The following is a 40,585-nucleotide window of genomic DNA, read 5'->3' as shown; positions in this document are numbered from 1 at the left end:
ACTGCTTGGGGTCCTGCTGTGGTCCTGCCACCTGCTCCAACCTCTTCCAACGGGTGATCAAACTACCCGCGGCTGATAGGTGTTTCGGACCGGGACTGGTTCATTAGCTCTGACGCGGATGGCGCCCAGCCAGGAGAAGCCGGTCCAACACCCCATGAACAGCAGGCCGAGCAAGACCGTCAGGACACCGAGGACGCGCGTGGCCACGTCCTGATAGGCCGGCAACACTGCGCTCAGCCCGCCGAACGCCGCTCCGTAGGCGGCGAACAGCGCCGAGAACCCCAGCATGAACAGCGCTCTCCCGAGCACCGTCCGCACTCGGCCACCCATGGCGTCGGCTCCCGCCATGCCGGTCACGTACGACAGGTGGCCCGGCACCAACGGCAGGCAGCACGGAGAGGGAATTCTAGGAAACGGTCTTGGCAGCGCTCCGCACCGGGAGGACGATCGCGGTCGAGCGGTTCACGAAGCGAGAAGGCCGGCGTGAAGTTGCTGGTTGACTGCCAGCGCGATGACGGCCAGAGCCAGCACGACGATCACAGGCTTGCTCCAACGCCACTCGATGGTCAGCCAGCGGCCCGACAACACACCCACCAGATGGCGCACCAGCGCGAGGACCGCGCCGACGGCCAGCAGCGGGCTCAGCGGATTGTAGGTCCAGGCCAGGCGCCACTCGGTGAGCATGGTGTAGCGCAGTGCCCGCGTGCCACCGCACAGCGGGTCCATGATCCCAACATGATGCAACGGAGTATGCACGTCGGCAGGTGGCAACCCGAAGATCGCGAGCATGGCGCCAACGAGCAGACCGGCTGCGGCGACGTACGTCCACACCCGATGCCGATCCGATGAATCCCAGCGCAGGCCCACGGAGGCCATACGGCCGACCCTATACGACGACGTGCGGTGCAGGGATTTGCCCTGCACCGCACGTGCTCTTTTGATCATCGCAACTTGCTAGGAGTCTTCCGACCTGCCTGCGGTCAGGCCTTGTACCCGGGGTAGCCGTAGCCCACGACCTGGGACTGGGCCGGATGCGCCCCCGTCGAGCCGCCCAGACGTCCAGAGTCATGTCAGGCCGAGGGCCCGGGTCGGGCCCTCGGCCGGGGGCATGAGGTCAATGAGGCGGGCGGACAGGTCGTAGGCGCCGAACTTGTAGGCGACGGCGTCGGCTGAGCGGCAGGCGGACGCGGTCAGGGCCGCGATGATGGGCCGCTGCTCGGGCGGCGCGGACTGGAGTGCCCGGAACAGCTCGCCGAGCAACCCGGGCAGGCGGCGTGTGATCTGCACGTACTGGGCCGAGAGCCTCCATGTGGCTGCCTGGCCTACGGACTCGCGCAGGTCAGGCAGCGGCCGGACGGGCCCGTCGTCGGGCAGGTCGTAGGCGGCGATGGCGGCCGACAGGGCGGGGATCGCCACCCGGATGCGGGAGCTTGCCTGCGCCCGGTCGGCAAGCAGGATGGACGGGTCGATGCCGAGCGTTGCCGCGATCGATTCCAGGATCCCGTCGCTGGCACCTCTGGCTCCGCGTTCGATCTTCCGCAGCGTGCCCACGTGGATGATCGCGGCGTCCGCCAGCTGCTGCTGCGTCAGGTGGGCGATACGCTGCGGTGGTAGGCGATGCGCTTACCGATTCCGCCGTGGGGGGCTGAAGGCATCGGGAGCTCCAGTGCGAGGCTTCATCTCGGACTGTAGCGACCTGGTGACGGGTCTGCCCAGGGTTAGGTGACGATGGTGGCGAGCTCGGTCAGTGCGTTGATCCGCCAGTCCGCCGCAGCCGCTTCCGGTGTGTCAGCCCACAGGTGCCCCCACGGGCCGCGTCGGATGTGGGCGGTCCGGAGCCCAGCGGCTTGAGCCGGGGCGATGTCGTTGGCGGGGTGGTCTCCTACGTAGACGATCTGGTCGGGTGTGGTTTCGGCGAAGTGGATCAGCCGGGTGAAGAACTCGGGCGAGGGCTTGGCCACGCCCCACTCCCCTGAGGTGGCGATCGCATCGAGGGGGAGGTCGAGCGCGCGGAGCAGTTCGGCGGCGCGAGCGGTCTGGTTCCCGGCGATCACCACGCGGTGGCCGTCCGCGCGCAGACCTGCGAGCGCGGGTCGGACGTCCGGGTAGAGGTCGGATTCTTCGATGCGTTCGCCGCGGCCAGCGGCCTCGCGCGCTTCGTATTCGGCGTCGAGGTCGATACCGGGCCGGAGTAGCCGGAGCGCGTCGGCGTTGTCCCTGCCTTGAGCGACAACTGCGCCCACGAGCGCGGACAGCGTGTGCCGGGGGATACCGAGCCAGTCTGCCCACGCGGCCCAATATCGGCCGTCGCGGACGATGGTTTCTCCGACGTCAAAGGCGAAGGTGAGCACCAATTGAGCCTATAAGCGCCCAGATTGGGCGGTCCCGGGGGGCCGGTCAGGCTGGATACCCGCCCGCCCCGCAAACGGGCGTTTGAGCGGGGCCGGCGCTGGCATCGCAGAAGGAGGCTGCGCGGCGCGGTCCCAAGTCTAGTTACGACTCAAGCACTCCTATTCGGAAAGCGCCGCATGGCGGGGTGAAATGGGTCATGAGCCTTCTACGGCGCTCACCCAAGCCACCTGCTCGCCCGCCGGAGCTGCGTCCGCCACGCTCGATGTGGTGGTGGGCCCTCCCCGCTGCGCTGCTGATCGGCGCGGCCTTCTGGCGCGCCACTGAGTGGCTGCTGCAGGACGTGGGCAAGGTACCGGCCGAGCAGATCTCTATTCGCACCGAGGCCGCCTGTACCGCGCTGGCGGCCGCCGCCGGCGTCGGCGCCGCGGTGACGCTGATGCTCGCAGTGCGCCGGCAACGGCATCAGGAACTGACCGCCGCGCATACCACGCACGACGCCGCCGAGCGCCGGGTCACCGAGCTGTACAGCAAGGCCGCCGAACAACTCGGCAACGACGAGGCGCCGGTCCGCCTGGCCGGCCTGTACGCTCTGGAGCGCCTCGCCCAGGACACCCCGGCGCTGCGCCAGATCATCGTGGACGTGATCTGCGCCTACCTGCGCATGCCCTACACCCCGCCCCCCGGGAGACCGCCCCGGCCGAGCCCACCGTACCGCGCTGCCATTGCTGGCGTCTCCACACCTGGCACGGAACGCAATCCACACGAAGAACGCCAGGTCCGCCTGACCGCCCAACGCATCCTGGCCCTGCGTCTACAGCCTCGGCCTGGGCCTACCATTTCTCGTCATCGCCTGGACACTGGGCCGGGCCATGCACCAGCTGGCGCTTGCCCGCATGCCGGACGCAGCAGTGGCGAGAGCGGCACTAGGTGCTGCAAAAAAGCGCATCCCGGCGTAACCAGCCCGGCAGCGCCGCCGCTGGCCATCGCCACTCATCTCTCCAGCGTGCGCCGTTCCCACCATGACCACCAGCAGGTCAGGGCCAGCCGGCGACGGCCTTGGCCACCAGCAGCCCCATCGCTCCGGCGCCGAGTCCGGCCACGATGCCGGCGACGATGTTGGCCAGCGCATAGAAGCGCGAGCCGTCCTGGGTCAGCCGCAGTGTCTCGTAGCTGAAGGTGGAGTAGGTGGTCAGCGCACCGCAGAACCCGGTGCCGAGCAGCGCCGACCAGGCCGCATCGGCGGGCAGGCCTGCCAGCAGGCCCAGCACGAAAGAACCGGTCAGGTTGACGGCCAGGGTGCCCCAGGGGAACACCGAGTCATGCCGGGACTGCACCAGCCGATCGGCCAGGTAACGCAAAGGGGCGCCGATCGCGGCCCCGAGGGCCACCAGCAGCACCGTCACCGGCCACCCACCCGTCCATCCGCCGGCCCGGCCGTGCGGCCCACGTAGCGGATCACCTCGACCTCGTCCAGGATCACCAGCCCTTCGCTGATCAGCTCGTCCAGTTGGGGGAGGAACCCGCGGATCTTGTCCTCGGTATCGACGATGATGACGACCATCGGCAGGTCCTCCGACAGCGACAGGATCCGCGTGGTGTGGACGTGGTTGGAGGCGCCGTAACCTTCGATGCCGCGCAGTACCGAGACGCCGGCCAGGCCTGCCGCGTGCGCCCGGTGCACGATCTCGTAGTAGAGCGGCCGGTGATGCCACTGGTCGCTCTCGCCGATGAACACGCTCAGCCGCAGCGCGGATCCCTGCAGTTTCACCACAACCTCCTTCGTTCCCGCCGGGCCAGCGCCAGCGCCTGGCTGGTCGCCACGGCGCCCACCCAGACCGCCATCAGGGCGCCGACCAGTGTGGCGGCCAGGTAAACCAGGGCCACGCCGGGCTCCCCGGCCCGCATCGCCTGGTGGATGTCGAGGATGTAGGTCGAGAAGGTGGTGTAGCCGCCCAGCACGCCTACGCCCCAGAACGGGCGCAGCAGCCGCCGTCCCGTCCACACCTGGTCGATCAGCGTCATGAGCACGCCGATCAGCAGGCTGCCGGACACGTTGATCACAAACGTGGACCACGGGAAGCCGGTCGAGGCGTGCGGTAGCGCCGCGGAGATGCCGTAGCGGGCCAGTGCGCCCAGCACGCCGCCGGCCGAGATGGCCGCCAGCACCGGCCAGGCCCGCGGGTGCAACTCCGCACGTATGGCAGGGACATGGACGTCGACGTCGGAATCGACGGGCGCAACGGGCTCCTGCATACGATCCTCCCTACCAGAACGACACACATCTCCTCTGGTAGGGACCGTTGGCGGCGGGCATGGCCGCGGTTCTCCCGTCGATCGGGGCGGCGGGCCCCACCGCCGCAGGATCTCGCCCTTTCGAGCGAGGTTCTGTCATTCACAGTACCGGCAGCACCAGGCCGCTACCCAATCCTCATCACGTACGTCTCAGCCTCACAGCAGGTCTTTGATCAGGTGATTTCCTGCGCGGGCCAGGAAGGCGGTCGGCGGACCTTCGGTGAGCTTGCCCTCCCGGGGCGCACGGGCGAGTTCCTGGATCTTCTCGTGCGCCTTGGCCGCCAGATCGCCGGAGATGCCGCCTCGGCGCTGCTGGGCGGTCACGGCCTGGTCGAGGGCGGCTAGCCAGGCCCGCGAGCCCGGTACCGCAGGACCGGCGCCACCTGATGACGGCTAGCCGGTCAGCAGCTGCAGCAGCCGGCGGCGTTGCTGCCGGCTGATCTCGCCGACACGGCGCTCGGGGCTGATGCCTGCCCGCCCCAGCAGCTTGCGGCTCGTGTCGGGGCCGTAGCCGGGCAGCGCTTGGAGCACCTGGCCTACCGCAAGATGCTCGACGGCGGCATCGGTGCGGGCCAGTACCTGGGAGATGCTCATCCGCCCGGCGGCCAGGTCGGCCGGCACCTGTCCGGATGGCGTCGCATGCGCCGGTGAGGCCTCCATCGGGGTGCGGGCCGCTGCCGGGCTCGGCTGGATCGTCCCTGCGGCCGTCTCGTGCCCGCCTTCGGCCTCGTGCCCGCCTTCGTCGTGCCGGTGGCCGGCGGCCACCAGCGTGCCGGCCGCGATCGCGATCACGGCGGCGGTGGCCAGCTGCTTCTTCGACAGGCGGCCGTCGGCCTGCCGGGCGGCCGCTAGCTTCAGCCCGACGAACGCGGTGCGCAGCAGCACTCCGGTCACCAGGGCCAAAAGGATCGGCACCAGGCGTTCCGGGAGCGGGCTGATCACTGCGACAAGCACCCCGAGGGCCGGACTGACGCAGGCCACCACCAGCCACGGCGCCAGCCGCTGCCCGGCCATGTCGATCAGGATGGCCAGCGCCAGCCCTTCGCTGGCGTAGTGCACCACCAGCGCGGCGACGACCACCACCGAGGCGCTCAACGCCAGCGTCGACCCCTCGATGGCCCGGTGGGTGGTGAGCGCCGCGGCGGTGCCCATCCCGCCGAACAGCGCGGCGCCGACGGCCTCCTTCAGGCGGCGATGCCGCCCAGGGGCGTGCGCACCCCCGCGCGGACCCTCCTGCGTCGGGCAGGCGCAGCCTTTGCGGGTGAGATAGGTCAGCACCAGAAACCCGACCGCCAGGGCCAGCGCGGCGAGCCACAACGGCACCCCCGTCTCGGCCGCCTCGCCCCAGGCGTCGGGCAGCATGTCGGTCACCGCGATGACCAGCATGACCGCAGACGAGACCGCCAGCCACCCCACCACCCGGGCGGAGTTACGCCGGGCCAGCCAGGCTCCGGCCAGGGTCGACAGCGCGACCAGCAGCACGCTGATCCATACCGCGGCTCCACCGGCGTCGCCCGCTACCCCGTCAGCCAGGGCCATCCTGTCACCGCTCCAGGCAAGACAGTCGCCGCTGCTGATCGTCGGGCGCGTCATCGGGTCTGCTCTGTCTGCGTGCTGCCCGGCCGCACCGGGATGATCTGTCGCTGCGCGGCTCGCGCCGCGGGACGGCTCTGCAGTTCGGCCAGCAGGCCCTGCTGTTGACGGATCTGCTCGGACAGACCGGCGGCCGCCCGTCCGAGCAGGTCGCTGATCTCGCGCTCCTGCTCCGCCCTGGCCTCCTCCAGCGCGGCCATGGCGGCACGGTGCCGTTCCTGGGCCTCCTGCTCAAGGGTGGCGGCGCTCTCGCGGGCGGCCTGCAGGATACGCTCGGCTTCCTCGTGCGCTTCGGCGATCATCTCATCGGCCATCTCCTGCGCCCTGGCCAGCATGCGGCCGACTCCCTCGCCGCCGCAATCTCGGCTGGCCGGCCGCTGGCGAAGCTCCTGCCGTTCGTGCAGCAGCCGGGTCAAGGTGGCCTCCACCCGGCCTAGGAAGGTGTCGACTTCTGCGAGTTCGTAGCCTTCCCGGAGCCGGACCGTGGTGAAAATCTGAGCACGCACCTCGTCGGGAGTGAGCAATCCCTGCCCGGGATGGATATCCCCGTACACCTGCGTGACGCAACCGTCACCGCCGTTATGGTGTTTGTCGCACACGACTATCTTCCACCGGCCTCTCTTTCTTGCCGGCCTGCATTTTAAGAATGCAGGCAAGCCGGATTTTCTAGCCGCATGAATCCTCGTCACAGCACGCCCCTGACGCCTGTTTCGGCTGCTCCGGCCGCTGCTCCGGCTGGTCGTACGTGCAGACTGCGCCGCCGCCGGAGCAGCACGAGTCGGGCTGGGGATTTTCCGCGCTCACACGCATGGGGGGCTCCTTTAGCAATGGCCGTCCGAATATGGAGGCCGCCTATTGTCCATGTCCCCGGCAGGGTTTCAGTAAAACAGGGGTGATCGTAAAGTTTGCCGGTCGGCCCGCCGTTGCGGTCGACGGGGGTCAGTCGACGAAACGGCACGTAATGCTTGTACTTCTGCCCGTGCATGGTTCTGCACTTCCACCTGCACGTACGCCCACATTCGTATTAAAGTCAGTCGGATTAGGTCATTTTCCAGATGCCGAGGGCGAAGCGCCCCGCGCGAGTGGCGTAGGCGGTGCACGCCCGGCTGCCGACTGCGGCCGATACGGCTCTGCCGTCAGGGCGGACCTCGATCTGCTTGGCGGCAGTCCAGGCGGCCACCGCCGAGGCCGACACCGCCCAGGGTCAACGATACAGTAGATCCTGAATCAACTGTTGGCTTGATTCAGGATCGACTGTATCGTTGGAGGCATGGAGAGCCCTGACCCTCATGCCCTCGCCGTGGCCGTCAACGCCGAGGCCCTGGCCCGCGTCGGCACCGCGCTGGCCGATGAGAACCGGCGCCGGTTGCTGCTGGAGCTGCTGAACGAGCCCGCCTACCCCGCCGACCTGGCCGAACGGCTGGGCATGACCCGCGGGAACGTGTCGAACCACCTGGCCTGCCTACGCGGCTGCGGGCTGGTGCGCACCGTGCCGGTGGGGCGCCGGGTCCGCTACGAGCTGGCCGACGCCAAGCTCGCGCACGCCTTGGCCGAGCTGGCCTCCCTGGTGCTGCTCGTCGACCAGGGCGAGGCCGCCCCCGCCGACGAGGCTTGCACGCCCGGCGACTACGCCCGGACCACCCAGGACGTCCGCGAGGAGACGGATCATGTCTGACGCGTGCTGCGCCCCCGACGCCGCCGGCGGCACGCACCAGGACGACGAGGCCGCGACGGCGCCTTCGGCGATCTGGCAGGTGCGCGAACTGCAGGCGGCCACGGCCTCTGGGGCGCTGCTGCTGGCCTCCCTCCTGGCGCCGGGCAGCTGGGGGACGGTGCTGGAGCTGGCGGCGCTGGTGACCGGCGCGGCCACCTTCGTCCCCGGCGCGCTACGCGCCCTGCTGCGCGGCCGGCTCGGCGTCGGCCTGCTGATGACCATCGCCGCCGCGGGCGCGGTGGCCCTGGGCGAGTACGGCGAGGCCGCCACGCTGGCGTTCCTGTTCGCCATCGCCGAAGGACTCGAAGGCTACGCAGTGGCCCGCACCCAGCATGGGTTGCGCGCCCTGCTGGACCTGGTGCCCCCGACCGCGCGCGTGCTACGGCCCGGCGGCACCGAGTCCGAGGTCGCGGCCGCCGACCTGCGCGTCGGCGACGTCCTGCTCGTACGGCCGGGCGAGAAGATCGCCACCGACGGCGTCGTCACCGCCGGCCGCAGCGCGCTCGACACCTCGGTCGTCACCGGCGAATCGGTGCCCGTCGAGGCCGGCCCCGGCGCGGAGGTCTTCGCCGGGACGGTCAACGGCGCCGGAGCGCTGGAGATCACCGTCACCGCCACCGCACGCGACAACTCACTCGCCCGGCTGGTCCACATCGTCCAGGAGGCCCAGGAGCGCAAGGGCGCCAGCCAGCGCCTGGCCGAGCGCTTTGCCCGCCCGCTGGTGCCCGGCGTGCTGGTGCTGGCCGCGCTGGTCGCCGTCGCCGGCAGCCTGCTGGGGGAGCCCGGCGTGTGGATCGAGCGCGCCCTGGTGGTGCTGGTGGCCGCTGCGCCGTGTGCGTTCGCCCTGTCCGTGCCGGTCGCCGTGGTCGCCGCGATCGGCGCCGCGTCCAAGGCAGGCGTGCTGATCAAGGGCGGAGCCGCGGTCGAGGCGCTGGGCAAGGTCACGATCGTGGCGCTGGACAAGACCGGCACCCTGACCCGCAACGAGCCCGCCGTCATCGACGTCGTGCCCGCGCTGGGCACCGACCGCGACCATGTCCTGGCCGTGGCCGCCGCGCTGGAGGCGCGCAGCGAGCACCCGCTCGCCGCCGCGATCCTGGCCGCCCGGCCCGACCCCGAACCGGCCGGCGAAGTGGAGGCTGTACCCGGCAACGGGCTGCGCGGCACCATCGGTGGGCGTCCCGCCCTGCTGGGCAAGCCCGGTTTCATCGCCCCCGGCTCGCTCGCCACAGAAGTGATCGGGCTGCAGGACGCGGGCGCCACTGTGGTCCTCGTCGAGCACGACGGCACCCTGCTCGGCGCGATCGCCGTCCGCGACGAGGTCCGCCCCGAGGCCGCCGAGGCCGTCGCCCAGCTCAAGCGGCAGGGCATCGAGGTGGTCATGCTCACCGGCGACAACGCCCGCACCGCCGCCGCGATCGCCGCCGACGCCGGCATCACCGACGTCCGCGCCGAGCTGCTGCCCGCCGACAAGGCGCGTATCGTCACCGAGCTGAAAGCCCGCGGACCGGTCGCCATGGTGGGCGACGGCATCAACGACGCCCCCGCCCTGGCCACGGCCGAGGCCGGCATCGCCATGGGCGCCATGGGCAGCGACGTGGCCATCGAGGCAGCCGACATCGCCCTCATGGGCGAGGACCTGCGCCGGCTGCCCGACGCCATCGCCCACACCCGCGCCGCCCGCGCCATCTTCACCCAGAACCTGCTGTTGTCCGGCGGCATCCTCATCACCCTCGTCCCGCTGGCCGCCACCGGCGTGCTCGGCCTGGCCACCGTGGTCGCGACCCACGAACTGGCCGAGGTCCTGGTCATCGCCAACGGCATCCGCGCCGGACGCCGCACCCGGCTGCCGCACCACGCGGCGCTGCGCGCCGCCGCCCGGGCCCACACCGCCCGCACGGTCTGGCAACCGGCTGGCAGGACACTCCTGCCCATCGCGATCGGCGCCAACGGGCCTGGCAGCGACCAGACCGGCGCTTGCACTGACGGCTGCTGCCCGCCCACCACAGAGGAGTCTCGATGATCGGCCGCCCGATGCCCGCCTCCGTACGGGCCGCCTACCGCGCCGAGATGCGCGCCGCCCGCACCACCATCGACGACGCGGCGCGCTGGCGGCACCTGGAACGCGCGCACATCCTGTCCCAGCCCTGGCCCTGGCCGCACACGGCCAACCACATCGCCATGTTCGCCCTGGCCGTACGGCAGCGTGACCGACGAGAAGCAATCGGCCAGATCATCCGGATCATCGTGGCCGCGCCCGGTAGCGCTCTGGGCCGCTACCCCGAAGGCAACACCGGCCGCGCCGCCGTTGGCCTCACCGAGCCCATGCCCCTGCCCGCCGACCTGGCCGAGCTGCTCCAGGCCGCCTGACAGAGAAACCGGCTGCAGACATCGCTCTGGGCGACACTGGTGGGCGACGGCGTCGCCCGCATCCTCACCGGTCTGCAGCACTACCTGCACTTCTGCCGCTGACCTCCAGCAGGCGCCCAGTGGCAAGGTGTCCCTACCGGCGCTCCAGCAACAGCGGCAAACCCCGCGAGAGATCGTGCGGTGGAAGATGCGCTTTGTCGTGTCCACTGCCGCGCGGCGATAGCCACCGCGCCGGCCCGGACCTTCTGCCACGCGCTGTTCGATCATCGGAGAGCACGATCAGTTCACCGCCGGGGAGTTCCTGCTGGCGCTAGCAGCACGTCAGACAGACTCAGGGATGCTGCCTACAAGATCCCCATGGGCTGAGAGCTGACTTCTGCGCCGCTCGTTTTTGGGGACGCATTGGGGACGACGCCGGCTGGGTAGGCGACGTCCCCCAGGGACAAGGTCCAGGCTACCGCTCAAGCTTGATTGATTCTCGCCCCGCATGATACGAATTGCGCAAATATCGGTCTAGTCCGTAAATGGAAGGCAGCCCCATGCCGTTCAACGCAGTCGTCGCGGGCGTCATGGCCGCCGTCCTGACGACCGGCGCACCAGCGCCGGTCGTCGAGGACCTGGGCCCCGCGTCGTCGGTCACCTCGATCAATGGGTCGGAGTTCGTCGGCGACAAGCTCTACGTCGCCACCGGCGGCATCAAACCGACCAGGATCGGCGCCTACGACCCCGCTCAGCGCAAGGTCACCTCCATCACCGAGCTGCCCTCGGGCGATGGTGCCTGGGCCACCGCCGTCGTCGGCACCGACCTCTACGTCGGCACGTATACGCCCGGCGACATCCACAAGGTGGACACCACCACCGGGACGGCCACGAAGGTCGCCGACGTCAAGCCGGACAACTTCGTCTGGTCCATGGCCGCTTCCGGCGACGGCAAGCTCTACGCGGGCACCTACCCGGGCGGCAGGGTCGTCGAATACGACACCGCCACCGGCCGGACCCGCGACTTCGGCCAGGCGGCCGCTGGCGAGCAGTACGTTCGCAGCATCGCGGTCGACGACACCACGATCTACGCCGGCGTCGGTGCACACGCGCATCTGATCGCCATCGACCGGGCCACCGGAGCCAAGCGCGAGATCCTCCCGCCCGAGCTGGCCGACCGCACTTTCGTCGCCACGCTCACCTTGAAGCAGGGGCTGCTCGCGGCCGGCCTGTCGGCGACCGGTGACATGCTGCTCATGGACACGGCAGACCCCTCGAAGTACACGCTGGTCGACGCGCCAGGCGACTCCTACGTGACCGCCATCGAGATCGACGCGGCCAACAACGACGTCTACTTCGGTACGCGTCCCTCGGGCACGCTCTACCGCTACGACCGCGACACCGCCGAGCTGGAGAAGCTGGTCGTGCCGTACGACGGGGCGTATTTCAACCGGATCTTCCTGCGCGGCGGCAAGGTCGTCGCGGTGCTCACCAGCCAGGTCGTCGAATACGACCCGGCCACCAAGGAACTGACCGGCGTCGACCTCACCCAGGCCGGCATGCCGCCTGCGCCGGAACTCGCCATGGCCATCACGGCGACCGAGGACCAGGTACTCGTCAGCGGCAAGGCCGGGGTCCAGGTGCACGATCTGGCCTCCGGCAGAAGCACGCGCACCTTCCTGCCAGGCGAGGCCAAGGTGATGACCCCGATCCGCGACCAGGTCTACCTGTCCGTCTATACCCTGGCGTACCTGTTCAGCATGCGGCCTGACGGCTCCGACCTGCAGCGCCTCACCCGCGTCGGCGCCGACCAGAACCGGCCGCTGGCCGCGCACTACGACAGGCTTACCCGCCGCCTGCTGGTCGGCACCCAGCCGGAGTACGGCCTGCACGGTGGCGCCCTGGCCCTCTACGATCCGTGCAAGAACGCCGTCGAGGCCTTCCGCGACGTCGTCGAGAACCAGTCGATCAGTGCGATCACCAGCTTGCTCGGGACCGCCTACGTGGGCAGTGAGATCTACGGCGGCCTCGGCACTACTCCGATCGAGCCCGAGGCCAAGCTCGCCGCCTTCGACCTGCGCACCAAGCAGGTCCGGTGGAGCCTGGTCCCCGTGCCAGGAGCCAAGCGGATCAGCGCGCTGACCGAGCAGCGCGGCAAGCTGTACGGCATCGCCTCGACCGGAGTCATCTTCGAGTTCGACCCCTGGCGCAAGAAGGTCACCAGGGTCGTCCCGGTGCCGGTGACGGGTGGGGGCAGCGGCTCGCTGGTCGAGGCCGGCGGCAAGATCTACGGCACCGACGGCAACCAGGTCTACCGCCTGGACACCAGGACCATGACCGTTTCCACGGTCGTGTCCGGGCTAGCCGCCCAGGCGTACGGCACGCAACCGCTGCTGGCGGCCTCGCCTGACGGCAGCAGCCTCTACGCGCTCAAGGCACGCAATCTCGTTCGGATCAAGCTTTAGCGGGAGAGTCTCCACCGAAGCCGGGGCGATTCAGACACCTGCCACCAGAGGAGTTTGAAGCTCTCTACTACGCTCAATACCAGCCCAACGAACCCGTCGGAATCAACCGCTGAGGTCTCCATCAAAGTCGGGGCGGTTCAGGACGCCCCGCGAGCTACGACACAGCTTCGTGTCCTTGCTCTCAGACCAGGGCATTCCCTTGAGGAGATGTCTCGTCTGGTCGGCCACAGCAGTACGGCGGTAACCGAACTGGTCTACCGCAAGCAGATCAGACCCGTCATCCAAGAAGGCGCAACCGCCATGGACCGAATCTTCAAGACATGAGCCGATGACCTTGAACCGCCCCGGCTTTGATACGGCAGCTGTAGAGCGTGATCTTGATGTTGAGGCAAGTGCCCCGTCTCACTCGATTGGCGAAATCTCATCAGAGGTGAGGCGTTTCTCGATCTATTCAGTCGAGGAGGCGGCTGCGACGATTGGGCCGGCTGGTGGACTGCTTTCCACGCCGGGAGACGCGGCTGACCTGCCAGAACATGGTCCAGGCGATGCTGACGATCGACGAGAGTGCCAACTGCTGGAGCCTGGGCGAGGCGATCGGCCACCGCGGCCCCCACGTGTTGCAGCACTTCCTGTCCCGGGCTTGCTGGAACGATGACCTCGTGCGGGAGTGTCTGGCCGCCTGGGCGATCGGCCATCTCGGCGAGGAGTCGGTGGTGCTCGTGGTGGACGAGACTGGCGATGCCAAGTCCTCTACCGACGCCGTCGGGGCGGCGCGGCAGTACTCCGGGCGCTCGGCGGGTCGGCTTATGCCAGGTGGCCGTGCGTCTGTTGTATGGCACCGCGGCCGGCCGACCGGCTCGGGCTCGCGGAAGTCCATGATTCGGATCGTAGGCCTCCGTGGTCGCGGAGCTGAACGCTTATTTCGCCGGAGAGCTGAAGGAGTTCGAGACGCCCGTGGACTGGCGGCTCATGTCCGGCGCGCGGCTCCAGGTGCTCCAGGCCCTGCACAAGGTCCCGTACGGCACCGCCGTCACCTACGGCGAGCTGGCCCGGCTCAGCGGCTCGACGGTCCCGGCCCGCGGGATCGGCTCGATCATGGGCTCCAACCCGATCCCGATCGTCGTCCCCTGCCACCGGGTGATCGCGGGCAACGGTCTGGGCGGGTTCAGCGGCGGCGAAGGTGTGGAGACCAAGCGCTGGCTGCTGACCTATGAGGGTTATCTGCAGCCGACGCTGCTCGACCTCTAGCAAACTTGTGCACGTGCGCCTGGACGCGCGAGTACGTGCGCGCCGGTGACCCCTACGGATTGGAGCTGGCCATGGTGGACGGCGTGCCGTGGATCGCGGGCGGCGTACAGCGGCCCTTCGTGATGAGGAGAAGCCGGTGAGGGCGCGGCCGCTGGTCGTCCTGACCTGCCTGATGACGCTGGGCTGCACCGCGGAGCCAACGCCGGCCCCCACGCCGGTGACCGCCACGTCGGCGAGCACGCCCGTGGTCACGATCAGCCCCGGGCCACCGCTGGAGGAGATCCCCCTGTCCACGAAGTGGCAGCGCGTCCCCGGGCTGCCCCACGACGACCGGTGGGAAAGAGGACTGCATGACGTCGCCGCCGCGGGCCCCGGCGCGGCCTGGGCCGTGGGCTACCACGGCTGGGAGGACAACGTGAAGGGGACGCTGCGCGGGTGGGACGGTTCCCGCTGGCGCAACGTCGTCCCCGAACGGCTGGGCAGCCTGCATGGAGTGGACGCCGACGGCCCCCGCAACGTCTGGGCGGTGGGAAGCTCCGCGTACGATCCCCTCGCCCTGCAGTGGGATGGGCGTGCCTGGCGCCGTCACAAGCCGCCCCAGGCAGGGCGGGACGTCGCGGTGGACGAGAGCCGGGCGGTCATCATCTCCTACTCGGGCGCCATCCTGTGGGACGGCGCCCGCTTCACCAAGGTGCTCGACCTGGACGAGAAGACTACCGAGTTGACGGCGGTCGACGGGGGCTCCGGCCACACGTGGATCGCCGGGCGGCGGGACGAGCGGCTGATGATCTGGCACGGCAGGAACGGCCTGTTCCAGGAGGCGAAGGTGCCCGCCGTACCCGAAAGCACGCTCAACGCGATCTGGCAGAACAGCCCTTCCGATGTGTGGGCGGTGGGCAAGGCCGGCGCGGACCCCCTCGTGCTGCGCTGGGATGGCGGCTCCTGGCAGCGCGTCACCCTCCCGGCGGGTTGGGGAGGGGAGCTGCACAGCGTGACCGCGTTCGGCCCCGACGACGTGTGGATCGCCGGCTGGGACGAGGTCCGCCGGCCCAGCTACGTCGCGATCCTGCACTGGAACGGCCGTACCTGGAGGAGCGAGCTGCCTCCCTCGCCCGGCGTGGTGACCCATGCCGAGATCGAGCGCATCCCGGGTACGTCACAGATCTGGCTGATGACGTCGGTCGAGAACGGCGACTCCGAGTCGATCGTGACCTTCCGCCGCCGCCAGCACTGAACGGCACTTCGCATACGGCCCAGGGGGAGTGGAACACGTGACAATGCTCTATTCCACAGTTTCGGATTTCTGCACCGTGTTCACCACCCACGACGACATCGGGACTGCCGCGTCACTGATCGGTGCAGTCCCTCTGACGGTGGACTACCGGATGCCGGAGGCTTACAACGAGAGCACCGTCACCATCCTCCGCTGGGGCGATGGGATCCTGGTCACACATCCCTACTACAGCGACCTATGTGCCCGCCAAGAGGTCATGAGGGCCCTGTCCCGCGATGGCCACCTGGCCGTCTGCTTGACGTGGGGACTCTCGATCGCCCCGTGGTCGAAAACCCGCTCCAGGATGGATCCGTGGCGCTCGGCGGGGGCATTATTCGCGTACTTCGCCTACGCCGCCAACGGGAGACTGGAGGTCGGGTTCGACCCTGACGACTTCGACAAGGCCGACCCGGACGCCCGGTGCGGCTGGAATACCGGGGCGGTCGACGACTACCTACATGACCTGGACTTCAGCCCACTCATGGTCGAGACACAGCAGCCGTCCGAGAGGGGTTCGGGACAGAGTCGGGGCGCCGTTTCCCGGCACGAGGATGCCTGCATCACCATACTGGAACGCATCGCAGGCGCTGCCTTTCCGGTCGATCACAAGCGGCCAGCCGGGCCTCATATCGGCTTCACCATCGCCAGGCCGCTCCCAGCCATGAGTGTTGCCGAGTTCGCCCACTTCATGGGTCCACCGCTCAGTTGAGGCTCGCGTCGCCGGCTCCATGCAACCGGTGAAGCCGGCGACGCCTCTCTTAGTAAATGCGGTGTCAGTTTACGGCTAAGGTCGCTGCAGGAGCTTGAGGCGAACGTCCGCCTTGTCGAGACTGATCCTCGCCGAGGGCGGCGTTCGAGGTGCGGACGGGGACGTCGATGGCAAGGCCAGCGAGCAGCTTCGCCAGGACGCCAAGTTCACCGCGCTGGGAGAGGGGCTGCCCAGCATCCTTACCGATCTCATCGCCATCACCAACGACTCGTCGGCCGATCGCGATCGAGCCGAAGCGTTGATGCTGCGGGCCTGCCACATGGCGCGGGTGTCGTCCAACCTCCTGGGGCATCACGACCTGGGTTGGGCCGCCGTGCAACGTGAGCTTGTCGCCGCTCAACGCGTCGGCGCCCCTGACCTGGTCGCTGCGGCGAGCTGGGATCTGTGCGGGGTGTGGCTGCACGAAGCGCAGCTCGACCCTGACAAGGCCGTCCTGGGGGACTAGGCCAAGGGGGTCGGATTTTGGGGCTAACTCGCTGACGTCGGCTTGATGCTTGGCCTGGCGCCCGCCCGCCCGATGTTGATCCCCAGCGATCATGCAGAGTGCTGCTGACCTGTATAACCTCATCCCTGCAATGCGCGAAGCCACCCTCTGTACGAACCCCGCAGAGTCCGCGAGCATGATGGCACACGCGAAGGGCGAGGGAGGCTTCGGTGCCAAACGGTCTGAGCTACGCCGACGCCGTGAAGCTCCTGGGCGGTTCCAACACCGGGTTGGTGGCCGCATTGGACAGGCTGACCGGCGGTGTGCTGCTGGCGGCCACCGGCGGCGGCTCCGAGTTCGTGCTCAGCCTCTTCGACGCCAAGGGAGAACTGGCACGGCTCAGCGGCGAGCTCGTGAGCGGCCTAGGCGACCGATTACGTGGTTTCGGCCGCTTCGACAGGACCGAGCGGCTCACCGCCGCCCACAAAGTGATCGTGCTCACCGGCTTCTTCGAGGCGTTGAGCGCTGTCACTCCCGCTGAGCTACGGCTGGACAAAGCGGCGCAGGTGACCGTCGTAGGCAGTACGCAGCCCTCCTCGAACCGGCTGCGTGACCTCGTCGGAGTGCTGCTCGACAGCGATATCCCAGGTGAACCGCTGAAAGCCGGCGAACACACCATGCATGCGGTTCTGCGCGAGTTCTACGCCTCCTTGAGTGAGCGTCTCATCGCGTACCTTCGAGAGACGGACGCCTGGACCCGGCTCGGCTCCGTGGAGGAGATGGAGCGTCATCTCACGATCGATGTACCCGATGCGGCGATACGGCGTTACGAGGAGCACCTGCGACGCCTGGCCGGAGAGTTCCCCGAGGTGGCGTTCTGGGCGAACCGGCTCCACCACAGCGCCACCCACGAGCAATTGCTGCGGCTGCATGCGGGGCTGGAGGGGCTGGGACGAGTCCTCGGCGACATCGCCGCAGGCACGGCGGTCGCCGACCACAGGCGTCTCGCGCTGACCAGGCGCTACCAGCGCGTCCTGGACCGGCCGATCCTGGCCACCGACGACGTGCCGGAGGGGCTGGCCATTCCGTCGCTGGCGGCGGCGTACGTGAACCCCAGCTTCCGGGCCGCAGAGGTCACCCATGCTTCCCCGCTCGATCAGGAGCAATGGTGGGACCAGCATCCGGTCCGGGACGACCTGCAAGGATTCCTGATCGGCTACTTGACGTCGATCAGTGCCACCTGTGGCCCGTTGATCGTGCTGGGCCAGCCCGGTTCGGGCAAGTCGGTGCTCACTCAGGCGCTGGCGGCCCGCCTGCCCGCCGCCGACTTCCTGACCGTACGTGTGGCGTTGCGCGACGTACCGGCCGACACCGACCTGCAGTCTCAGATCGAGTATGCGATCAGGGACGAGACCGGCGAAACCCTGACCTGGCCGGCGCTGGCCCGAACGGCCGGAGGCGCCCTCCCGGTCGTCCTGCTGGACGGGTTCGACGAACTGCTCCAGGCCACCGGCATCGGCCAGACGGACTACCTGGAGCAGGTCGCGCGCTTTCAGGAACGCGAAGCCGACCAGGGACGCCCGGCCGCCGTCATCGTCACCAGCCGGATCGCGGTCGCTGACCGAGCGCGTATCCCGCGCGGAGGAGCGACCGCCATCAAGCTCGAGCCGTTCAGCGATCAGCAGGTCGAACAGTGGCTCACGGTCTGGAACGACCACAACTCCTCGAGCCTGGCGGCCCGCGGACTGAGGCCGCTGCCCCGGGACGCGGCGCTGCGCCAGCCGACCCTTGCGGGGCAGCCGCTCCTCCTGCTGATGCTCGCCCTCTACGACGCCGCCGACAACGCCCTGCAGCAGCCCGGACAGCGACTGAACGAGGCCGACCTGTACGAACGGATCCTGCGGCGCTTCGCCGAACGCGAGATCCACAAGACCAGGCCGGAGCTGGCGGGCGGACCGCTGCAGGACGCCGTCGAGCAGGAACTGCTGCGCCTGTCCATCGCCGGTTTCGCCATGTTCAACCGGGGCCGCCAGTGGGTTACCGACGATGAGCTCACCGCCGACCTCACCGCCCTCCTCAGAGAGTCTCCGAGCGAGCATCGCTTGGCGGACTTCCACGCTCCGCCGACGCCCGCCCAGCAGGTCATCAGCCGCTTCTTCTTCATCCACCAAGCTCAGGCGCTCCGAAAGGACGGCGGCCTCACCACCTGTGAATTCCTGCACGCGACGTTCGGCGAGTTCCTCGTCGCCAGGTTGACCCTTCGCGAGCTGGCCGACCTGGCCGCAGCGACCGCGGCGCGGAGCAGGCGTTCGGTCGACGACGGTTTCGTACGGGCGCTGCTGTCCTTCGCGCCTCTGACCACTCGTGGGCAGATCGTCGACTTCCTCACCGTACTCACCGGGCAGTTCACCGATGATCAACGCCGATCGCTGCGGAGCCTGCTGCTCACCATCTTCCATGGAGCTCTCGAAAGCCCCATGGACACCAGCCATGACAGCTACCAGCCGGCTCAGTTCACCTTGCCGGCGCGCCATGCCGCCTATTCCGGCAATGTGCTGTTATTGATCGCGATGATCAGCGGTCCCGTGACCGGCCGAGAGCTGTTCCCCCGCGCGCCCTACCCGGCATCATCATGGCGGCGCCGTGCGTTGCTCTGGAGATCCCAGTTCAGCGCCGAAGCCTGGAGGAATCTGGCTGCCATCCTCTCCTTGGAGCGGACCTGGTACAGGAACGATCGCGACGTGTCCATCGACATGGCGCCGGACCAGGTCTGGAGCGCTCCCGAACTCGACCCCTACTGGACCTTCTACGGCTCGACGTACGCCATCAGCAGGGAATGGGAGGGCTGGCATGTGGTCCGGACCCAGCACCTGCTCCGGGAGAGTCATTTCACCGGCGACCTGGGGCAGGACATCGCCTGGCACGCACTGGAGGCGATCACCCGCGAGTTGGACGGCGTCGACAGCGAGGGACCGGATGACGTGGAAGCCACGAGCGCGTTCGGCGTTCTCTCTCCGGGTCGGGCGCTGTCCGTCACGAACGCCATCACCAGAGTGTGGCTCGCCTCCAGCCGTCCCACCGGGGGCGACGATCTCCAGCAGGCGTACGAAGACTGCTTCCTGGTCATCCTCCGCAGCCGGGAGGAGGGCGACACGGTGAGCCGCAACGTATATCTGGCGAGGGTCCTGCGCCAACTCGCCGCCGATCGAGACCGCCTCTCACCCGACTACCGCGCCGATGTCCTCGACTTCCTCAGCTCACTCAACGAATCGATCGTGAACGAGCCGTATCTGGCGAGATTCCCCGTCGTACGGCGCTGGGGCGAGCAAGCCTTCGAAGACGTCGGCTGGCCGACCGCCTCTGAGTAACGTGCGAAGGGTCCGCTGTCGGCGCTGGGGGAGGCGCACATCCTCCGTACGGCTCTCGACGCCATCTCGGTCACCTTCGCCGGTGCTCCAGCAAGGGCGAAGACGGTACGGCGCAAGCGCGCCATCCTGCATCACCTGCTGGAGCACGCGGTCGAGCAGAAGGTGTTCAGCAGCAACCCACTGGACGAGATCAAATGGACGGCGCCCAAGGCTGTCACGGTCGTCGATCCTCGCACGGTGGTCAACCCGGCCCAAGCACGGCAACTCCTCGACGCCGTCCCCCAGGTGGGCCGCAAGCGAGGTGTTCGGCTCAAGGCGCTGTTCGCCTGCATCTACTACGCCGCCCTCCGGCCGGAGGAGGCGGCTCCTACTCCAGCTCGGCTTACTCCTACGTCTGGCAGGAAGCCCGCAAACTTGCCTTCACCCCGGAACAGATCGCGTTGTCGCTGCCGCCAGGCCGTACGGCGCCACGCGGCGGTTTCGCTCTGGCTGAACGCGGGCGTCCCGGCCCCCGAGGTCGCCAAACGCGCCGGTCACAGCGTTGACGTCTTGCTGAGGGTGTACGCCAAGTGCATCGACGGCCAGCAAGATCACATCAACGGCAAGATTAATAACGCCTTGGACACATAGCTCGCTTTACCACCTTCGGCCCCGGCTCGACCGGGGCCGATTCACTTCGCGCGGCTCGCCACGCGGCGTCATTCCCGCCAAACGCCGTTACGCTGCGCCACTTTGGCATGCACGCGCAGCGAGAGAGGAGGACCATGCACGAAGACCACGACCACTCCGCCCCGTCACCGGAAGAGCTCCGCCCGCTGCGGCGACCACCGTGCGGCATGCCGCTTCGGCCACGGCTCCACACAGCGCCGGACGCCCTTTCCTGGCGAAGGTACTCAACCCCAGCCCCGCCAAAGAGGTCGACCATGCGAAACCGGGATCGTCTGACCCGGCCGGCGCTTATCGCAGGCTTCCTGGCGTGCGTAGGCTGCGGAATCTGGTCGAGTACATGGGGCACTGACAGCGCCTCACCTCGAACGACGGTCGCCTCGGTGCCGCTCGCCTGAGCACTACTGGGCGCTCCGTCGTGCTTCCCTCGCCGTCGACGCCCAGACCCGCACCCCGGGCGCTGCCTACGGCGACGCCACGCTCAAGTCCTGAGGTGGCGAAGCGCGAGGCGACATCGCCAGAGAACCGTCAGCGATCGGCGGCGTCGGCGTGGGCTGTGCCGCGCCAGCCTCATAAGAACGTACCCGCGCCGCCGCGCAGGAAGACCGCAATTCCCACTGATCGGGCGACCTCAACCAGAAGCCAAGAGCCAAGAGATAACGGAAGGAAGCAGCCAGTCTCATTGATCGCCGCAAAGTGCGACGAGTTGTTTCCGCCTTCCCGCCCCGAGTTTCGCATTCGTAACCAAGCCTGCCACCAGCTCTACGAGTAGTATCGAAATTCTTGCCGGGGCCTATGCATATGGCTTCAGCTATGGCTGGAGCCGCATGCACGCACGAATGCAAAAAATCTCGATCGCCTAATCGAAGCTGGCGATCCAATCATCGATGAACTTCTTCGCCTCGTCGGCGAGTACGACATCCTTCCTAGGCGCGGGCGCGAGACTCTCGACAATCAATTCAGGTGATACGGGCTGCCCTGCAACGACGAGATAGCACCCCAGGCCGTCACTCATTTGACGTGCCATCGAGGAGACGAATGCATTGCGGCGGAATCTGTTACAGAGCAGCAGTAGGTCCTGTTGTTCTAGCTCTGTTCTCAGCTGTCTCAAGGCATCTTCGAAGTCGATCGACGAATGGATTGCGATAGGCGAAGCATTCGCTCGATTCAGCCGTAGCTCGTACCTCTCCCCATCGGTATGCGTCGTCACCTGGCAGGGCTGAAGAGATTCGTCGGCCAGATTGACCAATTCGAGATTATGCATGCTCACCTCGGCACGTAGTTAGGGTTCGGGATCCAGACGTCGTCGGCACTCCCGTACTTACCCGGCTTCCAGGCTCCTCTGATCTGCGATGGCTCGATCCGTTTGAACACAACCTCCTGCTCGCCTATGAGGTGTTTGAAGCCCGGGCCGTATTTCACCTCCATGCCGTTTCCGCGGTCATCGATTTCAAAGATGTATCCCTTGTTCCTGATTGCGAACCCTCTGGACACCATCTTGCTCTTCGAAGCGGCGATCAGGCCGTTCTCGCCGGAGAGGTGATCTTCGATGCTCATGTCCGGGTTGCGTGCAGTCATACCGTTCTCGAAGATTCTGTTCAATGTCCGGCCGTCTCCCCGGAACAACGGTGGCACCTCCTTCCCCTTAAGTTCGAAGCGCTGCCCGTAAGGTGAGAGGCCGGCCCTTGGCTTGGGGTTTATCACGTTCTTGGCTGCCTTGCCCAGAGCTCCCATCGCCTTGGTGGCGCCAGAGACTGCGCCGCTGGAGCCGCCCGTGGTGATGGCGGCCACAATGTCCGGGATCAAGCGGCCGAACGCCCGCTCGGGATTGGACGTCCACGTATCCCAGTCCAGCGCCGACTTGAAGAACTCAGTGGGGTTCTGGACACCGTAGATGAAGGACTGAGCCAGATCGCTCATGCTGCGTTGCCAGCCCCAGAAGTCGACGATTGCCCGGTTAGGAGAGAAGTCGATCACCATCTTCCCCAAGCCGGCCACGCTCTCCACCGCGCCCTTCGCCGCTTCCGTAAGCCCGTCGCCGGAGTTCAGGTTCGGATCGAAGGTGGCCTGTATCTGCTGGCCGACACGGTCCCAGAAGCCGCCGGTCGTGGGGAGAACCGCCCCGGGGGCGAAGTAAGAGTCGTCGACAGAGATCGGCGGCTTGCCTGCGCCGAAGAGCTCCGGCTTCTCCAGCTCCATACGCTCTAGGAGCACCAGCCGCTTATTGATCTCAGGGCCTTGGGTTCCGGCCCACGCCGCTACTCGACGGATCGTGTCGGCCGAGGTGGGCAACAGCCACGCCCGGCTCAGTAAGTTCCATAACTCCTCGCCGATGGAGTCCAGCGACGATTCAGCCTGGCGCAGTGCGTCCTTCAGGCTGCGGACTCCCTCGGGGACCATGCCCTCCAACTGGCCCATGGCTTAGCCGGGGCTGTCGGCTGGGGTACGGGCTAACAACGCCCGGAGTTCGTCTACCGCACCGGCGCATGCCCCGAGCAGGGCTTGGCGCTGAGCGGCCAGTTCGTCGGCGAAGCGTTGAGCGGCCGGGCCGGTCCAGATGTTCTGCGCCATGAGCGCGACCGCGCGGTCGAGACCGGGCCTGGCCTGATCGGTGAGTTCCTCGGCTCGGCGTAACGCCTGCTCCACTTGCTCCCGGGTCATTCGTGACTCCTTCGGGTGCGACGATCAAGTTTGAGACCAAGACGTGAGGCCCATTGGACGTCGCTCTACCTACCGCAGCAACCGAATCGCCGGGATTGGTCTGAAGTGTCGGATGGTGCACTGTCGTACCTTGAAGCCCTTCGCGCTGATCATTGGTGTCCGATGTCGTGTCGGCAGCCGAGGCGCTGGCTGGCGTACCAAATCGGTCGCGAATGGGTGGCCGCTCCGAGTGGGACGCGACAAGGTCATCGCACACCTCGAGTCGACCTACTCGAACCCGCACATCGTGCGCAGTGAGTACCTCAACCCGGCGGTGAGCGTCGCCGACAGCGGTGACTTCGCGGTCCTGGCCTACAACCTGAACACCTACGTCCTCGACGACAACGGCAACGAACGGCAACGGCGCGCCTGGAACGCCACCGAGGCGTACCGGCTGATCGACGGCGAGTGGCACATCGTGCACTCCAACTGGGCGTTCACGAAGACCGCGACGGGAGCCATCGCCTCCTGACGGGCAAGGGGCCTCCGCCGCGTTTCCGTCACGCGTCGGTCCTCACTTCTCGGGCCGCGAAGGCGGCCGGGGTGAGACCGGTGCGGTCGCGGAAGAAGCGGCCGAAGTTCGCGGGATCGGTGAAGCCGAGGTGGACGGCCACAGTCCGGGCGTCCCACCGGGCACTTCCCAGCAGGCGCCGGGCTTCCAGGAGGCGCCGCTCGTCGATGAGTTCGCGTACTCCCTTGCCGGTGACGTCCCGGGCGGCGCGGCTGAGGGTGCGGACCGAGCAGCCGAGCAACTCGGCGTAGTCCGCGGCTTGGTGCAGTTCGCGAAAGTGCAGCTCCAAGGCGTCCAGGAAGCGCCGGTACCTGTCGGCGCGGCCGGTGCCGGCCGTGGCCGTGCCGATGGGGGCGATGTCCGGGGAGTTGGCCAGGCGCAGCAGCAGCGATTCGAGCAGGCTGCGCCGCAGGGCGTGGTGGATGCTGAGGGGGCGGCGCCCCAGTGCGCGGTGTTCGTCCAGGAGTTGGAGCGCCGTCTGCTGGAGCCAGGCGGTGTCGTCGGGGTGCGGGCTGAGCACGGCAGGGGCCTCGTGCGCGGTGAGCGGGGCCAGGAGCCGGGCGAGGTCGGGCCGCAGCACGTCCGGTTCGAACAGGATGAACGGGCCGCGGGCCGCGCCGGGCGGATGCCAGCACTGTGCGTGCCCGGGACGCACCCACAGCCACTGGCCGGGGGCGACGGTCCGCGTGACGTGGTCGACGTCGTGTCGCAGCTCACCCTCGGTGATCGCGATGAGGTAGTGGAAGGTGGCACGGCCCGGACGGGGCGGGTTCCACGGCCAGTCGTCGTGCTGGGCGAAGAAGTCCTCGACGGTACTCACCTCAAGGCCGTAGGGAGTACCGACCGGAGGCTGGAAACCGTACAGCGGAACCGCAGCTGGTCCGGCCTGCCTGCTCGGCCCGGAGTGTCGCTTGTCGACCATCACATGTCCGCAGCCTACCGCCCTTCTGGTCGGCTTCGACGGAAGGATGGGACGTGCCACCGCGCCTGCGCGGCGCGCCCTCCGCCTCCTTCGATGCCACAGTCCGTCACCACCTGAGAAGGCTCACCACCCATGAACGGATCGGCCCTGCACAAGACCGCCGCCGACTGCGCGGAGGAACTCCCCGGAGCCCAGCTGGAGCACCCCTTCGGCCCCGCCTGGGAGGTCTACAAGGTACGCGGCAAGGTGTTCATGCTGATGACCGAAGTCCCGGGTCGGCCCGTCGTGATCCTCAAGGCGGACCCCGGCGAGGCCCACGCCCTGCGGGAGCAATACAGCCACATCACCCCCGGCTACCACATGAACAAGAAGCACTGGATCACACTGGAGAGCGGAGAAGGCGTCGACAGGGAGCTCGTCAGGGAGCTCGTCACCGACTCCTACCGGCTCGTCGTCGCCCACCTGCCCAAGGCCGAGCGGCCTGTCGACCCGCACACCTACGGCACCGGCACGCGGGCGGCCCGGTGAACGCGGCCGGTGACCGGCTCCAGGACACCGCCCGCCAGGCGGCCCTGACCCTCCCCGACGTCAGCCACGGATACCCCTTCACCCCGGGACTCGACGTGTACAAGGTCGCGGGCAAGGTGTTCCTGATCGTCACCGACGACCCGGACGAACAGATCATCACGGTCAAGTGCGACCCCGAACACGCCCGCGCGCAAGAACGCGGCTACGCCTCGATCACACCGGGCCGCTATCTCGACAAACGCCACTGGATCTCACTGGGGCCGGGACCCGGCATCACCGAGCGGCTGATCATCGACGCGGTCGAGGATTCCTACGACCTGGTCGCCGGGCGGCTGCCGCGACGCGACCGCCCCGGTGCCCGATGAGCGCCGCGAGCTTCCCCGCGAACGGCGAGCCCTCGCTCGTCAGCGTCCTTCTCTGGCTGAGGTGGGATGGGCGGGCTACCGCTGTGCATCGTGGCCCAGGTAGTCGGTCAGTACGGGTGCGAGGATCTCGGCGGGGACGACATGACCCTGCCCCTGGAGGACCTGGTATTGCCCATGCGGCATGGCGTCTACGATCTGCTGGCCCGCCTCGACCATCCACTCAGCGCTCGCGCTGCCGCACAGGACCAGTGTCGGGATGGCGACGCCGCTCGCCTGCTCGATCGGTGTGCGGCCTGCTCTGCTGGTTTGGCTCAGGACCTCAAACGGGTCGTGGGGAAGAGTGTGCGCGTTCGCCTGTGTCGCGGGGTCATAGCTCATGTGCTCGATCAGCTCGGGCGGCAGCCCTGTGGGGGCCAGGAACGCCGTGACCGCCTCGGCGCGGCGGTCCTGGGCGAGCATTGCAGTGATGGTGGCGAGCTGGGCTTGCGTCCTGTCGCGTTCTTCTTGGTCCTCCTGCAGGGAGAAGGGGGGCTCATGGAGGACAAGCCTGGTGATGGGCAGGCCGTGCGCAGCGGCGTGCAGCGCGAGGGCCGCTCCGGAGGAATGGCCGTACACCGCCGCCGCCCCTCCGGCCTCGGTGATGAGCGCCGCCAGATCTTCGATCTCGCGCTGGACCGCATACGGTGCGGTGTCGCCGCTGTCGCCTCGTCCCCGCCGGTCGTAGTTGATCACTGTGAAGGTGCGCGCCAGTTCCTCGGCCAGGGCGCGCGTGGCTGAACGGTCGCAGAGCGCCGCGGCCACCAGGACGACCGGCGGGCCATCCCCGAGCCGATCGAAGACGATGGGAGTGCCGTCGGCCGATTTCACGGTGTTCATGCCGCTCCTGTTCGTAGCGGGTGATTGATGTGCGTTCATCGGTAGGACTGTCGCCGTGGGGCAGAATCGTCGCTTGTGAGTGACGTGTTTTCCGCACCGGCCGCGGAAACGGCAGCCCAGGATGCGGAGGATCTCGACCTGACCCGGGCGCGCGCCGGGGACGATGCCGCCTTCACCCGCCTGGTGACGCCGTTGCGCCGGCAACTGCACGCGCACTGTTATCGGATGCCCGGTTCGGCTCACGACGCCGAGGAAGACGGCTCGCTTCCTACCGGCCTGGTAATCGCTCGGCGGTTCGACCGCTCGTCACGGTGGGGCGGATGGTCAAGAAGGCAGGGCTGGCGGGAGAATTGGGGTGAGCGCTGGCAGGGTTTGACTGCACTTTCGACCGCGCCACCCGGCGGCCGGCCGCCGGCACGGCCGTGAAGTTGTCGAGCGTGCCCTGGCAGAAGATGTCGTACCAGCCGCCGTGTGCAGGCTCGGCAGGTCGACCTCCGCCTGCCGCCCGGGGACGCGGCAGGGATGTCCTGTCGTTCGAAGACGGGATGGTTACCGGCGGGAAGCTCCCCGTACGTCGTGTCCGCGGCCGCGTCGAGGTCACCGACCAGCGCCATCAGCGCCCGGCCCTGGGCCAGCGGGTCGTCGGCGTGTCGGCGCATCGACGTGTCGAGGCCCTGCATGAGCGACCAGGGCACGGTGATGCCGATTTCCTGCGCGCCGCCGCGGGCGAAGAGCCCGTCGTCCGACTCTGACCAGGTGAGCCTTGGCGAAATCGACCCACCTATCGCCAGGTTGACCGACACCGGGGCTCTGGCGATCTTTGTGTGGTGCCATCACAGACGGTGGCCGGGACGTCGATGCAGGGGCTGATCGCAATCGTGTAACTGGCCGCGTATAGGTGCGGCCGCTCCGTGAGGATCTTGTTCGACCAAGAATTTGATCATCACCTGAGCGGCCGCGAGGTTCATTGTGCCCTGTGCGCAGCATGCGGTGGCGGGCGATGCCTGCTGCCTGAGCATGTTCTTCCCCCATCTGGCCGAACTCCTCGTCGAGGAGGTGACCGATCACGGTGACTACGTGCTGGTCACGGCGCATACCGAGGGAGGGCCGGCGGCCTGCCGGGCGTGCGGCACATCCTCCTCGCGGGTGCATGGCCGCTACCGCCGGCTGCTGCATGATCTGCCCGCTGCGGGTCGCCCGGTCCTGATCGCGCTCACGGTCCGCCGTCTGACCTGCCAGAACCCGGTGTGCCCGGTGCGGACGTTCGCCGAACCGGTGCCCGGTCTCACCCAGCGCTACGCCCGTCGCACAAAACTGCTGCGCCGGCTGCTGGAGCTGATGGCGCTGGCACTGGCCGGGCGCGCCGCCTCCCGGCTGCTGGAGCGACTCGGCGTACGCGTCGGCCGGGACACGCTGATCGGTTTGGTCCGCGCCCTGCCCGATCCCGAGATCGGCCAGGTCACCGTGCTCGGGGTCGACGATTTCTCCAAGAAGCGCGGGCACTCTTACGCCACCGTGCTGATCGACATGGACACCCACCAGCCCATCGATGTGCTGGACGACCGGACCGCCGACGCCCTGGAGCAGTGGTTACGCGACCATCCCGGCGTCCAGGTGATCTGCAGAGACCGGGCCGGACCCTATGGCAGGCGCCACCGCCGGGGCACCCGAGGCGGCTCAAGTTGCTGATCGCTTCCATCTCTGGCGGAACCTCTGCGACGCGGTCGAGAAGACCGTCATCGCCTGCCGCGCCGACCTGCGTGAACCCGACGCCGATGACGCTGAACCCGCCCGCGAGGAACCCGGCGACCAGCAGCTCGACAACGCGCTCCCGCCAGAGCCGATGCCAGATCAGCCATCGGACGAGGAATGCCGGCTCATCGTCCGGACTCGTGAACGCTACATCGCGGTGCAGGAACTGGCCGCCAAGGACTGGACGATCTCGGCGATCGCACGCAAGCTGCGGCTGTCCCGGCCCACCGCCCGCAGATTCGCCCGCGCCGCGTCGGTCGAGGACCTGCTGACCAAGGCGACCGGACGATCCGACCTACTCACTCCCTACCTGCCCTATCTGATCCAGCGGTTCAACGACGGCTGCACCGACGCCGCCCGCCTCACCCGCGAGATCCAAGCGCAGGGATACCAGGGCAGCCCACAGACCGTCCGCCGCTATCTACACCCGCTGCGATCCTCAGCCACCGCAGCCCGCGCCCCATCCTCAGCCCCGACCATCCGCGAGGTCACCCGATGGATCACCAGCCGCCCCGACCGGCTCACCCCTGACGACCAGGCCAGACTCATCGAACTGCGCGCTCGCAGTCCCCGCCTGGACGCCACCGCCAGCCATGTCGCCGCCTTCGCTCAGCTGATGACCACGCTGACCGGCACGGCCGAGAACCTGCAGGCGTGGATGGCGGCCGTCGACGCCGACGACCTGTCCGCCCTGCACACCTTCACCCATGGCATCCGCCGCGACCTGGACGCCGTCGTCAACGGTCTCACCCTGCCCCACAGCTCAGGCGCGGTGGAGGGCAATGTGACGAGAGTCAAGGCGCTCAAGAGGAGCCGCTACGGCCGAGCCAACTTCGACCTTCTCAGGAAAATCATCCTCTGCGCCCACTGAACTTGCTCACGATCCGTGACGGCACCACACAAAGATCGCCAGAGCCAAGATCGCAGAGCCGCATCACGGCCCAGACCACGAGATCGTGCGGCTCCAGCGTGAGCGTGACGGGTGCGCCGTCACCGGTATAGTCCACGCGAACGAGGTGCTGCCGGTTGATCGCGCTGCCGACGGCGCGGACGATCTCGGCGTCGATCGGCGGCGCGGGGAACTCCCAGTAGTTGCGGGCTGAAGAGATGGTGAACGCTTCGGCGTGCAGGCGGCTGCGCGCGGGCATCGCCTGGTGCAGCGTGGCGAGGGCCGCTGCGCCCGGGCAGCAGCACCGGCTCGAAGGTGCCGGCCCGATCCCGTGGCACGGCCAGCCGGCCCGACCCCGGTCTGCACCGTTTTGCCGATCTTGCCGTTGCGGGAGTTGCCGCTGCCCGCCCCGACTGGATCGTCTTGCCATAGCCCAGATGCGCGGTCAGTTCGGCCTCCGGCGCGCGCTCCAGCACCGCCTTGACCAACTCGCAGAGCATCGAGCCCGCGCCGGTCAGCCGCAGCCCGCCCTTGCCGTCTTTCGGGCGCTCCAGCAGTAGGTCCAGCACCTGATCCCCGAGCAGTTCCCGCAGCGGAACCTGATCCGTGGTGTGAGGGGGGTTTTCCCCGCCATGATGAGCAGCCGCCCCCTGCAGCCCCGGCACCTCCTGATCCGACTCAACTGCGGTCAGAACGGTCCTTCCCGTGTCGTGGACATGATTGATGTTCTCCCCCGAAGTAGTGGATGATCTATCTGGGCTCCATCTACCTAGAGTGATCATTTCCATACTTAGAGTGATATTCCTCTCTAGGCAGCGAGGAAGGATGAGGTCTGATGGGCATGGCTGCTGTGCCGGGCACGCCGGCGAAGGGGGAAGAGCTGGAGGCCGCGCTGGCTGCACTGGTTCACGCGTATGGCGACGCGGTCACCGTGATGACGGGAATGTCGGCGTCCGTTGATGTGCAGGCCGCTGTCGCCGGAGCGGCCCGGATCGGTGGTCTGCTGCGCGAGCTGGAGGCGGATCTCGCCAAGCGGCGCAGGATGCTGGTTCGGGCTTCGGTAAGAACGTGATCTGATCGGCGTTCGAGACCGGCGCGTAGCCGGGACACGCTCCTCAAGCTATGCAATCGAGCACCCCGCAAGTTAGCCGTCCGAGGGTGGGACGGTGGCACGTTGGACATCGCGGCGGGTCTCGCGGCGGTTGGCGTGCACGCTCGTGATCGTGACGGTCGTCAGGACCACGATGATGATGGCGAGCGAGACCAGGGTGGGGATGTCCGGGATTGTGGGCCAGATGCCGTGTGCCCAGTGCAGGAGGAGTTTGAGCCCGATGAAGCCCAGGATGACGCCGAGCCCGTGGTTGAGGTGCCGTAGCTTTTCCAGCACGCCCAGCAGCACGAAGTACAGCGCCCGCAGGCCCAGCAGGGCGAAGGCGTTGGTGGCGAAGACGAGGAAGGGGTCGTCGGTCACGCCGTACACCGCGGGCACCGAATCGACCGCGAAGACGATGTCGGTGGCGAAGACGGCCACGATGGCCAGCGCCAGCGGGGTCAGGGCGCGCCGACCGCCCTCGCGGACCACCAGGCGGGAGCCGCGGTAGTCGCCGGTGACCGGCATGAAACGCCGCACCAGGCGGACCGAGCGCATGGAGGAGATGTCCACCTCCTGCTCCTTGCCGCTCAGCGCATCGGCGAGGATCTTCCACGCGGTGACGATCAGGATCGCGCCGAACAGCAGGAACGCCCAGGTGCCGCTCTGTAGCGCGGCCGCGCCCAAGGCGATGAAGACCGCGCGCAGCACCAGTGCCCCGATGATGCCGTACAGCAGCACCCGCTGGGCCCGCTCGCGCGGCACCGCGAACGCCGAGAGCAGCAGCATGAACACGAAGAGGTTGTCCACCGACAGCGACTTCTCCACCACGTACCCGGTGTAGAACTCCACCGACGCCTGCGGCCCGAACGCCCCCCACACGTAGAGGCCGAACAGCAGAGGAAGCGCCAGGTAGAAGACCGACCACCCCACCGCCTCCCGCATCCGCACCTCGTGCGGGCGCCGCGTCACGATGAAGTCCGCGCCCAGCAGCAGCGCCAGGCAGCCAACGGTGATCGCCCACAGTTGCGGCGAGGCGATCGTCTCCAGCGGAGCAGCCGTCATCAGTCTCGTAAGGGCGGGCATGGAACCTCCTCGAACGCTACAGGGCCGTTCGAGGTCTCCTTCACCCACCACCTTGCGGGCGGCCGCCCGGGGACGAGGTCACGCCCGTACTGACCGGGCCGGCTCTTGGGAAGTACTCCCCTCGCCCTTCCAGGTTAGGCGAAGCTCCTGGTCAGCTCCACTTCGGCGGCTCCCTTGGGGCCATCGTCAAGCGTTTGACCGGCGTCGCAAACTGGGCCGATAGTGGAAGAAGCACGCAAGGGGAGTACCCGCCGTCCGACATCCCGGCCGTCATCACGGTCTCCATGCCTGGGGGAGGCCCGGCAGGATGGCCCTCCCGCTGTGACCTGGCCGCCGCGGTCCGGCTGTCGCGGTATGGCTGACGTGGAGGGTGCGGGAAGACCTTCGTCCTGATGGCCGCAGGTCCAGGCGAGGGCGGGGGAGTCTTCATGTCGATCATCGTGCTGCTTGAGATCCTGGCGGGCATCCTGCTGATCTTCTCGGCGGTCATCAGCGCCGCTGCGCTGTGGGTTCCACCACGGCGGTCCCACGTCGCCGTCCGCCACCGCGCCGCCTCTCGCACGCTGCCTGTCGAGGACCGCCCGGAGTGGCCGGGAAGGCGTGGCTGACAAGAATGCCGAGCCTGTCAACCTGTCAAAGTGCCCACCGGCATCGCCAGCAGCGAGAGCAGGAAGCTGAAGCATGCCGCGCCAAAGTTATCGTCGATGGGAGTCGTGGTGGCATCGCAGGCTTCGATCAGTCAATGCCGGTGATCCGCCGGGCGGCTGCCGCGGCCCCGGCGCCGAGCGCGATCCCGCCCGCCAGGGCGGGCACCCAGTCGCCCAGCCGCACGTACGGCGTCTCCTCGACCGACAGCGGCACGTCCACCACGAACGCGCCGCGGTACTCGGGCGGGAACCAGGCCAGCCGGGCGCCGCGCGGGTCGAACGCCGCCGAGGTGCCGTCCAGCTCGACCAGCACCGCCGGCCGGCCGGACTCGACCGCCCGCAGCGCCTCCAAGCTCGCCTGCTGCGCGTGTGCCCAGCTCCCATGGAACGTCATGAGCGAACCCTGGATGATCGTCACGTCCACGCCCCTGTGGGCCAGGCCGCGCCACAGGTCCGGGAAGGTCGATTCATACGAGATCAGCGGACCCACCCGGCGGCCGGCCACCTCGAACACGGCCGGCGCGGCCCCGGTGATCCGGTCCTTCTCGGCCGCCTCGGTAGGCCCAGCGATCCAGCCGAGCACCGGCCGCGGGATGTACTCGCCGAATGGGACCAGTCGCTGCTTGACGTAGGTGTCCACGACCCCGTCCGGCGTGTACTGGCGGGCCGACTTGGTGATCTGGCCGGAGGAATCCGCGGCGTCCACGTTCACCAGCAGGTCGGCGCCCGCGTCGGCGGCTGCCCGGCGCCGGCCACCAGGAGCAGGAACGGCACGAGGCCGAACCACGCCCACCACCAGGCATTCACGGCGGGGAAAGCCAGGGCCAGGCACGCCCCGGTCACGGCGGCCAGCAAGCGTGGCGCCCAGCGACGCGCCAGGCCAGCGCGCTCGGCCCTGACGGTGACAGACGCGGTCGGCACACCGCCCCGCTACTCCGCCCCGGCGCCCGTCACCGCCCCGGCCGCTGTACTTGCGCGACCATACCGGCAAACCCCGGGCGGACCGCGGCCGAACTGCGCCGTCTGGAAGCCGGCGGCCCCGATCCCGAACTGAACGCCCTGCTGGCCGGCCAGGGCATCGAGGCGCAACTGCACGGCGCCCTGCTCGACCCCCCCGGCCGACCGCGACGTCGCCGGCGACGTGAACGCCGTGATCCGCCTCTGGCAGCAAGCCCTGGCCGAGCCCTGCAATCCCAGCGCTGACGGCGGGAAGCGGTGGTGAACCGACTCGACGCCAAGATCGTCGAGCTGACCAGGGCCAGCTGCCAGGATGGCCGATGCCGACTCACGCAGGGGGCGAGCCGGCTGAGCCCGAAAGACGCTGAGTCGCGGCCGTCACGTAAAGCCAATTTGGGGCTGGGGCCAGGATCGGCGACCTATGGCGCACTTCTCAGCGGCACCCATTGAAACACCGCTTCTCTCGGGCAACGTGCGGACTGCGAGGGGAGGTCTCAGTTGCGGGGGACGGCGATCTTTGCCAGGGTGGCGGGATGCCACGGGCACGCCGATGATGGGCGGCCTCGGGTGGCTGGTGAGCCGGGAAGGCTGGTCGGCGATCTGGCCCGACGCCCCCGTATGGAAAGGCTCCCTGTGACCTCTCCGACGATCTACACCTCACCTGCCGGCGAGCGGCGGGTCCGCGACTGGTGCCGGGACCGGCTGGGCTCCTGGACGACCCGGCACCGGATGCGCACGCTGCAGACCAGCCTGGGGGACGCGACGGTGGTCATCGCCGGGCGGGGCCCCTGCGTGCTGCTGCTGCCGGGCACCAACTTCTGCGCCGCGACTCTGCTGGAGGTGGCCGACGCCCTGCTGCCCGACCATCAGGTGATCATGGCCGATCTGCCGGGCCAGCCAGGGCTAAGCGCTCCACAGCGGCCTGGGAAGGAACGCCTGGCCGCCTACGGGCATTGGGTCGCGGAGGTCGTCGGCCAGGTGAGCGCCGAGCCCGTCGTGGTGGTGGGACACTCGCTGGGCGCAGCCGTGGCCCTGGCGGCACACCCTGGGCCGCAGATCAGCGGCCTGGTGCTGGTATCCCCGGCCGGGCTGAGCCGAGCCCGTCTGACCCCTGTGCTGCTCGGCGTCACCTTGCCCTGGCTGGCCGCTCCCACTTCCGAGCGCAGTAAGGCCCTGCTGCGGTACATGAGCGGCCAGTCACGCGGGCTGACCGGCGCGGAGCACATGCTGGCGGAGTGGATGACCCTCGTCGCCCGGCACAGCCGCACCAGCCTGGCTCCGTCGCCGTTGCCCGAACCCATCGTGCGCCACTGGAAAGGCACACCGGTGGTCGTGGCCACCGGCGCCGAGGATCGCTTCTATCCGCCCGCCTGCATCGGCAGGTCGGCCCGCGCTCTGCTGGGCGCCGACGTGGTGGCCGTGCCGGGGCTGGGGCATCTTGGCCCGCACGAGGACCCCGCGCTGCTGCCCGCCCTCCTTGGCCGCATGCGGGCCTAACCCGGCACCCCTTGATTGATCGCGACGTGGTTGATCGCAACGGAGCAGGAACCCGGGGGAGGGCTAGGGCGTTGTTCCGGGCGGAGGCAGATCGCCGAACGTTCGGGAGCGTGGCAGCGTGGAGATCACCGGCATCATTTCCGGACTCATCATCGGCTTGGTGATCGGCGCCTTAGGGCGCTTGGTCGTCCCGGGCCGGCAGCGCATGCCGATCTGGCTGACGCTGGTGATCGGGGTGGGCGCGGCTCTGATCGGCACCGGCATCGCGGCTGGGCTGGGGGTGGCCGACACCGCGGGGATCGATTGGATTGAGCTGGGCATCCAAGTTGCCCTGGCGGCGCTGGGGGTGTCGCTGGCGACGGGCCTGTACGGCAAGCGCCGCGAGTAGCGCGACGGGGATCGCATGGCGTCAGCAGGGCCACGGGCGTTGTGTGCCCGTGGCCCTGCTGATTGTCAGTCAACCCCCAGATAGGGCCGCTACTCTGCCTCACCATGAAGTGGCAGCGTAAGATCACCGGCGCGCTGGCCAGGCACGCGGGCCTTCGCATCGAGCAGGTGGCAAAGTCCGGCCCACCCGCCGAGAAGCCGAAGAAGACCACCGACGTGCCGTTCCGGCCCCCTGCCGACCCCCTGGTGGATCGCCTGCTCACCGCCCCGTGTTCTTCATCTCGCCCGTCCGGTCCGGCTCGACGTTGCTGCGTTCGATACTGAACGCTCACCCGGACCTGCACGCGCCGCACGAGCTGCACGTACGCCGGCTGAGCGTGGACTTCGGCACCGGCCTGGCCGAGAAGGCCATGACCGCGCTCGGGCACAACCGGGCCGACCTGGAGCACCTGTTGTGCTCCACCGCGAACTGGTGCGTTCTGCGCAAACGGCACATCGTGGACAAAACCCCGGCCCACGCCTTCGCCTACGAGCGGATCGCCGCGTGCTGGCCGGACGCCCGCTACATCTTCCTCACGCAACTTTCGTGATCACGACCAGGGTTCAGGGTTGGCGTGGTAGCGCGGGCATCACCTTGACCATTCCCGGCTCGCAGTTGACGCAGGTCGCGTGGGCCCAGGGCGGCATGCTGTGCAGACCGCGATAGCGCCAGGACACGGTGTCGCCGCCGTGGCCGTCGTCGAGGTGGTGGGCTTCGTACTCGTCTTGCCAGATGTGCGAGCAGTGCTGGCAGAAGAACGTCCAGATTTCCGAGAACACGTCGGTTTCGCGCATGGCGAAGTACCCTCCGAGAGCTTGGTGCGGATGACCGGCGGTCGGGGGGAGTACCGCAGGCCTAGACGCGCCAGATGCTCAGCAGGACCAGGCGCTCTGCGTGCCCGGCTCCTCGTGTGGGGACCTCTTGGGCCATGGTCTGTGCCGCCCTGACGGTGTGCGCAGGCGGTCCGCCGGCGGGCGCTGCGGACGCCGACCTTCCCGTGGCACGCGGCCGCTTCATGGGCGAGCACTGCGGGCAGCGCAGGCCGGTCCCGTCGGTACTGGATTCCTCGCCGAGATGGACAGCCGGGGCCACCGGAACCGGCTCGGCCGCGAAGGCATGGGAGCCGGGTGACCACAATGCCGCGCCCACCCAGAACGCGGCGAGCACGACCAGCCACCGCGCCGGACAGACGAGCGAGCGATACGTGATCACGTCATTACCTTAAGTCACAGTATTCGAGCTTGCCTCTCGCGTAATGGTTAGTATCCGCAGGTCAGATGGGTTAAACGGGTCACTGAGGCCGCGACCGGGCTCAGCCGGGTTGATCTTGTTCCCGGCCAGATTGGGGCCCGGCGGGCACCTACCATGGGCCTCGTGGACATCGCGAAGCTCCCCGCCGAAGCGCGGGAAGGTACACTAACGACCCACACAGGCCCCGTTCGGCACTCGGCTGACCTTGGAAGGCGCTTACCGTACGAAACGGCTCCACTGCAGGTCCACCCCCGTGAAGTCCTCAACGCCATCCCGCGCTGATCGGGCAGCAAGCCTGATCACCGAAGCCGACACTCTCCTTGCGAGGCCACACCACAACCGGCCAGGCGCGCGCCCACGCCTGTTACCGTCGCCTTGTGGCACGTCCCAAACGCAACCACACCACGACACCAGCCCACGCGCCCGCCACCAGGCCATCGCCGGATGGCGCCGCGCGCTCCTGGCCGCCGGGGTCATCATGCTGATCGCCGTCATCCTGGCCATCTCCGGCATCGCCCTATTGCTGCACATGGCCGGCCTCGATTGACCAGAAGCAACACCGGCCGTTCGGCCGCCAGCATCAACATGCAACCCTGCCCGGAGATCCGCCCTCGCGCGTCAACGTTCGAGTTTGACTGTTCTGCCGGCCTTTACCGCGAAGTAGACCCAGACAAACGTGACGGACGAGCGACGGCCCGGCCCGTGATCGCCCACAGGTCGACCTCGTCGTGGGGATCGTCGACCAGGGCCGCCGCCAGACCTCAGAAGCGCCTGATATCAGAGCTCGGCCTTGTGCGGGTCCTTCTCCAGGTCGGGGAAGGGCGAAGGCTCAGGTGCGGCGGCGCCGAGCTGGCGGGGCGGGCCCGCCTTCTCGGCTTCTTGAGCGTCGGCGACGGCTTCGGCGGCCGCATTCGATGCCTTGGCCACCTCCTCGTCGGCGGCCGAAGCGTCGGTGACCTCCTCGCGGGTGGCCGCCGAGCGGGGCAGGACCTCGGTGAAGGCATTGGAGACGCCCTGCAGCGCCGAGGTGACCTCGCTCGGGATCACCCAGAACGTGTTGCCCTCGCCCTGGGCGAGCTGCGGCAGCATCTGCAGGTATTGGTACGCCAGCAGCTTCGGGTCCGGGTCGTTGCGGTGCACGGCCTGGAAGACCTGGTCGATGGCGCTCGACTGGCCCTCGGCCTCCAGGATGGCCGCGGTGCGCTGGCCCTCGGCCCGCAGGATGCGGCTCTGCTTGTCGCCTTCGGCCGTGAGGATCTGCGACTGGCGCTGGCCTTCGGCGTTGAGGATCGCGGCCCGCTTGTCACGCTCGGCCCGCATCTGCTTCTCCATCGCGTCCTTGATGGTCTTGGGCGGGTCGATGGCCTTGATCTCGACCCGGTTGACGCGCAGCCCCCACTTGCCCGTGGCCTCGTCGAGGACGCCGCGAAGCTGGCTGTTGATGGTGTCGCGCGAGGTCAGGGTCTTCTCCAGGTCCATGGAGCCGACGACGTTACGCAGCGTGGTGACGGTGAGCTGCTCGACCGCCTGGATGTAGTTGGCGATCTCGTAGGCGGCCGCGCGCGGGTCGGTGACCTGGAAGTACAGGACGGTGTCGATCTCGACGACGAGGTTGTCCTCGGTGATGACGGGCTGCGGGCGGAAGGAGACTACCTGCTCGCGCAGGTCGATCTCGGGGTAGACGCGGTCGATGTACGGGATGACGAAGTTGAGGCCGGGCTTCAGCGTGCGACGGTAGCGGCCGAGCCGCTCGACGTTGCGCGCCCTTGCCTGCGGGATGATGCGTACCGCCTTGAGCACAGTGATCACCATGAAGAGGGCGATGACCACGCCGACGATCAGCAACTCCATGTGATCACTCCCGAGGGTATACGAGGGCGGTGGCGCCCTCGATCTCGATGACGTCGACAGTCACGCCGGTGGGGATGACCAGCGTCTCGTCATAGGCGCGCGCGGACCATTCCTCGCCTTCGATGCGCACCCTGCCCTCGCGTCCGGTGATCTCGGAGACGACATAGGCGGGCTTGCCGACCAACGCCTCGATGCCGAACCGGCGCAACTGCGGTTGGCGGATATGACGCATCGCGATCGGGCGGACCACGATCAGCCCAGCCACCGACGCCAGCGAGAAGACCAGCAATTGTAGCGGGATGGGCAGGCCGAGCGCTGCGGTAGCGGCCGTCAACAGGGCAGCGGCGCCGAGCAGCCCGAGCGCAGCGGTGAGGGTGAAGATCTCGGCCACGCCCAGAACAACAGCGAGGATTATCCAGATGACCCATTCATCCATGCTCCGGCCCTCCATAGGTATAACGGGCTCAGATATGCAACAGATTCCTCTCCTACCCGTAAATCTGCAGGTGTACAGCCTTAGCTGATGCCCGCGTTCCGCAGATGTGCAGAGAGAAAGGCACATGAATCAGGGTCGTGAGCTGCGGAAGAGCCTGCGGGCACACTGATGCGGCGTGTCCTAGGCGTGGGTGGTATGCCTGTCAGGCGTCTGCAACGGGCATGGCCTCAGCGATCTTCTTCGGAGCCGGGACGTCGAGTTTGGCCAGGATGTCGCGCTGGGGCTTGGTCAGCTCGGCGCGCTGGCGGAAGGTGCCGGTCGGGGCGGTGAAGGCGACCATGGTGAGCAGGTCGAACTCGTCGCGGATGCGCCTCCAGGTTGAGCCGGTGATGGTCTCAATGATGCGGATCGAAAGATGACGTGCGCGCGGATGCGTTCCTACAGCCGGTGATAGACCGGGCGCAGGTCGATGACCTGCTTCATGTCGCGCCCCCGCTCAATTTCCAGTAGTTGTTTGCTTGGCCGACAGCCTGTCTGACACCCATTTCAGGAACGGCCCGCCACCGACAGGCGGCGCGGCAACAGGGGGCCGCAGCCGGGAACAGGCCGGTCTTCGATCACGCGCAGGCCCGTCGTCTTGTCCATAAGATGCCGGCCGCCGCGCTCAGAGCGCCGCCACTAGCGACGCCGGGGTGCCAGGGGGTCTACGTCGGCGAAGACGAACAGCCCGTCCGCGGTCAGGACACGGGCGATCTCTGCCAGGCCGGCGCGTACGTCGTGCCAGTGCCGGCAGGTCAGGGTCGCGGTGATGAGATCGAGGCTGGCGTCGGGAAACGGCAACTGCTCGGCACGGGCCCGCACCATTGCCGGACCCCCTTCGGATGGGGTGGTGCGGCGGGCGAAAGTGAGCATGGCGTGGGCGGCGTCCGTAGTCCTGCTGTCCAGGGTCGCAACATCCGCAAGCGTCCAAATGTCTCTCGATGATTGCCGGGAGCTGGCGGCAGCGCTGAGCACGGTCCGGAAGGCTCCAGGCAAACACGTTCTACCGGGGTCACCTTGTCCTGTAGCACCTCCCACGACTTCCACGTACGGCAGCCGCTTCCGTGGAGCCGCGAAGTCATGATGGGGCAAAAAGATCCGAAAGTCGCACCGGAAAGGTGTTCCACCATGGCGTAGTGGCAGTCCTGGCGCGGATTGTCGGGCTCCTGAGCGGGAGAGCGTACCGCTTCTCAGCGGGTTGGTGTCCCGGAACGCCCTTCACAGGGGATGCCCGCCGTGCCGGGGCAGGGATTTTCGCCGGTCTTCAGCAGCATCACCACGCCGATCAGGAAAACCATATAAGCCAGACCCACAAGAAGCACCCACGCACCCTCCGGCATGGCGGGCCGCCATGCGGGGTGCGGTGGCCCGGCGCCGTTGCCTCCATGTGGCCCGGCGAGCATGGCGTCGAGGTCGGGATCATCAAACGCCAGACACTCCTCTAGCTCATCGAGTGCCTGCTGTTCCTCTCGTGAAAGTCCCATGACGGTCACGCGGCGTCCAGCCGCTCTCTGCTTGCAATGCGCTCCCGTTATCAGGCGGGACAGTGCCCTGGTACGGCAGTCACCATTCGTGAGCTGAGCTGTGGGTTATGCCGTAGCCAGGCGGGTGCGTTTGTGGAACCAGCGGGCCCGAGCCTGATGTCGGCGTCGCCAGATTGACCAGTGGGCGGTGTGCAGCAGCGCGGGTGTCGCTGCGGTCGCAGCGTTGAACATGCGCTTGATCTCGGCGACCGTCACGGGGATCATGCCCGGGTCGATGGGTGGCGGCTGATCGGGCCGTCGTGGTGGCGGGGCCTGGGTGTCGGTGCGGCGCCGGGCGGCCGCAGCGCTGGCCGCGCAGATCGCCAGGGCAGCCATGACCAGCACGAGGTGCCGCAGAAACGCCTCGTAGAGGCGTACCTGGGACTGGTCCAGGCCGAACAGGTCCTTTCCGAACTCGAAACTCTCTTCCACTGGCCATCTCAGCCCGGCGGCAGCGATCAAGCGGGCCAGGGTGGCCGGCTGACCGGCGGGCACGAAGCAGTAGTGGAAGGCCAGCTCGCCGGTCTTGCGGTGCTTGCGGATCAGCAGGAAGTGGGTGGGGCTGGCGGTGGCGATCCAGGCCCAGGCGTAGGCGCGTTCGAGGTGTGTCAGAGAAAATGCACCAGATCGGGTCTTAAATACCCATCAGTCGCGGGAGGGGTTATAGGGGATCCTGGCGTAGTTCTCGCCGGGCTGCAACCCGGGCCTCGTGCGCGTCCTTCAGC

General features: G+C 68.2%; 45 protein-coding genes and 4 pseudogenes. 21 read left to right on the top strand and 28 right to left on the bottom strand.

Translation table 11 applies throughout. From position 1 onward, the window contains the following. Positions 1-57 precede the first annotated feature (57 nt). From ACTWQA_RS51655 to ACTWQA_RS51610, 10 genes are all read right to left on the bottom strand, one after another. Positions 58-378: a hypothetical protein gene (locus tag ACTWQA_RS51655; RefSeq protein WP_443166166.1), complete on the bottom strand. Its 321-nt coding sequence runs from the start codon at positions 376-378 to the stop codon at positions 58-60. Positions 379-462: 84 nt separating this feature from the next. Then, entirely contained in the window at positions 463-876 is a 414-nt protein-coding gene (locus tag ACTWQA_RS51650) for a DUF2752 domain-containing protein (protein ID WP_443166165.1), read from the bottom strand. A 189-nt stretch (positions 877-1,065) separates the two neighbouring features. Then, positions 1,066-1,590, bottom strand: coding sequence for a helix-turn-helix domain-containing protein (locus ACTWQA_RS51645; protein ID WP_443166168.1), 525 nt, complete (start codon positions 1,588-1,590; stop codon positions 1,066-1,068). Positions 1,591-1,718: 128 nt separating this feature from the next. After that, complete coding sequence (locus ACTWQA_RS51640) at positions 1,719-2,351, bottom strand: HAD family hydrolase (protein ID WP_443166164.1); 633 nt, start codon at positions 2,349-2,351, stop codon at positions 1,719-1,721. Between the two features lie 1,035 nt (positions 2,352-3,386). Then, positions 3,387-3,755, bottom strand: a complete 369-nt coding sequence (gene crcB, locus ACTWQA_RS51635; RefSeq protein ID WP_443166163.1) for a fluoride efflux transporter CrcB — start codon at positions 3,753-3,755, stop codon at positions 3,387-3,389. Further along, positions 3,752-4,120: a DUF190 domain-containing protein gene (locus ACTWQA_RS51630; RefSeq protein ID WP_443166162.1), complete on the bottom strand. Its 369-nt coding sequence runs from the start codon at positions 4,118-4,120 to the stop codon at positions 3,752-3,754. The genes crcB and ACTWQA_RS51630 overlap by 4 nt, the downstream gene beginning before the upstream one ends. Beyond that, a complete protein-coding gene (locus ACTWQA_RS51625; protein WP_443166161.1) occupies positions 4,117-4,605 on the bottom strand; it encodes a fluoride efflux transporter FluC in 489 nt (162 codons plus the stop codon). The genes ACTWQA_RS51630 and ACTWQA_RS51625 overlap by 4 nt, the downstream gene beginning before the upstream one ends. Before the next feature lie 195 nt (positions 4,606-4,800). After that, positions 4,801-4,968: a hypothetical protein gene (locus tag ACTWQA_RS51620; protein ID WP_443166160.1), complete on the bottom strand. Its 168-nt coding sequence runs from the start codon at positions 4,966-4,968 to the stop codon at positions 4,801-4,803. A gap of 69 nt (positions 4,969-5,037) precedes the next feature. Then, on the bottom strand, positions 5,038-6,237 hold the full coding sequence (locus ACTWQA_RS51615) for a hypothetical protein (protein WP_443166159.1): 1,200 nt from the start codon (positions 6,235-6,237) through the stop codon (positions 5,038-5,040). Continuing rightward, complete coding sequence (locus tag ACTWQA_RS51610; RefSeq protein ID WP_443166158.1) at positions 6,234-6,836, bottom strand: DivIVA domain-containing protein; 603 nt, start codon at positions 6,834-6,836, stop codon at positions 6,234-6,236. The genes ACTWQA_RS51615 and ACTWQA_RS51610 overlap by 4 nt, the downstream gene beginning before the upstream one ends. Before the next feature lie 671 nt (positions 6,837-7,507). On the opposite strand from ACTWQA_RS51610, the gene ACTWQA_RS51605 reads away from it, so the two are divergent. From ACTWQA_RS51605 to ACTWQA_RS51560, 10 genes and pseudogenes are all read left to right on the top strand, one after another. Beyond that, the gene (locus ACTWQA_RS51605) at positions 7,508-7,912 is read left to right on the top strand and encodes a helix-turn-helix domain-containing protein (protein ID WP_443166157.1); all 405 of its coding nucleotides are present in this window, start codon (positions 7,508-7,510) and stop codon (positions 7,910-7,912) included. Continuing rightward, positions 7,905-9,974, top strand: coding sequence for a heavy metal translocating P-type ATPase (locus tag ACTWQA_RS51600; protein ID WP_443166156.1), 2,070 nt, complete (start codon positions 7,905-7,907; stop codon positions 9,972-9,974). The genes ACTWQA_RS51605 and ACTWQA_RS51600 overlap by 8 nt, the downstream gene beginning before the upstream one ends. Next, entirely contained in the window at positions 9,971-10,321 is a 351-nt protein-coding gene (locus ACTWQA_RS51595; RefSeq protein ID WP_443166155.1) for a DUF3703 domain-containing protein, read from the top strand. The genes ACTWQA_RS51600 and ACTWQA_RS51595 overlap by 4 nt, the downstream gene beginning before the upstream one ends. Positions 10,322-10,860: 539 nt before the next feature. Continuing rightward, complete coding sequence (locus ACTWQA_RS51590) at positions 10,861-12,765, top strand: PQQ-binding-like beta-propeller repeat protein (protein WP_443166154.1); 1,905 nt, start codon at positions 10,861-10,863, stop codon at positions 12,763-12,765. A gap of 488 nt (positions 12,766-13,253) precedes the next feature. Further along, positions 13,254-13,556 (top strand): annotated as a pseudogene (locus ACTWQA_RS51585) (transposase); the annotation flags it as partial. A 106-nt stretch (positions 13,557-13,662) separates the two neighbouring features. Continuing rightward, positions 13,663-14,013 (top strand): methylated-DNA--[protein]-cysteine S-methyltransferase, encoded by a 351-nt coding sequence (locus ACTWQA_RS51580; protein WP_443166153.1) that lies wholly within the window; start codon positions 13,663-13,665, stop codon positions 14,011-14,013. A 136-nt stretch (positions 14,014-14,149) separates the two neighbouring features. Continuing rightward, positions 14,150-15,247: a hypothetical protein gene (locus ACTWQA_RS51575; RefSeq protein WP_443166152.1), complete on the top strand. Its 1,098-nt coding sequence runs from the start codon at positions 14,150-14,152 to the stop codon at positions 15,245-15,247. 37 nt (positions 15,248-15,284) lie between these two features. Further along, complete coding sequence (locus tag ACTWQA_RS51570; RefSeq protein WP_443166151.1) at positions 15,285-15,995, top strand: hypothetical protein; 711 nt, start codon at positions 15,285-15,287, stop codon at positions 15,993-15,995. Between the two features lie 112 nt (positions 15,996-16,107). Further along, positions 16,108-16,500 (top strand): hypothetical protein, encoded by a 393-nt coding sequence (locus ACTWQA_RS51565; RefSeq protein WP_443166150.1) that lies wholly within the window; start codon positions 16,108-16,110, stop codon positions 16,498-16,500. A 209-nt stretch (positions 16,501-16,709) separates the two neighbouring features. Then, positions 16,710-19,847, top strand: coding sequence for an NACHT domain-containing protein (locus tag ACTWQA_RS51560; protein WP_443166149.1), 3,138 nt, complete (start codon positions 16,710-16,712; stop codon positions 19,845-19,847). 1,525 nt (positions 19,848-21,372) lie between these two features. Here the strand turns inward: ACTWQA_RS51560 and ACTWQA_RS51555 are convergent. Genes ACTWQA_RS51555 through ACTWQA_RS51545 form a run of 3 tightly spaced genes read right to left on the bottom strand, consistent with a single transcriptional unit; the run spans position 21,373 to position 23,174 of the window. Then, the gene (locus tag ACTWQA_RS51555; RefSeq protein ID WP_443166148.1) at positions 21,373-21,777 is read right to left on the bottom strand and encodes a hypothetical protein; all 405 of its coding nucleotides are present in this window, start codon (positions 21,775-21,777) and stop codon (positions 21,373-21,375) included. A gap of 2 nt (positions 21,778-21,779) precedes the next feature. After that, on the bottom strand, positions 21,780-22,931 hold the full coding sequence (locus tag ACTWQA_RS51550; RefSeq protein ID WP_443166147.1) for a scabin-related ADP-ribosyltransferase: 1,152 nt from the start codon (positions 22,929-22,931) through the stop codon (positions 21,780-21,782). 3 nt (positions 22,932-22,934) lie between these two features. Then, positions 22,935-23,174, bottom strand: a complete 240-nt coding sequence (locus tag ACTWQA_RS51545) for a hypothetical protein (protein WP_443166146.1) — start codon at positions 23,172-23,174, stop codon at positions 22,935-22,937. Positions 23,175-23,286: 112 nt separating this feature from the next. On the opposite strand from ACTWQA_RS51545, the gene ACTWQA_RS51540 reads away from it, so the two are divergent. Beyond that, positions 23,287-23,685, top strand: coding sequence for a nuclear transport factor 2 family protein (locus ACTWQA_RS51540; RefSeq protein WP_443166145.1), 399 nt, complete (start codon positions 23,287-23,289; stop codon positions 23,683-23,685). Between the two features lie 28 nt (positions 23,686-23,713). Here ACTWQA_RS51540 and ACTWQA_RS51535 read toward each other — a convergent pair whose 3' ends face one another. Next, entirely contained in the window at positions 23,714-24,544 is an 831-nt protein-coding gene (locus ACTWQA_RS51535) for a helix-turn-helix domain-containing protein (protein ID WP_443166144.1), read from the bottom strand. 234 nt (positions 24,545-24,778) lie between these two features. Here ACTWQA_RS51535 and ACTWQA_RS51530 point away from each other — a divergent pair, with 234 nt between their 5' ends. Together ACTWQA_RS51530 and ACTWQA_RS51525 are read left to right on the top strand one after the other, a co-directional pair. Further along, on the top strand, positions 24,779-25,174 hold the full coding sequence (locus tag ACTWQA_RS51530; protein ID WP_443166143.1) for an MmcQ/YjbR family DNA-binding protein: 396 nt from the start codon (positions 24,779-24,781) through the stop codon (positions 25,172-25,174). Then, a complete protein-coding gene (locus ACTWQA_RS51525) occupies positions 25,171-25,539 on the top strand; it encodes an MmcQ/YjbR family DNA-binding protein (RefSeq protein WP_443166142.1) in 369 nt (122 codons plus the stop codon). Before ACTWQA_RS51530 ends, ACTWQA_RS51525 begins: the two co-directional genes overlap by 4 nt. A 75-nt stretch (positions 25,540-25,614) precedes the next feature. Here ACTWQA_RS51525 and ACTWQA_RS51520 read toward each other — a convergent pair whose 3' ends face one another. Further along, on the bottom strand, positions 25,615-26,415 hold the full coding sequence (locus tag ACTWQA_RS51520) for an alpha/beta fold hydrolase (RefSeq protein ID WP_443166141.1): 801 nt from the start codon (positions 26,413-26,415) through the stop codon (positions 25,615-25,617). Between the two features lie 75 nt (positions 26,416-26,490). On the opposite strand from ACTWQA_RS51520, the gene ACTWQA_RS51515 reads away from it, so the two are divergent. From ACTWQA_RS51515 to ACTWQA_RS51505, 3 genes are all read left to right on the top strand, one after another. Then, on the top strand, positions 26,491-26,841 hold the full coding sequence (locus ACTWQA_RS51515) for a hypothetical protein (RefSeq protein ID WP_443166140.1): 351 nt from the start codon (positions 26,491-26,493) through the stop codon (positions 26,839-26,841). Between the two features lie 591 nt (positions 26,842-27,432). Beyond that, on the top strand, positions 27,433-28,104 hold the full coding sequence (locus tag ACTWQA_RS51510) for an ISL3 family transposase (protein WP_443166139.1): 672 nt from the start codon (positions 27,433-27,435) through the stop codon (positions 28,102-28,104). Beyond that, a complete protein-coding gene (locus tag ACTWQA_RS51505) occupies positions 28,058-29,038 on the top strand; it encodes a transposase (protein ID WP_443166138.1) in 981 nt (326 codons plus the stop codon). The genes ACTWQA_RS51510 and ACTWQA_RS51505 overlap by 47 nt, the downstream gene beginning before the upstream one ends. On the opposite strand, the gene ACTWQA_RS51500 is transcribed toward ACTWQA_RS51505, so the two are convergent. Continuing rightward, positions 29,019-29,315, bottom strand: a complete 297-nt coding sequence (locus tag ACTWQA_RS51500; RefSeq protein ID WP_443166169.1) for a hypothetical protein — start codon at positions 29,313-29,315, stop codon at positions 29,019-29,021. The two genes, ACTWQA_RS51505 and ACTWQA_RS51500, sit on opposite strands and share 20 nt — an antisense overlap. A 40-nt stretch (positions 29,316-29,355) precedes the next feature. Then, positions 29,356-29,556, bottom strand: a pseudogene (locus ACTWQA_RS51495) (transposase); the annotation flags it as partial. 335 nt (positions 29,557-29,891) lie between these two features. On the opposite strand from ACTWQA_RS51495, the gene ACTWQA_RS51490 reads away from it, so the two are divergent. Beyond that, a complete protein-coding gene (locus ACTWQA_RS51490) occupies positions 29,892-30,128 on the top strand; it encodes a hypothetical protein (protein WP_443166137.1) in 237 nt (78 codons plus the stop codon). 72 nt (positions 30,129-30,200) lie between these two features. Here ACTWQA_RS51490 and ACTWQA_RS51485 read toward each other — a convergent pair whose 3' ends face one another. Further along, entirely contained in the window at positions 30,201-31,232 is a 1,032-nt protein-coding gene (locus ACTWQA_RS51485) for a TerC family protein (RefSeq protein WP_443166136.1), read from the bottom strand. 428 nt (positions 31,233-31,660) lie between these two features. Between ACTWQA_RS51485 and ACTWQA_RS51480 the strand changes: the two genes are divergently transcribed. Further along, positions 31,661-31,840: a hypothetical protein gene (locus ACTWQA_RS51480; RefSeq protein ID WP_443166135.1), complete on the top strand. Its 180-nt coding sequence runs from the start codon at positions 31,661-31,663 to the stop codon at positions 31,838-31,840. 127 nt (positions 31,841-31,967) lie between these two features. Here ACTWQA_RS51480 and ACTWQA_RS51475 read toward each other — a convergent pair whose 3' ends face one another. Together ACTWQA_RS51475 and ACTWQA_RS51470 are read right to left on the bottom strand one after the other, a co-directional pair. Further along, positions 31,968-32,585: a nitrilase-related carbon-nitrogen hydrolase gene (locus tag ACTWQA_RS51475; protein ID WP_443166134.1), complete on the bottom strand. Its 618-nt coding sequence runs from the start codon at positions 32,583-32,585 to the stop codon at positions 31,968-31,970. Between the two features lie 2 nt (positions 32,586-32,587). After that, entirely contained in the window at positions 32,588-32,800 is a 213-nt protein-coding gene (locus ACTWQA_RS51470) for a hypothetical protein (RefSeq protein ID WP_443166133.1), read from the bottom strand. A gap of 669 nt (positions 32,801-33,469) precedes the next feature. On the opposite strand from ACTWQA_RS51470, the gene ACTWQA_RS51465 reads away from it, so the two are divergent. From ACTWQA_RS51465 to ACTWQA_RS51455, 3 genes are all read left to right on the top strand, one after another. Continuing rightward, entirely contained in the window at positions 33,470-34,333 is an 864-nt protein-coding gene (locus ACTWQA_RS51465) for an alpha/beta fold hydrolase (RefSeq protein ID WP_443166132.1), read from the top strand. 118 nt (positions 34,334-34,451) lie between these two features. Continuing rightward, positions 34,452-34,721 carry a GlsB/YeaQ/YmgE family stress response membrane protein gene (locus tag ACTWQA_RS51460; protein ID WP_443166131.1) on the top strand — a complete coding sequence of 90 codons (270 nt, stop codon included), beginning with the start codon at positions 34,452-34,454 and terminating at the stop codon, positions 34,719-34,721. Positions 34,722-34,989: 268 nt separating this feature from the next. Then, positions 34,990-35,310, top strand: a complete 321-nt coding sequence (locus ACTWQA_RS51455) for a sulfotransferase family protein (RefSeq protein ID WP_443166130.1) — start codon at positions 34,990-34,992, stop codon at positions 35,308-35,310. A gap of 13 nt (positions 35,311-35,323) precedes the next feature. Here the strand turns inward: ACTWQA_RS51455 and ACTWQA_RS51450 are convergent, their stop codons facing one another. The 8 genes and pseudogenes from ACTWQA_RS51450 to ACTWQA_RS51415 all read right to left on the bottom strand — a co-directional run. Beyond that, a complete protein-coding gene (locus ACTWQA_RS51450) occupies positions 35,324-35,554 on the bottom strand; it encodes a hypothetical protein (protein WP_443166129.1) in 231 nt (76 codons plus the stop codon). A gap of 61 nt (positions 35,555-35,615) precedes the next feature. Beyond that, positions 35,616-35,972: a hypothetical protein gene (locus tag ACTWQA_RS51445; RefSeq protein ID WP_443166128.1), complete on the bottom strand. Its 357-nt coding sequence runs from the start codon at positions 35,970-35,972 to the stop codon at positions 35,616-35,618. An 816-nt stretch (positions 35,973-36,788) separates the two neighbouring features. Then, complete coding sequence (locus tag ACTWQA_RS51440; protein ID WP_443166127.1) at positions 36,789-37,862, bottom strand: SPFH domain-containing protein; 1,074 nt, start codon at positions 37,860-37,862, stop codon at positions 36,789-36,791. Between the two features lie 4 nt (positions 37,863-37,866). Then, on the bottom strand, positions 37,867-38,298 hold the full coding sequence (locus tag ACTWQA_RS51435; protein WP_443166126.1) for an NfeD family protein: 432 nt from the start codon (positions 38,296-38,298) through the stop codon (positions 37,867-37,869). A 202-nt stretch (positions 38,299-38,500) separates the two neighbouring features. Then, a pseudogene (locus tag ACTWQA_RS51430) lies at positions 38,501-38,814 on the bottom strand (IS1634 family transposase); the annotation flags it as partial. Positions 38,815-38,976: 162 nt separating this feature from the next. Then, positions 38,977-39,312 (bottom strand): class I SAM-dependent methyltransferase, encoded by a 336-nt coding sequence (locus ACTWQA_RS51425; RefSeq protein ID WP_443166125.1) that lies wholly within the window; start codon positions 39,310-39,312, stop codon positions 38,977-38,979. 215 nt (positions 39,313-39,527) lie between these two features. After that, a complete protein-coding gene (locus tag ACTWQA_RS51420; RefSeq protein ID WP_443166167.1) occupies positions 39,528-39,821 on the bottom strand; it encodes a DUF3040 domain-containing protein in 294 nt (97 codons plus the stop codon). 105 nt (positions 39,822-39,926) lie between these two features. Next, positions 39,927-40,460, bottom strand: a pseudogene (locus tag ACTWQA_RS51415) (IS701 family transposase); the annotation flags it as partial. Between the last annotated feature and the right edge of the window lie 125 nt (positions 40,461-40,585).

Source organism: Nonomuraea sp. 10N515B (assembly GCF_052245915.1).
Taxonomy (GTDB): domain Bacteria; phylum Actinomycetota; class Actinomycetes; order Streptosporangiales; family Streptosporangiaceae; genus Nonomuraea.
This window is presented reverse-complemented; position numbering and strand designations above follow the sequence as displayed.

Bases quoted from the DNA above. Each gene is read 5' to 3' on its own strand.
- ACTWQA_RS51650 (WP_443166165.1), bottom strand. From the start codon at position 876: ATGGCCTCCGTGGGCCTGCGCTGGGATTCATCGGATCGGCATCGGGTG.
- ACTWQA_RS51625 (WP_443166161.1), bottom strand. From the start codon at position 4,605: ATGCAGGAGCCCGTTGCGCCCGTCGATTCCGACGTCGACGTCCATGTC.
- ACTWQA_RS51615 (WP_443166159.1), bottom strand. From the start codon at position 6,237: ATGACGCGCCCGACGATCAGCAGCGGCGACTGTCTTGCCTGGAGCGGT.
- ACTWQA_RS51605 (WP_443166157.1), top strand. From the start codon at position 7,508: ATGGAGAGCCCTGACCCTCATGCCCTCGCCGTGGCCGTCAACGCCGAG.
- ACTWQA_RS51600 (WP_443166156.1), top strand. From the start codon at position 7,905: ATGTCTGACGCGTGCTGCGCCCCCGACGCCGCCGGCGGCACGCACCAG.
- ACTWQA_RS51595 (WP_443166155.1), top strand. From the start codon at position 9,971: ATGATCGGCCGCCCGATGCCCGCCTCCGTACGGGCCGCCTACCGCGCC.
- ACTWQA_RS51590 (WP_443166154.1), top strand. From the start codon at position 10,861: ATGCCGTTCAACGCAGTCGTCGCGGGCGTCATGGCCGCCGTCCTGACG.
- ACTWQA_RS51555 (WP_443166148.1), bottom strand. From the start codon at position 21,777: ATGCATAATCTCGAATTGGTCAATCTGGCCGACGAATCTCTTCAGCCC.
- ACTWQA_RS51550 (WP_443166147.1), bottom strand. From the start codon at position 22,931: ATGGGCCAGTTGGAGGGCATGGTCCCCGAGGGAGTCCGCAGCCTGAAG.
- ACTWQA_RS51545 (WP_443166146.1), bottom strand. From the start codon at position 23,174: ATGACCCGGGAGCAAGTGGAGCAGGCGTTACGCCGAGCCGAGGAACTC.
- ACTWQA_RS51540 (WP_443166145.1), top strand. From the start codon at position 23,287: ATGGTGCACTGTCGTACCTTGAAGCCCTTCGCGCTGATCATTGGTGTC.
- ACTWQA_RS51530 (WP_443166143.1), top strand. From the start codon at position 24,779: ATGAACGGATCGGCCCTGCACAAGACCGCCGCCGACTGCGCGGAGGAA.
- ACTWQA_RS51520 (WP_443166141.1), bottom strand. From the start codon at position 26,415: ATGAACACCGTGAAATCGGCCGACGGCACTCCCATCGTCTTCGATCGG.
- ACTWQA_RS51510 (WP_443166139.1), top strand. From the start codon at position 27,433: ATGTTCTTCCCCCATCTGGCCGAACTCCTCGTCGAGGAGGTGACCGAT.
- ACTWQA_RS51505 (WP_443166138.1), top strand. From the start codon at position 28,058: ATGGCAGGCGCCACCGCCGGGGCACCCGAGGCGGCTCAAGTTGCTGAT.
- ACTWQA_RS51500 (WP_443166169.1), bottom strand. From the start codon at position 29,315: ATGCCCGCGCGCAGCCGCCTGCACGCCGAAGCGTTCACCATCTCTTCA.
- ACTWQA_RS51490 (WP_443166137.1), top strand. From the start codon at position 29,892: ATGGGCATGGCTGCTGTGCCGGGCACGCCGGCGAAGGGGGAAGAGCTG.
- ACTWQA_RS51485 (WP_443166136.1), bottom strand. From the start codon at position 31,232: ATGCCCGCCCTTACGAGACTGATGACGGCTGCTCCGCTGGAGACGATC.
- ACTWQA_RS51480 (WP_443166135.1), top strand. From the start codon at position 31,661: ATGTCGATCATCGTGCTGCTTGAGATCCTGGCGGGCATCCTGCTGATC.
- ACTWQA_RS51450 (WP_443166129.1), bottom strand. From the start codon at position 35,554: ATGCGCGAAACCGACGTGTTCTCGGAAATCTGGACGTTCTTCTGCCAG.
- ACTWQA_RS51440 (WP_443166127.1), bottom strand. From the start codon at position 37,862: ATGGAGTTGCTGATCGTCGGCGTGGTCATCGCCCTCTTCATGGTGATC.
- ACTWQA_RS51435 (WP_443166126.1), bottom strand. From the start codon at position 38,298: ATGGATGAATGGGTCATCTGGATAATCCTCGCTGTTGTTCTGGGCGTG.
- ACTWQA_RS51420 (WP_443166167.1), bottom strand. From the start codon at position 39,821: ATGGGACTTTCACGAGAGGAACAGCAGGCACTCGATGAGCTAGAGGAG.